This window comes from Streptomyces sp. NPDC111628, assembly GCF_055635195.1.
In genome coordinates, this window is sequence record NZ_JBVKBZ010000006.1 from 572918 (window position 1) to 628240 (window position 55323).

At 71.3% G+C, this 55323-nt stretch carries 54 protein-coding genes and 1 pseudogene; 28 read left to right on the forward strand and 27 right to left on the reverse strand.

All coding sequences use genetic code 11. The annotated features are described in order from the left end of the window. Positions 1-480: 480 nt before the first annotated feature. The 3 genes from ACZ7MF_RS31975 to ACZ7MF_RS31985 all read right to left on the reverse strand — a co-directional run bounded on the left by ACZ7MF_RS31975 (position 481) and on the right by ACZ7MF_RS31985 (position 3926). A complete protein-coding gene (locus ACZ7MF_RS31975; RefSeq protein ID WP_471481746.1) occupies positions 481-1944 on the reverse strand; it encodes a catalase in 1464 nt (487 codons plus the stop codon). Between the two features lie 204 nt (positions 1945-2148). Next, positions 2149-3039, reverse strand: coding sequence for a 2-hydroxy-3-oxopropionate reductase (locus ACZ7MF_RS31980; protein ID WP_471481747.1), 891 nt, complete (start codon positions 3037-3039; stop codon positions 2149-2151). A 47-nt stretch (positions 3040-3086) separates the two neighbouring features. Beyond that, entirely contained in the window at positions 3087-3926 is an 840-nt protein-coding gene (locus ACZ7MF_RS31985) for a TIM barrel protein (RefSeq protein WP_471481748.1), read from the reverse strand. Between the two features lie 142 nt (positions 3927-4068). On the opposite strand from ACZ7MF_RS31985, the gene ACZ7MF_RS31990 reads away from it, so the two are divergent. The 8 genes from ACZ7MF_RS31990 to ACZ7MF_RS32025 all read left to right on the forward strand — a co-directional run bounded on the left by ACZ7MF_RS31990 (position 4069) and on the right by ACZ7MF_RS32025 (position 11292). After that, complete coding sequence (locus tag ACZ7MF_RS31990; RefSeq protein ID WP_471481749.1) at positions 4069-4335, forward strand: YkoF family thiamine-binding protein; 267 nt, start codon at positions 4069-4071, stop codon at positions 4333-4335. Then, the gene (locus ACZ7MF_RS31995) at positions 4332-4700 is read left to right on the forward strand and encodes a helix-turn-helix domain-containing protein (RefSeq protein WP_356859972.1); all 369 of its coding nucleotides are present in this window, start codon (positions 4332-4334) and stop codon (positions 4698-4700) included. The genes ACZ7MF_RS31990 and ACZ7MF_RS31995 overlap by 4 nt, the downstream gene beginning before the upstream one ends. A gap of 149 nt (positions 4701-4849) precedes the next feature. Continuing rightward, the gene (gene uraD, locus ACZ7MF_RS32000; RefSeq protein ID WP_471481750.1) at positions 4850-5365 is read left to right on the forward strand and encodes a 2-oxo-4-hydroxy-4-carboxy-5-ureidoimidazoline decarboxylase; all 516 of its coding nucleotides are present in this window, start codon (positions 4850-4852) and stop codon (positions 5363-5365) included. Next, positions 5362-5763, forward strand: a complete 402-nt coding sequence (uraH, locus tag ACZ7MF_RS32005) for a hydroxyisourate hydrolase (protein WP_328563488.1) — start codon at positions 5362-5364, stop codon at positions 5761-5763. The genes uraD and uraH overlap by 4 nt, the downstream gene beginning before the upstream one ends. 7 nt (positions 5764-5770) lie before the next feature. Then, the gene (gene pucL / locus ACZ7MF_RS32010) at positions 5771-6706 is read left to right on the forward strand and encodes a factor-independent urate hydroxylase (protein WP_356859978.1); all 936 of its coding nucleotides are present in this window, start codon (positions 5771-5773) and stop codon (positions 6704-6706) included. Positions 6707-6771: 65 nt separating this feature from the next. Continuing rightward, a complete protein-coding gene (locus ACZ7MF_RS32015) occupies positions 6772-8187 on the forward strand; it encodes a nucleobase:cation symporter-2 family protein (protein WP_471481751.1) in 1416 nt (471 codons plus the stop codon). A 72-nt stretch (positions 8188-8259) separates the two neighbouring features. Continuing rightward, positions 8260-9648 carry an 8-oxoguanine deaminase gene (locus tag ACZ7MF_RS32020; protein WP_471481752.1) on the forward strand — a complete coding sequence of 463 codons (1389 nt, stop codon included), beginning with the start codon at positions 8260-8262 and terminating at the stop codon, positions 9646-9648. A 255-nt stretch (positions 9649-9903) separates the two neighbouring features. Further along, positions 9904-11292, forward strand: coding sequence for a nucleobase:cation symporter-2 family protein (locus ACZ7MF_RS32025; protein ID WP_471481753.1), 1389 nt, complete (start codon positions 9904-9906; stop codon positions 11290-11292). Between the two features lie 177 nt (positions 11293-11469). Here ACZ7MF_RS32025 and ACZ7MF_RS32030 read toward each other — a convergent pair whose 3' ends face one another. Genes ACZ7MF_RS32030 through ACZ7MF_RS32040 form a run of 3 tightly spaced genes read right to left on the reverse strand, consistent with a single transcriptional unit; the run spans position 11470 to position 13253 of the window. Beyond that, positions 11470-11892 (reverse strand): acyl-CoA thioesterase, encoded by a 423-nt coding sequence (locus tag ACZ7MF_RS32030; protein WP_471481754.1) that lies wholly within the window; start codon positions 11890-11892, stop codon positions 11470-11472. Positions 11893-11946: 54 nt separating this feature from the next. Further along, the gene (locus tag ACZ7MF_RS32035; RefSeq protein ID WP_471481755.1) at positions 11947-12594 is read right to left on the reverse strand and encodes a hypothetical protein; all 648 of its coding nucleotides are present in this window, start codon (positions 12592-12594) and stop codon (positions 11947-11949) included. A gap of 59 nt (positions 12595-12653) precedes the next feature. After that, positions 12654-13253, reverse strand: a complete 600-nt coding sequence (locus ACZ7MF_RS32040) for a histidine phosphatase family protein (protein WP_471481756.1) — start codon at positions 13251-13253, stop codon at positions 12654-12656. 237 nt (positions 13254-13490) lie between these two features. On the opposite strand from ACZ7MF_RS32040, the gene ACZ7MF_RS32045 reads away from it, so the two are divergent. Beyond that, positions 13491-13916: a DUF2690 domain-containing protein gene (locus ACZ7MF_RS32045; RefSeq protein WP_471481757.1), complete on the forward strand. Its 426-nt coding sequence runs from the start codon at positions 13491-13493 to the stop codon at positions 13914-13916. 121 nt (positions 13917-14037) lie between these two features. Here the strand turns inward: ACZ7MF_RS32045 and ACZ7MF_RS32050 are convergent, their stop codons facing one another. Next, positions 14038-15246, reverse strand: a complete 1209-nt coding sequence (locus tag ACZ7MF_RS32050) for a pyridoxal phosphate-dependent aminotransferase (protein ID WP_471481758.1) — start codon at positions 15244-15246, stop codon at positions 14038-14040. Between the two features lie 87 nt (positions 15247-15333). Here ACZ7MF_RS32050 and ACZ7MF_RS32055 point away from each other — a divergent pair, with 87 nt between their 5' ends. Continuing rightward, positions 15334-15990 (forward strand): winged helix-turn-helix transcriptional regulator, encoded by a 657-nt coding sequence (locus ACZ7MF_RS32055; protein ID WP_471481759.1) that lies wholly within the window; start codon positions 15334-15336, stop codon positions 15988-15990. A 41-nt stretch (positions 15991-16031) separates the two neighbouring features. Here ACZ7MF_RS32055 and ACZ7MF_RS32060 read toward each other — a convergent pair whose 3' ends face one another. The 3 genes from ACZ7MF_RS32060 to ACZ7MF_RS32070 form a co-directional block, all read right to left on the reverse strand. Continuing rightward, positions 16032-16838, reverse strand: coding sequence for a hypothetical protein (locus tag ACZ7MF_RS32060; RefSeq protein WP_471481760.1), 807 nt, complete (start codon positions 16836-16838; stop codon positions 16032-16034). Further along, positions 16838-18103, reverse strand: coding sequence for a vWA domain-containing protein (locus tag ACZ7MF_RS32065; protein ID WP_471481761.1), 1266 nt, complete (start codon positions 18101-18103; stop codon positions 16838-16840). The genes ACZ7MF_RS32060 and ACZ7MF_RS32065 overlap by 1 nt, the downstream gene beginning before the upstream one ends. A gap of 62 nt (positions 18104-18165) precedes the next feature. Then, positions 18166-19692, reverse strand: coding sequence for an IucA/IucC family protein (locus ACZ7MF_RS32070; RefSeq protein WP_471481762.1), 1527 nt, complete (start codon positions 19690-19692; stop codon positions 18166-18168). A 135-nt stretch (positions 19693-19827) separates the two neighbouring features. Here ACZ7MF_RS32070 and ACZ7MF_RS32075 point away from each other — a divergent pair, with 135 nt between their 5' ends. The 4 genes from ACZ7MF_RS32075 to infA all read left to right on the forward strand — a co-directional run bounded on the left by ACZ7MF_RS32075 (position 19828) and on the right by infA (position 23294). Beyond that, positions 19828-21381: an IucA/IucC family protein gene (locus tag ACZ7MF_RS32075; protein ID WP_471481763.1), complete on the forward strand. Its 1554-nt coding sequence runs from the start codon at positions 19828-19830 to the stop codon at positions 21379-21381. 66 nt (positions 21382-21447) lie between these two features. Continuing rightward, on the forward strand, positions 21448-22074 hold the full coding sequence (locus tag ACZ7MF_RS32080; RefSeq protein WP_471481764.1) for a TOPRIM nucleotidyl transferase/hydrolase domain-containing protein: 627 nt from the start codon (positions 21448-21450) through the stop codon (positions 22072-22074). A gap of 207 nt (positions 22075-22281) precedes the next feature. Then, positions 22282-23073 carry a GNAT family N-acetyltransferase gene (locus ACZ7MF_RS32085; RefSeq protein ID WP_471481765.1) on the forward strand — a complete coding sequence of 264 codons (792 nt, stop codon included), beginning with the start codon at positions 22282-22284 and terminating at the stop codon, positions 23071-23073. Then, positions 23070-23294 (forward strand): translation initiation factor IF-1, encoded by a 225-nt coding sequence (infA, locus tag ACZ7MF_RS32090; protein ID WP_471481766.1) that lies wholly within the window; start codon positions 23070-23072, stop codon positions 23292-23294. Before ACZ7MF_RS32085 ends, infA begins: the two co-directional genes overlap by 4 nt. 111 nt (positions 23295-23405) lie before the next feature. On the opposite strand, the gene ACZ7MF_RS32095 is transcribed toward infA, so the two are convergent. From ACZ7MF_RS32095 to ACZ7MF_RS32105, 3 genes are all read right to left on the reverse strand, one after another. Continuing rightward, positions 23406-24284 carry a carbohydrate ABC transporter permease gene (locus ACZ7MF_RS32095; RefSeq protein WP_471481767.1) on the reverse strand — a complete coding sequence of 293 codons (879 nt, stop codon included), beginning with the start codon at positions 24282-24284 and terminating at the stop codon, positions 23406-23408. Then, on the reverse strand, positions 24281-25195 hold the full coding sequence (locus ACZ7MF_RS32100) for a carbohydrate ABC transporter permease (protein WP_471481768.1): 915 nt from the start codon (positions 25193-25195) through the stop codon (positions 24281-24283). Before ACZ7MF_RS32100 ends, ACZ7MF_RS32095 begins: the two co-directional genes overlap by 4 nt. Positions 25196-25323: 128 nt before the next feature. Next, a complete protein-coding gene (locus ACZ7MF_RS32105; protein ID WP_471481769.1) occupies positions 25324-26646 on the reverse strand; it encodes an ABC transporter substrate-binding protein in 1323 nt (440 codons plus the stop codon). A 270-nt stretch (positions 26647-26916) separates the two neighbouring features. Between ACZ7MF_RS32105 and ACZ7MF_RS32110 the strand changes: the two genes are divergently transcribed. The 3 genes from ACZ7MF_RS32110 (at position 26917) to ACZ7MF_RS32120 (ending at position 31741) form a co-directional block, all read left to right on the forward strand. Continuing rightward, a complete protein-coding gene (locus ACZ7MF_RS32110) occupies positions 26917-29358 on the forward strand; it encodes a glycoside hydrolase family 2 protein (protein ID WP_471481770.1) in 2442 nt (813 codons plus the stop codon). Further along, positions 29355-30392, forward strand: a complete 1038-nt coding sequence (locus ACZ7MF_RS32115) for a LacI family DNA-binding transcriptional regulator (RefSeq protein WP_471481771.1) — start codon at positions 29355-29357, stop codon at positions 30390-30392. Before ACZ7MF_RS32110 ends, ACZ7MF_RS32115 begins: the two co-directional genes overlap by 4 nt. A 194-nt stretch (positions 30393-30586) precedes the next feature. Continuing rightward, positions 30587-31741: a cellulase family glycosylhydrolase gene (locus ACZ7MF_RS32120; protein ID WP_471481772.1), complete on the forward strand. Its 1155-nt coding sequence runs from the start codon at positions 30587-30589 to the stop codon at positions 31739-31741. A 64-nt stretch (positions 31742-31805) separates the two neighbouring features. On the opposite strand, the gene ACZ7MF_RS32125 is transcribed toward ACZ7MF_RS32120, so the two are convergent. Then, positions 31806-32051 (reverse strand): DUF397 domain-containing protein, encoded by a 246-nt coding sequence (locus ACZ7MF_RS32125; protein ID WP_471481773.1) that lies wholly within the window; start codon positions 32049-32051, stop codon positions 31806-31808. Next, a complete protein-coding gene (locus ACZ7MF_RS32130) occupies positions 32048-32917 on the reverse strand; it encodes a helix-turn-helix domain-containing protein (RefSeq protein ID WP_471481774.1) in 870 nt (289 codons plus the stop codon). The genes ACZ7MF_RS32125 and ACZ7MF_RS32130 overlap by 4 nt, the downstream gene beginning before the upstream one ends. 162 nt (positions 32918-33079) lie before the next feature. Here ACZ7MF_RS32130 and ACZ7MF_RS32135 point away from each other — a divergent pair, with 162 nt between their 5' ends. Next, entirely contained in the window at positions 33080-33508 is a 429-nt protein-coding gene (locus ACZ7MF_RS32135) for an ATP-binding protein (protein ID WP_471481775.1), read from the forward strand. Positions 33509-33888: 380 nt separating this feature from the next. Here the strand turns inward: ACZ7MF_RS32135 and ACZ7MF_RS32140 are convergent. Then, positions 33889-34548, reverse strand: a pseudogene (locus ACZ7MF_RS32140) (FtsX-like permease family protein); the annotation flags it as partial. A gap of 28 nt (positions 34549-34576) precedes the next feature. Between ACZ7MF_RS32140 and ACZ7MF_RS32145 the strand changes: the two are divergent. Both ACZ7MF_RS32145 and ACZ7MF_RS32150 read left to right on the forward strand, forming a co-directional pair. Further along, complete coding sequence (locus ACZ7MF_RS32145; protein ID WP_471481776.1) at positions 34577-35806, forward strand: acyl-CoA dehydrogenase family protein; 1230 nt, start codon at positions 34577-34579, stop codon at positions 35804-35806. Positions 35807-35853: 47 nt separating this feature from the next. Next, positions 35854-36768 carry a HipA family kinase gene (locus ACZ7MF_RS32150; RefSeq protein ID WP_471481777.1) on the forward strand — a complete coding sequence of 305 codons (915 nt, stop codon included), beginning with the start codon at positions 35854-35856 and terminating at the stop codon, positions 36766-36768. Between the two features lie 80 nt (positions 36769-36848). On the opposite strand, the gene aceB is transcribed toward ACZ7MF_RS32150, so the two are convergent. Both aceB and ACZ7MF_RS32160 read right to left on the reverse strand, forming a co-directional pair. Next, positions 36849-38471, reverse strand: a complete 1623-nt coding sequence (gene aceB, locus ACZ7MF_RS32155; RefSeq protein WP_471481778.1) for a malate synthase A — start codon at positions 38469-38471, stop codon at positions 36849-36851. Positions 38472-38655: 184 nt separating this feature from the next. Next, on the reverse strand, positions 38656-39279 hold the full coding sequence (locus ACZ7MF_RS32160) for a nucleotidyltransferase family protein (protein ID WP_471481779.1): 624 nt from the start codon (positions 39277-39279) through the stop codon (positions 38656-38658). Positions 39280-39432: 153 nt separating this feature from the next. On the opposite strand from ACZ7MF_RS32160, the gene ACZ7MF_RS32165 reads away from it, so the two are divergent. Further along, on the forward strand, positions 39433-39747 hold the full coding sequence (locus tag ACZ7MF_RS32165; protein ID WP_361016200.1) for a DUF5955 family protein: 315 nt from the start codon (positions 39433-39435) through the stop codon (positions 39745-39747). Between the two features lie 22 nt (positions 39748-39769). Here ACZ7MF_RS32165 and allR read toward each other — a convergent pair whose 3' ends face one another. Further along, positions 39770-40591: an allantoin degradation transcriptional regulator AllR gene (gene allR / locus ACZ7MF_RS32170; protein WP_471481780.1), complete on the reverse strand. Its 822-nt coding sequence runs from the start codon at positions 40589-40591 to the stop codon at positions 39770-39772. A 254-nt stretch (positions 40592-40845) separates the two neighbouring features. Here allR and allB point away from each other — a divergent pair, with 254 nt between their 5' ends. Further along, positions 40846-42183, forward strand: coding sequence for an allantoinase AllB (gene allB, locus ACZ7MF_RS32175; protein WP_471481781.1), 1338 nt, complete (start codon positions 40846-40848; stop codon positions 42181-42183). 64 nt (positions 42184-42247) lie between these two features. Next, complete coding sequence (gene alc, locus ACZ7MF_RS32180; protein ID WP_471481782.1) at positions 42248-43378, forward strand: allantoicase; 1131 nt, start codon at positions 42248-42250, stop codon at positions 43376-43378. Positions 43379-43459: 81 nt separating this feature from the next. Here the strand turns inward: alc and ACZ7MF_RS32185 are convergent, their stop codons facing one another. Continuing rightward, a complete protein-coding gene (locus ACZ7MF_RS32185; RefSeq protein ID WP_471481783.1) occupies positions 43460-44236 on the reverse strand; it encodes an SDR family oxidoreductase in 777 nt (258 codons plus the stop codon). Positions 44237-44412: 176 nt separating this feature from the next. Between ACZ7MF_RS32185 and ACZ7MF_RS32190 the strand changes: the two genes are divergently transcribed. Further along, complete coding sequence (locus ACZ7MF_RS32190) at positions 44413-44808, forward strand: guanyl-specific ribonuclease (protein WP_471481784.1); 396 nt, start codon at positions 44413-44415, stop codon at positions 44806-44808. A gap of 41 nt (positions 44809-44849) precedes the next feature. Here the strand turns inward: ACZ7MF_RS32190 and ACZ7MF_RS32195 are convergent, their stop codons facing one another. Next, entirely contained in the window at positions 44850-45050 is a 201-nt protein-coding gene (locus tag ACZ7MF_RS32195) for a hypothetical protein (protein ID WP_471481785.1), read from the reverse strand. A 203-nt stretch (positions 45051-45253) separates the two neighbouring features. Here ACZ7MF_RS32195 and ACZ7MF_RS32200 point away from each other — a divergent pair, with 203 nt between their 5' ends. Together ACZ7MF_RS32200 and ACZ7MF_RS32205 are read left to right on the forward strand one after the other, a co-directional pair. Further along, positions 45254-46480, forward strand: a complete 1227-nt coding sequence (locus ACZ7MF_RS32200) for a sensor histidine kinase (protein WP_471481861.1) — start codon at positions 45254-45256, stop codon at positions 46478-46480. Positions 46481-46524: 44 nt separating this feature from the next. Beyond that, complete coding sequence (locus ACZ7MF_RS32205) at positions 46525-47214, forward strand: response regulator transcription factor (protein ID WP_471481786.1); 690 nt, start codon at positions 46525-46527, stop codon at positions 47212-47214. Here the strand turns inward: ACZ7MF_RS32205 and ACZ7MF_RS32210 are convergent. Then, positions 47207-47605, reverse strand: a complete 399-nt coding sequence (locus ACZ7MF_RS32210) for a winged helix-turn-helix transcriptional regulator (protein WP_471481787.1) — start codon at positions 47603-47605, stop codon at positions 47207-47209. The genes ACZ7MF_RS32205 and ACZ7MF_RS32210 overlap by 8 nt on opposite strands. A 128-nt stretch (positions 47606-47733) precedes the next feature. On the opposite strand from ACZ7MF_RS32210, the gene ACZ7MF_RS32215 reads away from it, so the two are divergent. Next, the gene (locus tag ACZ7MF_RS32215) at positions 47734-48459 is read left to right on the forward strand and encodes an alpha/beta fold hydrolase (protein ID WP_471481788.1); all 726 of its coding nucleotides are present in this window, start codon (positions 47734-47736) and stop codon (positions 48457-48459) included. A 46-nt stretch (positions 48460-48505) separates the two neighbouring features. On the opposite strand, the gene ACZ7MF_RS32220 is transcribed toward ACZ7MF_RS32215, so the two are convergent. Further along, a complete protein-coding gene (locus ACZ7MF_RS32220) occupies positions 48506-49072 on the reverse strand; it encodes an ester cyclase (protein ID WP_471481789.1) in 567 nt (188 codons plus the stop codon). Between the two features lie 79 nt (positions 49073-49151). Between ACZ7MF_RS32220 and ACZ7MF_RS32225 the strand changes: the two genes are divergently transcribed. Continuing rightward, positions 49152-49772 carry a TetR/AcrR family transcriptional regulator gene (locus tag ACZ7MF_RS32225; RefSeq protein WP_471481790.1) on the forward strand — a complete coding sequence of 207 codons (621 nt, stop codon included), beginning with the start codon at positions 49152-49154 and terminating at the stop codon, positions 49770-49772. Between the two features lie 57 nt (positions 49773-49829). On the opposite strand, the gene ACZ7MF_RS32230 is transcribed toward ACZ7MF_RS32225, so the two are convergent. The 4 genes from ACZ7MF_RS32230 to ACZ7MF_RS32245 all read right to left on the reverse strand — a co-directional run bounded on the left by ACZ7MF_RS32230 (position 49830) and on the right by ACZ7MF_RS32245 (position 54815). Further along, positions 49830-51959 carry a xanthine dehydrogenase family protein molybdopterin-binding subunit gene (locus ACZ7MF_RS32230; protein ID WP_471481791.1) on the reverse strand — a complete coding sequence of 710 codons (2130 nt, stop codon included), beginning with the start codon at positions 51957-51959 and terminating at the stop codon, positions 49830-49832. Further along, complete coding sequence (locus ACZ7MF_RS32235; RefSeq protein WP_471481792.1) at positions 51956-52945, reverse strand: FAD binding domain-containing protein; 990 nt, start codon at positions 52943-52945, stop codon at positions 51956-51958. Before ACZ7MF_RS32235 ends, ACZ7MF_RS32230 begins: the two co-directional genes overlap by 4 nt. Beyond that, entirely contained in the window at positions 52942-53448 is a 507-nt protein-coding gene (locus ACZ7MF_RS32240) for a (2Fe-2S)-binding protein (protein ID WP_471481793.1), read from the reverse strand. Before ACZ7MF_RS32240 ends, ACZ7MF_RS32235 begins: the two co-directional genes overlap by 4 nt. Before the next feature lie 305 nt (positions 53449-53753). Continuing rightward, positions 53754-54815: a hypothetical protein gene (locus ACZ7MF_RS32245; RefSeq protein ID WP_471481794.1), complete on the reverse strand. Its 1062-nt coding sequence runs from the start codon at positions 54813-54815 to the stop codon at positions 53754-53756. Positions 54816-55323: the final 508 nt, after the last annotated feature.

The window sequence follows — 55323 nt, forward strand, 5'->3', positions numbered from 1 at the left end:
TTGCGGCTCTGCGGATGTGGGGGGTGGGGGGAAAAAAAAAAGGAGGAAAGAAGGAAAAAAGCGGAAGAAAACACGAAGCAGCGGTGGGAGGTCCCCCCCCCCCCCCCCCCGCTGCTCGGCCGGTGAAGGTTCTTGGTGAGGTTGTCGCCGAAGGTTTCTTCACGTGGTGCCCGTCCGGCGGCGCGAGGCTGGGCGCGACAGGTCGTTCGCGCCGCCGGACGGAGTGTGCGGGCCTCTCGATCACGAGAGGCGTGTGGCTGGGACCGCGGCGGTGCGACGGGCCGGAACGGCTCCTCCCCTCAGGTCGTAGGAGGAACGCCCCTGCCTTTCACCACCGCACTGGCTCGCAGGCCGCCGCGGTCCTCGCCCTGCCCGCGCCGGCACCTGGCGGTCACCCCTCATCCGGGCCGCTTCGGTGCCTGCGCGGGCCGCGCACACGGTCCCGGCCTCCCCGCCGGGTCCCGTGCGCGAGCCGGTGGATCAGTCCTCGCGCAGGGCGCGGACCGCCTCCTCCACGCGCTTGCCGTACTCGGGGTCGGCCGCGTGGAAGTGCGCCAGGTTCTTCTCTACGACGTCGTTGCGCGAGACCTGGGACAGACCGCCGGCCAGGTTCGCGACCAGGCGCTGCTTCTCGTCCTCGCTCATCAGCCGGTACAGCGCACCGGCCTGCACGAAGTGGTCGTCCTTGGTGTGCAGCGGCGCCTCGTGGGTGCCGGTGTGGCCGGACACCGCGAGCGGGGCCGCCAGCGGTGTGCCGGTCTCGGCCGGGCCGTCGTAGGAGTTCGGCTCGTAGTTCTTGGCGTACCGGCCCTGGGAGTTGGCCGCCATCAGGCCGTCGCGGCCGTAGTTGGCGGCGCCGCCGGGCACGGCCTTCGGGGCGTTCACCGCGAGCTGGGTGTGGTTGACGCCCAGGCGGTAGCGGTGCGCGTCCGCGTAGGCGAACAGGCGGCCCTGGAGCATCTTGTCGGGGGAGGGGCCGATGCCCGGAACGAAGTTGTTCGGGGAGAACGCGGCCTGCTCGACCTCCGCGAAGACGTTGTCCGGGTTGCGGTCCAGCACCAGCCGGCCGACCCGCTTGAGCGGGTAGTCGGCGTGCGGCCACACCTTGGTCACGTCGAACGGGTTGAAGCGGTAGTTCGCCGCCTCGGCCACCGGCATCAGCTGCACGTGCAGCGTCCAGGACGGGTACACGCCCCGCTCGATCGCCTGCACCAGGTCGGTCTGGTGCGAGGTCGGGTCCTCGCCCGCGAGCTTCGCGGCCTCGTCGGCGGTCAGGCAGCGGATGCCCTGGTCCGTCTTGAAGTGGTACTTGACGAAGAAGGACTCGCCCTTGGCGTTCGTCCACTGGTAGGTGTGCGAGCCGAAGCCGTCCATGTGGCGGTACGAGGCCGGGATGCCGCGGTCGCCCATCAGCCAGGTGATCTGGTGCGTCGCCTCGGGGGAGTGCGCCCAGAAGTCGAAGACGTTGTCCGGCTCCTGACGGCCCGTGAACGGGTCGCGCTTCTGCGAGTGGATGAAGTCGGGGAACTTGATGGGGTCCTTGATGAAGAACACCGGCGTGTTGTTGCCGACGAGGTCGTAGTTGCCCTCCTCGGTGTAGAACTTCAGCGCGAAGCCCCGCGGGTCGCGGACCGCGTCCGCGCCGCCGAGCGAGTCGGCCACCGTGGAGAAGCGCAGGAAGACCTCGGTGCGCTTGCCGACCGTGTTGAGGAAGTCGGCGTGCGTGAAGCCGCTGACGTCGTCGGTCACCTCGAAGTGGCCGTAGGCGCCGGAGCCGCGGGCGTGCACCACGCGCTCCGGAATGCGCTCGCGGTTGAAGCGGGCGAGCTTCTCGATGAGGTGCTGGTCCTGGATCAGGAGCGGGCCGCCGATGCCGGCGGAAGCGGAGTTCTGGTTGTCGGCGACCGGGGCGCCGGACTCGGTGGTGAGCACGCGCTGCGACATCGTGGACCTTCCGTGGCCTTGCAGACGAGGGTTCAGCGGAAACATGGAGTGGAAATTGGTTTCCGCTTCGTGGAGCCTAGATTTGGGACTGTGGCACGTCAACAGTTTGTTGAAGTGGGTTCCGGGCGGCGCCGCCGCTCGGGCGCGACATGACAGGTGTCAGCGACCGCGCCGCCCGGAGGTCTCATGGGGCCGGTACGACGGTCAGACCTGGCCGCCGGACAGGCGCTCCACGGCGCGCAGCAGCGCCGAGTGGTCCAGGCCGCCGTCGCCCTGGGCGCGCAGCGAGGCGACCAGCTGGGCCACCACGGCGCCCACCGGCAGCGCGGCGCCCACGTTGCGGGCGGCGTCGGTGACGATGCCCATGTCCTTGTGGTGCAGGTCGATGCGGAAGCCCGGCTTGAAGTCGCGGCCGAGGAAGTTGTCCTTCTTCCGCGTCAGCACGGTCGAGCCGGCCAGACCGCCGTTGAGGACGTCCAGGGCGGCCTTCAGGTCCACGCCGGACTTCTCCAGGAAGACCACGGCCTCGGCGCACGCCTGGATGTTGACGGCGACGATCAGCTGGTTGGCGGCCTTCACGGTCTGGCCCGAGCCGTGCGGACCGCACAGCACGATGGTCTTGCCGAGCGCCTCCAGGAGCGGCTTGGCCTCGTCGAAGTCGGCCTGCTCACCGCCGACCATGATGGACAGCACGGCCTCGATCGCGCCGGCCTCGCCGCCGGAGACGGGGGCGTCCAGGACGCGGATGCCCTTGTCCTTGGCGGCCTTCGCGAGGTCCACCGAGGTCTGCGGGGTGATCGAGGACATGTCGACCAGCAGCGCGCCGGACCTCGCGTTCTCCAGGATGCCGTCGGGGCCGTAGGCGATGGCCTCGACCTGCGGCGACGCGGGCACCATGGTGACGATCACGTCGGCGTCGCGCACGGCCTCGGCGATCGAGCCGGCCGCGGTGCCGCCGGCGGCGGACAGGCGGTCCAGCTTGTCCTGCTCCAGCGTGAAGCCGGTGACCTGGTAACCCGCCTTGATCAGGTTCTCGGACATGGGGGAGCCCATGATGCCGAGACCGACCCAGGCGACCTTGGGGAGCGTGCTCATGATGGGTACCTCTCTGGAAAATCTCTGAAGAGTGCTGCGGGTGGCGCTCAGCGGGCCGCGCGGGCCCCGGCCGGCAGCCAGGAGAAGGACTGGGTGCTGGGGGCGTCGCCGGGCTTGTACTCCAGGCCGACCCAGCCGTCGTACCCGGCCTTCGCCAGCCGGTCGAGCAGGTCCTCCAGCGGGAGGGAGCCCGTACCGGGCGCGCCGCGGCCGGGGTTGTCGGCGATCTGGACGTGGCCGGTCTTCGCGGCGTACGCGTCGATCACCTGCGGCAGGTCCTCGCCGTTCATGGACAGGTGGTAGAGGTCCATGAGGAACTTGGCGTTGCCGAGCCCGGTGGCCTCGTTGACCTGGTCCACGACCGCGATCGCGGCCGGTGCCGACACCAGCGGGTACCGCGGCGACTCGGGCTCGTTGAGCGCCTCGATCAGCAGGATCGCGCCGATCCGGTCGGCCGCGCGGGCGGCGAGGACCAGGTTCTCCAGCGCGAGCCGGTCCTGCTCGGCCGGGTCCACGCCCTCGACCCGGTTGCCGTACAGGGCGTTGAGCGCCGTGCAGCCCAGCGACCGGGCGAATTCGGCGGCCACGTCGATGTTGGCGCGGAAGCGGTCCGACTCCGCACCGGGGATCGACAGGGCGCCCCGGTCGGGGCCGGGCAGCTGTCCGGCGTAGAAGTTCAGCCCGGTGAGCCGGACGCCCGCGTCCTCGATGGCCGACTTGAGAGCGTCCAGCTCGGACTGCTCGGGGGTGGGCGAGTCGATCCAGGGCCACCACAGCTCGACCGCGGTGAAGCCGGCCGCGGCGGCGGCCGCGGGGCGCTCCAGGAGCGGGAGTTCCGTGTAGAGGATCGACAGGTTGACGTTGAAGCGCTGGTCTGCGAATCCCATAGGGTCCCGCGCTCCCTTCCGCTTGAGGGTGTGTTTCCGTATTACGGAAGTTCGTTTCTGCTTGATGGAAGGTTGCCCGGGGAGTGCGGCTGTTGTCAAGAGGGGGCGGCGCAAAGCGGTCACCCCGCGTTAGGTTGACCGCGTGCGATTGAGAGTGGAGTTCACGACCGAACCCTTCGACCTGGACGAGGCGCCCGCCCATGCGGTGGTGGCCCGGGAGGTCGTCGAGGCGGCCGAGCTGGACGCGGTGGACGTCGGCCCCTTCGGCAACACCGCCGAGGGCGGCGCCGACCGGGTGCTCACCGCCGTGGACGCGCTGCTGCGCCGCTCCCTGGAGGCCGGTGCGACCCGGATCTCGCTCCAGGTCAACGTGGTCGGAGAGGGCGTCGAGGGGGAGGGTGAGCGGTGACCGGTCCTGCCGAGGAGCCGTTCATCGCGGCCGTCAAGCCCCTGGTCGACGCCATGGGCGGCGAGATGCTGCCGCCGGACGAGGCGGGTCTTGAGGACGTCGTGCTCTCCTGGGAGGGTGCCGACGTCGTCGCCGTACGCCTGCCCCAGCTCGCCGACTCCCTCGACCACATCCTGGCCGCCATGGAGCGCCGGCAGGGCAGGCCGCTGGCCGACCTGGACCGCCGCACCAAGCAGGAGGTCGTCCGGGCCCTGGAGGCGCGCGGCGCCTTCGCGGTACGGCACGGCGTGGAGACCGTCGCGGGCGCCCTCGGTGTCAGCCGCTTCACCGTGTACAACTACCTCAACCGCGAGAAGGGCACCTGACCTGCACGGTTCCCTCGCGCCTCCAGCCGCCGTCCGGTAACCGGGCGGCGGCTTTTCTGACCCCGAATTTTCAACAAAGTGTTGACGGCTTGTTTCCGAGGGCGTTAGCTATCGGCACGCCCGCTCAGCACAAGGCCACGGAGGCTCCCGTGACGTCCACTTCCGCGTCGGGCCTGGCCCGCTTCAACACCCTCGAGGAGACCGCGGCACTCGCGGAACTCCACGAGGCGTGCGCCGCCACGGCGTGGGCCCGGCAACTGCTCGCCGCCCGCCCCTTCGCCACCGCCGAGGACCTGTACGCCGCCAGCGACGCCGCCATGGCCGAGCTGACCGCGGACGACCTCGCCCAGGCGATGGCCGGACACCCGCCGATCGGCCGCCCCGAACCGGGCGATCCGACCTCGTCCCGCGAACAGGCGGGCATGGCGGGCGCCGCCGAGGAACTCAAGGCGGAGATGCTCGAACTGAACCTGGCCTACCAGGAGAAGTTCGGCCACGTCTTCCTGATCTGCGCCACCGGCCGGACCGGTGAGCAGATGCGGGACGCGGCTCTGGAGCGGATCGGCAACTCGCCCGAGCAGGAGCGCGAGATCGTCCGCACCGAACTGGGGAAGATCAACCGCATCCGCCTGACCCGACTCGTCGAACAGGACGCCCGACCATGAGCACCAGCACCACCGCCTCCGTGTCCACGCACATCCTGGACACCAGCGTCGGCCGCCCCGCCGGGGACGTCGCCGTCCACCTCGCCGCCCGCTCGGGCGCGGACGCGGACTGGCAGGCACTCGGCGGCTCCGCGACCGACGCCGACGGCCGGTGCAAGGACCTCCCGGCCCTGCCGGAGGGCACCACCCACGTACGGCTCGACTTCGACACCGAGACGTACTTCGCCAAGAAACAAGCCGCGGCCCAGCAGGACGCCCCCGCGCTCCGGGACAGCGAGAACGGCCGGCCCGTGTTCTTCCCCGAGGTCACCATCACCTTCGCGGTGGTGCCCGGCGAGCACTACCACGTTCCGCTGCTGCTCAACCCGTTCGGCTACTCCGTTTACCGAGGGAGCTGACCGAATCATGACCCGTTTCGTCCTGGGACAGAACCAGTACGGCAAGGCAGAGAACCGCGTCGTCAAGATCACGCGTGACGGCGACACGCACCACATCAAGGACCTGAACGTCTCCGTCGCCCTGTCCGGCGACATGGAGGAGGTCCACCGCAGCGGTTCCAACGCCAACGTCCTGCCGACCGACACCACCAAGAACACCGTGTTCGCCTTCGCCAAGGAGCACGGGATCCAGAGCGGCGAGGACCTCGGCGTCAAGCTCGCCCGCCACTTCGTGGACGACAACGAGCCCATCCGCCGGGCCCGCATCCGCATCGAGGAGTACTCCTGGGAGCGGATCGAGACCTCGAAGGGCGGCGCCCGCTTCGTCGGCTCGGACGAGATCGCGCACTCCTTCGTCCGCCAGGGCCAGGAGACCCGCGTCGCGCAGATCACCTACGACGGCCACGGCATCCAGGTGCTCTCCGGCTTCAAGGACCTCACCGTCCTGAACTCGACCAACTCCGAGTTCTTCGGCTTCCTCAAGGACAAGTACACGACCCTCCCGGAGGACCACGACCGCATCCTCGCCACCACCGTCTCCACCTGGTGGCGGCACAACTGGGACGGCATCGACTCGCACGCCCCCGACTGGGACCGCTCCTACGGCGGGGTGCGCAAGCACGCGCTCCAGGCGTTCGCCGAGACCTACTCGTACTCGCTCCAGCAGACCCTCTTCGAGATGGGTGTGCGGGTGCTCAACTCCCGCGACGAGGTCGACGAGATCCGCTTCTCGATGCCCAACAAGCACCACTTCCGCTCGGACCTGTCGCCCTTCGGGATCGACAACGAGGCCAAGGACGGCGCCGTGTACTACGCCGCCGACCGCCCCTACGGCCTGATCGAGGCCACCATCCTGCGCGACGGCGCCGAGCAACTCATCCCGGTCGACATGACCAACCTCTGACGCGGGACGCGCGCCGCCCGCCCCGCCCTCCGGGGCGGGCGGCGCGCCACACCGGAGGAAACACCATGGCACAGCCTGCAACGGAGCCGGCGAAAGGCTCACGCTCCACCCCGTCACCGGAGCACACCGAGGACGCCGTCACGTCCGTGCACCCGGTGGACGAGAAGCTCCACCCCTCGCGGCTCGTCCCCGCCGCGCTCCAGCACATCGCCGCCATGTACGCGGGCGTCGTCACTCCTCCGCTCATCATCGGCCAGGCCTGCGGACTCGACCTGGAGGGCCGCACCCGGCTGATCGCGGCCTCGCTGCTCATCGCGGGCGTCGCCACCCTGCTCCAGACCCTCGGTGTCAAGGGCTTCGTCGGCAACCGCCTGCCCTTCGTCAACGCCGCCTCCTCGGCCGGTATCGCGCCCATCCTCGCCATCGTCGAGACCAACGCGAAGGGCAGCCAACTCCCCGCCGTCTACGGCGCGGTGATGGTCGCCGGTGTCTTCTGCCTCGCCGTCGGCCCGTTCTTCGGCCGACTGCTGCGCTTCTTCCCGCCGCTGGTCACGGGTGTCGTCATCACCCTCATCGGCGTCACGCTGATGCCGGTCCCGGTCGGCTGGGCGCAGGGCGGCGACAAGACCGCCGCCGACTTCGGCTCGATGCGCAACCTCGCGCTCGCCGCCTTCACCCTCGCGGTCATCCTCGTCATCCAGCGCTTCGGCAAGGGTTTCGTCAAGCAAGTGGCGCTGCTCTTCGGCCTGTTGATCGGCACCCTGGCCGCCATCCCCTTCGGCATGGCCGACTTCGGCGCCCTGACGTCCGCGCCGGTCGCCGCGCTGCCCACGCCCTTCGCCTTCGGCGCCCCCGAGTTCCAGCCCGCGGCCATCCTGTCGCTGTGCATCGTCATGCTGGTCCTGATGACGGAGTCGTCCGCCGGCATGCTCGCCCTCGGCGAGATCTGCGACCGCCGCGCCGACGCCAGGGTCATCACCCGCGGCCTGCGCACCGACGGCCTCGCCACCCTGGTCGGCCCCGTCTTCGGCGGCTTCCCCACCTCCGCCTTCGCCCAGAACGTCGGCGTCGTCTCCCTCACCCGGGTACGCAGCCGCTACGTCGTCGCCGTCGCCGGTGCCACCCTGCTGGTCCTCGGCGCCTTCCCGGTCCTCGGCGCGGTCGTCTCGCTGGTCCCGATGCCGGTGCTCGGCGGCGCGGGCATCGTGCTCTTCGGCTCGATCGCGGTCAGCGGCATCCGTACGCTCTCCGAGGCCGGGCTGGACGACAGCTCCAACATCATCCTGGTCGCCGTGGCGCTCGGCGCGGGCATCATCCCGCTCGCCGCGCCGACCTTCTACGCCGAGTTCCCCGCCTGGGCCCAGACCGTGCTGGGCTCCGGCATCAGCGCCGGAGCGATCGTCGCGGTCGCCCTCAACCTGTTCTTCCACCACCTCGGCACCCGGAGCCGCCACCCGGTTCCGGCACTCAAATCCTCCTAGGGTCCTGCCGTGCCCTCCCCGCGGGTACTCGACTCCCCGCCCGTGGGCCCCACCGAAAGGCAAGGAAGCAGCATGGCAGCAGCATCGGCAACCGAACGCACCGTCATCGAGCACTGTGCGATCGCCACCGTGGACGCGGGCGACACCGAGTACGCCTCCGGTCACGTCGTGCTCGCCGGCAACCGCATCGAGTCCGTCGGCGCGGGCGGGGCACCCGAGGACCTGGAGAACGTCGTACGCCGGATCGACGCGACCGGCCACCTGGCCACCCCCGGACTGGTCAACACCCACCACCACTTCTACCAGTGGCTCACCCGCGGCCTGGCCACCGACCACAACCTGTTCGACTGGCTGGTCGCGCTGTACCCGACCTGGGCCCGCATCGACGAACCGATGGCCCATGCGGCGGCCCAGGGCTCGCTCGCGATGATGGCCCGCGGCGGCGTCACCACCGCCGCGGACCACCACTACATCCACCCGCGCGGCGCCGGTGACCTGTCCGGCGCGATCGTCCGCGCCGCCCGTGACATGGGCGTCCGCTTCACCCTCGCCCGTGGCTCCATGGACCGCGGCGAGTCCGACGGCGGGCTGCCGCCGGACTTCGCGGTGGAGAGCCTGGACGACGCGCTCGCCGCCACCGAGGCCACCGTCCGGGAGCACCACGACCCCTCCTTCGACGCGATGACCCAGGTCGCCGTCGCGCCCTGCTCGCCCTTCTCCGTCTCCACCGAACTGATGCGGCAGGGCGCCGAGCTGGCCCGCCGGCTCGGCGTGCGGCTGCACACCCACGGCTCGGAGACCGTCGAGGAGGAGAAGTTCTGCCACGAGCTGTTCGGCATGGGCCCGACCGACTACTTCGAGTCCACCGGCTGGCTCGGCGAGGACGTGTGGATGGCGCACTGCGTCCACATGAACGACTCCGACATCGCCGCCTTCGCCCGCACCGGCACCGGCGTTGCCCACTGCCCGTCCTCCAACGCCCGGCTGGCCGCCGGCATCGCCCGGGTCCCCGACCTGCTCGCGGCCGGCGTCCCGGTCGGCCTCGGCGTCGACGGCACCGCCTCCAACGAGGCCGGCGAACTCCACACCGAACTGCGGGGCGCCCTGCTGATCAACCGCCTCGGCGCCCACCGCGAGGCCGCGCTGGACGCCCGCAGGGCGCTGCGCCTGGGCACCCACGGCGGCGCCCGGGTCCTCGGCCGGGCCGCCGAGACCGGCTCCCTGGAGGCGGGCAAGCTCGCCGACCTGGTGCTGTGGCGGATGGACACCCTCGCCCACTCCTCGATCGCCGACCCGGTGACCGCCCTGGTCCTCGGCGCCCCCGCCCCGGTCACCGCGTCGTTCGTGAACGGGCGGCAGATCGTCGAGAACGGCAGGCTGCTCACGGTCGACGAGGACGCCGTCGCCCGCTCCACCCGGGACGAGGCACGGCGCCTGGCCAGGATCGCCGCGCAGCGCTGAGCCGGACGCCGCCGAACACCGCACAACAGAACACCACTTGATCTCCGGCCGGGAGGGACGGCTCCCGGCCGGTAACCGTGGACCCGAGCGGGGTCCACGGTGGCCTACTCCGGGGTGTGCGCCCCTGCGCGCACGCCCCGGAGCGGTCGCCCGTTCCCTCGAACGGTCCGTCCCGGTCCCGCACGACCACCACCTGCACCACCTCCCTGACACCCGCGTCAGAGCCGACGTGTAACCGACCGGAGGAACGCCGCCGTGGCCGACCACCCTGTTGACGAGAAACTCCCGCCACTGAAGATGGCGACGACCGGCCTGCAACACGTGGCCGCCATGTACGCCGGGGTCGTCGCCCCGCCCCTGATCGTCGGCGCGGCCATCGGCCTGAGCGCCACCGAGCTGACCTTCCTCACCGGCGCCTGCCTGTTCACCGCGGGCCTGGCCACCTTCCTCCAGACGCTGGGCATCTGGAAGATCGGGGCCCGGCTGCCCTTCGTCAACGGCGTCACCTTCGCCGGTGTCGCCCCCATGACCGCGGTCGTCGCCTCCACCGACGACAAGTCCGACGCGCTGCCGATCATCTTCGGCGCGGTCATCGTCGCCGGACTCCTCGGTTTCATCGCCGCCCCCTTCTTCAGCAAGGCGATCCGCTTCTTCCCGCCGGTCGTCACCGGCACCGTCATCACCCTGATAGGCATATCCCTGCTGCCCGTCGCCTTCGGCTGGGCACAGGGACCCAGCCCCACCGCGGACGACTTCGGCTCGGCGACCAACCTCGGCCTGGCCGGGATCACCCTCGTCATCGTGCTGTTCCTGCGCCGCTTCACCCGGGGCTTCGTCAAGCAGATCGCCGTGCTGCTCGGTCTGATCGCGGGCACGCTCGTCGCGATCCCGTTCGGCGTCACGGACTTCGGCCCGGTCGCGGACGCGGACGTCGTCGGCTTCCCGACGCCGTTCCACTTCGGTGCCCCGCAGTTCCAGATCGCCGCGATCATCTCCATGTGCGTGGTGATGGTGGTCTCGATGACCGAGTCCACGGCCGACATGCTCGCCCTCGGCGAGATCGTGGACCGCCCGGCCGACGAGAAGACCATCGCGGCCGGACTGCGCGCCGACACCCTCGGCTCCGCCCTCAGCCCGGTCTTCAACGGCTTCATGTGCAGCGCCTTCGCCCAGAACATCGGCCTGGTCGCGATGACGAAGATCCGCAGCCGGTACGTCGTCGCGGTCGGCGGTGGCTTCCTGGTCCTGATGGGCCTGTGCCCGATGGCGGCGTCGCTCATCGCCGTCGTCCCGCGCCCGGTCCTGGGCGGCGCCGGCGTGGTCCTCTTCGGCTCGGTCGCGGCCAGCGGCATCCAGACCCTGGTCCGGGCGAGCCTCGACAAGGACAACAACGTCCTGATCGTGGCGGTCTCCCTGGCCGTCGGCATCATCCCGATCGCGGCGCCGGAGTTCTACCACTCGTTCCCGGAGAACGCGCGGATCATCCTCGACTCGGGCATCTCGACCGGCTGCGTGGCCGCGGTCCTGCTCAACCTGATCTTCAACCACATCGGCGGCCGGGAACGCGAGGCGGAGGACGTCACCCACCCGATGGAGGCGGGCGACGAGATCACCGAGGCGTCCCGGGCGGCGGCGATGCCGTGACGCCGAGGGCCCGCCCGGGTTCCCTCGAAGTTCGATGACGGGACAGTTCGTCCCGGGCGACACGCCGTCTGCGCGGTGTGCCGCCCGGGACGAACTGTCCCGTCATCGTGTCACCAGCGCCTCACCGGAGTGCGGACCGCGCCTGCCGCAAGGACGCCTGACGCTGCCGTACCGGGACTACAGTCCGAACAGCTCCGGCCGCGCCGCCAGTTCCTTGAAACGCTGCCTGGGGTCCGGCACCAGCCTGCGCTCGCCCAGGTCCATCAGCCCGCCGACGGCCTCGATCTCGGCGGCGACCGTGCCGTCCGTCCTGGTGATGAGCTGCCGGATCCGGAAGGTCTTGCCCGTACCCCACTCGAAGGCACAGGTCACCGTGACCTCGTCACCGGCGAGCAGCTCCCGCTGGAACCGGATGGTCGTCTCCAGGGTCACCGGCCCGACCCCGCGGGCGACCAGGTCCGCCTGCCGGATCCCGGCCGCCTGGAGCATCGACCAGCGGGCGTGCTCGGCGTAGTTCAGGTACACCGACTGGTTCAGATGGCCCTGGGTGTCGGTCTCGTACCCGCGGACGGTCACGGGAACGGAGAACGGTTCGCTCACGGCTGCTGCCTCTCCTCGCACACGTACGGACGGACCGATCCTGACATGCGGGCGTCACACCTTCCGCGGGGAGGCCAGCAGGTAACGGGCCCGCGTGCGCGGCTCGGTGTGCTCCCCGGTCTGCCAGCCCGCCCGCTCCAGCGTCGCCGCGCACTCCCGCAGCGCGGCGCCGTCGCCTTCGTGCACGGCGACCGCCTCCGGCTGCGGCGTAGCCCGCACCCGGTACCCGTCCCCGCCGTCGGGACCGGCCGGACGGTGCCCGGCCGCCTCCAGGGCGAGCGCGGCGGCCCGCACGAGATGCGACCGCTCCCACGCACAGGGCCGGTCCGCGGTCCCGTCGGGATGCGTCATCCGGCGCAGCTCCAGCAGCCCCTGCCAGGCGCCGCGCACCTCGCGCAGCCGCGCGGGCCCCGAGTCGCCCGGCGCGGCCTCCTCCCCGCCGACCCGCGCGGCGAACACACCCTCGGCGGCCGGGGCTCCGGCGGGCTCCGGCGCCTTCGGCTCTTCCGGCGCGTCGGCCGCCTCCCGGGTCCGGTGCCCCGCCGGGGTCAGGAAGTGGTCGTGCGGCGGGCGCGGATGCCGGAAGGCGAGCCCTCGCTTCACCAGCGCGGTGAGCTGGGCCTGGGTACCCTTCAGGCGTCCGGTGACGGGATCGGCGGCGGCGATGAGACGCCGCTGCGCGGCGGTCGGCGACAGTGCCACGGCGTCCCTCCTTTCCCGGCGCTCACCCTCGCGACCTCTTCGAGGGTTACGTCCGAAGACTACGACGGAGGTCTGACATTCCAGGCGGCGACCACCGGCCGCCCGTGCTCGGTGCCCAGCCGGCACAGCGTGCCCGTGCCCAGCTGGAACAGCGCCCCCTGCGAGGGCGGAAGGCCCAGGTGCCGGGCGGTCAGCACGCGCAGGAAGTGCCCGTGCGCCACCAGCACCACGCACCCCTCGGTGTTGGCGAACGCGGCCTCCACCGTGGCCAGCACCCGGTCGGCCCGCTCGCCCACCTGCTCGGGCGTCTCCCCGGGGTGGTCCGGCGGTCCGGGCGCGACCCCGTCCGTGAACAGGAACCAGTCCGGCCGGCTCCGGTGGATCTCGACGGTCGTGATCCCCTCGTAGCCGCCGTAGTCCCACTCGTGCAGGTCCGGCTCGATGCGCACCTCGTGCAGCCCGATCAGCTCGGCCGTCTCCCGGGCCCGCTGGAAGGGGCTGACGAACGCCGCCCCGATCCGGTGCGACCGGATCAACGGCACCAGGCTCCGTGCCTGCTCCCGCCCCTTCTCGGTCAGCGGGACGTCCGTCAGCCCGGTGTGCCGCCCGGAGCGCGACCACTCGGTCTCTCCGTGCCGGACAAGAAAAAGATCACCCATGGGGCCAGGCTACGGCCGTTCGCCGGGTAAACCGGAGCGGTAGTGCTGCGTACGGCAACGGGTTGAACCCCGATTGCAACCAGCGTGGGATTCGCCGGAGGGCGCGCCTTCGTAGCCTGGGCGACGCAAGGCTGTTCGAGACGGGGGACGACAGCCAGGGGGACGAAGCACGACGAGCGTCGGCAGGTCCAAGGGCAGTCGGTCGCTTCCCCGGACGCATCCACAAAGGGAGGAATCATGGCTATGCCGCGCATGGGAAAGCACGCCGCCGTCCTGGTCGCGTCGGCGACCCTGCTCACGGGGCTCGGCACGGTCGCCGCCGCCGGCGCTTCCGCCGCCGACCTCGGTGCCGCGGGATCGTGCACGTTCGCCAACCCGAGGACGGTCAAGACGGCGAAGGTCGACTCGATCAACATCCAGCTCCGCTACAGCACGTCCACCCGTTGCGCCTGGGGCCGTATCTACAACGCGGACCCGGGCGACAAGGTGTGGGTCGACCGCTCCTCGAACGGCGGCAGGACCTGGAACGGCCCGCTGAGCATGACCACCGTGAAGTACGGGTCGGACACGCACACCGCTTCGCGCTACGACGGCGGATACGTGATGCGCGCCTGCGCCTGGAACGACTCCACCCACCACCTCAAGTGCACCGGCTGGTACTGACCCCGCCGGCCATGAGGTGCTGAGCGGGTGAGCATGCGCCGTTGCCCGAAAGAGCGTGGGCGACGGCGCATCCCGCGCCGTACCTCACGGCGACCGGCCGACCGGACGGACGTGGCCGCGTCTACTGCCGGTACCCGCTCAGGAAGCGCCCGATGCGCCCGATCGCCGCCTCCAGGTCCTCCGCGTGCGGCAGGGTCAGGATGCGGAAGTGGTCCGGGCTCGGCCAGTTGAAGCCGGTGCCCTGGACGACCTGGATCTTCTCGCGGAGCAGCAGGTCCAGGACGAAGCGCTCGTCGTCGTGGATCTTGTGGACGGCCGGGTCGATGCGCGGGAAGGCGTACAGCGCGCCCTTGGGCTTGACGCAGGAGACGCCGGGGATCTCGTTGAGCTTCTCCCAGGCCACGTCCCGCTGTTCGTGCAGCCGTCCGCCGGGGGCGGTCAGTTCGCGGATGGACTGGCGGCCGCCGAGCGCGGCCTGGATGGCGTACTGGGCGGGCGCGTTGGCGCACAGGCGCATGGAGGCCAGCATGGTCAGGCCCTCCAGATAGTCCTTCGCGTGCTGCTTCGGCCCCGTCACCACCAGCCAGCCGGAGCGGAAGCCCGCCACCCGGTACGTCTTGGACAGACCGCAGAAGGTCAGCACCACCAGGTCGGGGGCGAGGGACGCGGCCGAGTGGTGCACGGCGTCGTCGTACAGGATCTGGTCGTAGATCTCGTCGGCGAAGACCATCAGTCCGTGCCGGCGGGCGAGGTCGAGGATGCCCTCGACGATCTCCCTGGGGTAGACGGCGCCGGTGGGGTTGTTGGGGTTGATGATGACGACCGCCTTGGTGCGGTCGGTGATCTTCGCCTCCATGTCGGCCAGGTCCGGGTACCACTCCGCCTGCTCGTCGCACAGGTAGTGGACCGCCCTGCCGCCCGCGAGGGTGGTCACCGCCGTCCAGAGGGGGAAGTCGGGGGCGGGGATCAGGACCTCGTCGCCGTCCTCCAGCAGGGCCTGTACGGCCATGGAGATCAGCTCGGAGACGCCGTTGCCCAGGAAGACGTCGTCCACGTCCACCTCCAGGCCGAGCGCCTGGTAGCGCTGGGCGACGGCCCGGCGGGCGGAGAGGATGCCGCGCGAGTCGGTGTAGCCGTGCGCCTGCGGCAGCATGCGGATCATGTCCTGCACGATCTCCTCCGGCGCCTCGAAGCCGAAGAGCGCCGGGTTGCCGGTGTTGAGGCGCAGGACGCTGTGGCCCGCCTCCTCCAGCGCGTTGGCGTGCTCGATGACCGGGCCGCGGATCTCGTAACAGACCTCGCTGAGCTTGTTCGACTGCCGGAACTCCATGCGCGGCTTCCCCTCCGGAATCTGGTGTTGCTTGGTTTTACCAAGTAGCAGCTTGGAAAGTCCAACAACTTGTCTACACTGCGTCGCATGTCACCACGTCCTCGCCGTAGCTACGACCAGTACTGTTCCGCCGCCCGCGCGCTCGACGCCGTCGGCGACCGCTGGACCCTGCTGATCGTCCGGGAGCTGCTCGCCGGTCCGCGGCGCTACACCGACCTGCACGCCGACCTGCCCGGCGTCAGCACGGACGTACTCGCCTCGCGGCTCAAGGACATGGAGCGCGAGGGGCTGACGACCAGGCGCCGGCTGCCCCCGCCCGGCGCGGCGTACGTCTACGAACTCACCGCGCGGGGACGCGGTCTGCTGCCCGTACTGGAGGCGCTCGGCGCGTGGGGCGCGGGCGAGCTGGGGGAGCGGCGGCCGACCGACGCCGTACGCGCGCACTGGTTCGCCCTGCCGCTGCTGCGGGCCCTGCGGGAGGCCGGCGCGGCGGAGGGGCTCGTCGAGGTCCGGCTGGAGGAGGGCGACTTCCACCTGTACGCCGATGCCCGCGCCGAGGGGGAGGACGGTCCCGTGTACGGCGAGGGACCCGCACCGGGCGAGCCCGACGCCCGGCTCGTGCTGGACGCCGCGACCTGCGCGGCCCTCGGCCGCGGTGAGGCCGGTCTGCGCGACGCGGTGCGCGACGGCCGCGTCGGGGTGACCGGCGACGGCACGGCGGCCAAGGCGCTGCGGGAGGGGTGAGACGGCAGAAGGCCCGCCGAGGCGGGCCTTCTGAGGGCAAGTCAGGCGCCGGGTGGCACCCGGGACGGCCGTCCCGAACCACGGGTCAGCGCGTAGCCGCCGATGCCCGCGAGCGCGGCCAGTACGGCCCCGATCCCGCTCCACACCCAGCGGTCCGACCACCAGCCCGACGACCAGCCGTCCTCCGGCTCGATCGCGGACAGCACGGCGCCCTTCTCGTCCTCGTCGCCCTGGTCGGCGCCGGAGGTCACCGCGATGCCCGGCACCAGCGGCTCGGCCAGCGAACCGTCCACCGCCGCGGCCCCGCCGATGTCCTTGGAGTCCGCCCGGACCTCGGTGGAGACCGGCACGCCGAGGTCGGAGGTGGGCACGTTCACGGCCGTGAGCCGGACGTAGTAGGTGCCCGGCAGCGGGTCGTTGGCCCACGGCTCGGTCCAGGCGCGCACGGTGCGCAGGACGCAGGCCAGCTCGACGGAGGAGGTGCCCGCGTCCGCGGTGCGGGCCTGGGCGCCCCACTGGCAGGCCTGGCGGCGGCGCAGGCCGTCGTACACGTCGACCCGCCAGGTCTGGGCGGCGTGCGTCTCGGGCAGCTTCACCGTGGCCTTCACGGTGGGCCGCTGCCCGGCGTCGGCCGGGAACGACCAGTACAGGTAGTCGCCCGCGGCCCCGTTCGCCGTGGCCGCCTGCCCCTGCTCGAACTCGGTGGCCGTACGGAAGGACGTGCCCGCCGTGGTCGGCGCGTCACCGTCCGCCGAAGGGCTCGCGGAGGGCGAGGAGTCGGCCGCCGCGGGAGCCGCGGCGAGACCGAGCAGCATCACAGCCGCACTCAACGCTCGGGTGAATCGCATCAGTTGGTCCTCCAGATCGCGAACCGCCAGCGCGAGAGCCAGCCCCACAGCAGACCGGCGACGAAACCGACCAGCACCAGCAGGCCGAGCAGCCACCAGCCGCGCCCGAGGCCGAAGGCGGCCACGTCGTCGGAGTCGCCCGGACCGTCCACGACGTCGACGGTCAGCTCCAGCGGCAGACCGGGCGTGGTCTTCACACCGGAGGCGACGGAGAAGGAGTTGGTGACCTGGAGGCACACCGCCTCGGCCGCCGCATCGTCGTCGTCGCTCTCCGCCTTCGGGTACCGCAGCCCCGTCGAGAGCACGTCGGTGCGGCCGTTGCCCGCCGCCTCACCGCGCACGATCTCCCGGCCGTGCACGGTCACCGCCCGCAGCAGTACCCCGTAGGACGGGTTCACGGCCCGGTCGGCGCCCACGCTCACGGAGGCGCGCAGCTCCTGGCCGGGCTCCACGTCCACCCGGTACCAGCGCTGCTGCCCGAACTCCTCGCGGTCGGTGTACAGCCCCGACTTCAGCGTCGGCGCCTTCGCGCACGCGTCCGCGCCCTCGGTGGCCACCGGTGTCACCACCGGGTCCGCCGCCCGGTCCACCAACTGGTTCACCTTGTCGGTCAGTTCGTCGGTGTGCTCGACCGAGGTGTACGTGCCGCCGGTCGCCTCGGCGATGCAGCTGAGCTGCTGCCGCATCTTGGTGTTCGGGACCAGCCCAAGCGTGTCGATGGTCAGCCCGATGCCCTTGGCGGCGATCTCGCGGGCCACCTCGCACGGGTCGAGCGGGGCGCAGGTGTCCTCGCCGTCGCTGATCAGCACGATGCGCTTGGAGCCGTTGCCGCCGTCGAGGTCGTCGGCCGCCTTCAGCAGCGCGGGCCCGATCGGCGTCCAGCCGGTCGGCGCCAGGGTCGCCACCGCCGTCTTCGCCTCGGTGCGGTCCAGCGGGCCGACCGGATAGAGCTGCGCGGTGTCCTTGCAACCGGTCTTGCGGTCGTCGCCCGGGTAGTCCGCGCCGAGCGTCCGGATGCCCAGCTGCACCTCTTCCGGCGTCGCGTCGAGCACCTCGTTGAACGCCTGCTTCGCCGCCGCCATGCGCGTACCGCCGTCGATGTCCCGCGTCCGCATCGAACCGCTGACGTCGAGCACGAGGTCGACCTTCGGCGCGTCCTCACCCGTGGGTTCACCGGCGCTCGCCCCGGCCGGGAACGCCATCCCGGCCGCCAGCGCAGCGAGCAGGGCACAGGCACCCGCCGCCAGCCGTGTTCTTGTGATCATCGGCGGATCCTATTGATCAGTGGTGCCGCGCTCCAAAACGAGACCGCGCCGATGCCCCGGCTTCACCTCCACCGCAGCGGATTGGGCAGCTCCGTCCACAGATCGCCCGTGCTCCCCGGCGAAGTCCGCATCGTCGTCAGCGCCTTGACCGGCAGCGGTTCCTCGCGCAGGGCCAGGACGTCCTCGGTGTCGGGCAGTTCGGGTGCCGCCGCCTCCACGGCCTTTCGCAGGGCCGGGCCCGAACCGGCCGTGGCCGCCAGCGCGCCTCCCACCAGGGAGCCGAACAACTTCCGGCGCAGTGCGAGCGGTTCGTCGGTCAGTACCCGTGCGGGCAGGCCGTGGGGCGCGATGCCGTGCCGGGAGAGGCGGGCCGGGGAGACGCGGATGTCGGCCAGGTCGCGGTAGACCAGGCGCAGCGGGTCGCCCGTCGCGGACAGCACGACCAGGAGGTTCTGACCGTGCGCCTCTAGGGCCACGCCCAGCTCCAGCGCGCGCAGCCCGACGGTGAGCGCGAGACGGGCGAAGGCGGCGAGCCACGCTGGGGAGCGCGGCAGCCCGGTGGTCGCCAGCGCGGCCACCGGGACGACGTGCTCGCCCGGCGAGGCGTACACCTCGGGCGCCTCGCGCAGTACGGCGGCCAGGTCGGGGGAGTGGGCGGTGGCCGCGCCCAGCGTGCGGGTCACGTGGAGCAGGCCGTCCAGGCGCGCGGCCAACTCCTCCCCGAAGGACGACAGGTCGGCCGACGCGGCGATCGAGGCGACCGAGATGTCCCGTACCGAGGACGTCAGCCGGGTGCTCAGCGCGGTCTTGACGTGCACCGAGCCGGGCACGGCGAGGGTCCGCAGGGACATCAGCGGATGCGCGGCGGGCCCGGCCCCGTACGACTGCTTGAGCACGTGCGCGGCCTGCCACGGATGCACCGGCACCAGCAGCCGTGCCCCGTCCCGCAACTCCCCGGGCCACACCCCCGTCACCAGGCACTCCGCCGCCGGGACCGGCACGAGCCCCAGCTCCACCACCGGCCCGTGCTCGGGCCCGTACGCGAGCTGCTCCGCCACCGAGAAGCCGGGCCGCGCACGGCAACCGGGGTGGTACGGGTGCCCGTCGACCACCCGCCGCTCCCAGCCCCACCCGCTGTCCGGCCACTCGTCCGGGTGATTCTCCGGCGCCTCCTCCCGCACCGCCCGGGGCTGTGCCGCGCGCGACAGCGCCAAGGACGCCGCACTGTGCCCGAGTTCGGCGGCGAAGGAGGCCGACCCCGCTACGGAGAGGTCGGTCATCAGCCGCTCCGGATCGTCGTACGCGACCTGGTCCAGCCGTACGACCCGGACGTACGCGTCCGTGCGGTACGGGTCGGCGGCCGGACCGCTCAGCCGGCGGCCGTCCCGCAGGCGCAGGACGAGCCCCTCCCCGGACCGCTCCCGGGCCTCGACCCACGGCAGCGGTTCGAAGGCGAGGGCACGCCACAGCCGGGACAGCACGGCCGCACGGGCCCCTGGCCGCTCGGCCGCGAACCGGTCGGCCAGAGCGGGACGGACGGCCGCCAGCTCCTCGGCGACCTCGGCCGCCGCACTGGGGGGACGATGCACGGGCAGGCTCCTCGGGTACGAGAACGACGTCATGGCGGAGAACCGACGAGAACCGACGAGAACCGACGAGGACCATGACGAGCGACATACTGATCGTCTCCGTCCTCTCCGCCATGGACCGACCGTAGGGAACGAGTGGAACGCGTGGATCTCCTGCCCCCGCCCACCGGCGCCGACGCCCCCTTCCCGGACGGCGCCGCCGACCGGGACGACGTGGCGCGCCGCGCCGACGCCCACGCGGCCGTACCGCTGCTGAACTGCCTGCTGCGCGAGGTGGCCGAACCGCTGCCGGGCCCCGGCGCCCGCCCCGTGTACCGGCTGCCCGGCGGCAGACTGCTGCGGGTGCGGCCCGGCCGCCGCCCCGCCGAACCGGAGGTCCGCACGGCGGACGGGTGGCACCGGGTCGACCACGCCGAACTGGTGAAGCTCGTCGCCGAGGCCCTGCGCCGGCACACCGGTGTGCCCAACCACGAACTGCCCACCGAGATGACCGACAGCCGCGACGCGGTGGCCGCCCTGCTGACGGCACGCGCGCGTGCCACCCCGCCCGCCGACCCGTACCTCCGCTCCGAACAGGCCCTGCTCACCGGCCACACCCACCATCCCGCCCCCAAGGCACGCGGCGGCGGCCCGCACGCCGGGTGGCTGCCGTACGCGCCCGAGGCACACGCCCGCTTCCCGCTGACGCTGCTCGCCGTGCGCGAGGACACCGTCGTCGACGAGGGCGACACCGCAGCCCTGGACGCCCTCGGCAAGGCCCCGCCCGGCTACCGGCTGCTGCCCGCCCACCCCTGGCAACTGGACCTGACGGCACCGGCCCTCGCGCCCGCATTCGCCGACGGCCGGCTCGTCCGGGTGGGCACGACCGGCTTCTTCGCCTGGCCGACGGCCGCGATCCGTACGGTGTACGCGCCCGAGTACCTGCCCGGACGGGACCTGTTCCTGAAGTTCAGCCTCGACGTGCGCGTCACCAACGACATCCGCCGCCTGTGGCGCCACGACCTGCTGAAACTGCGCCGCACCGACACGGCCGCCACCGAGGCCTTCGCCGCCCTGGGGCCTCCCGCCGCCTGGCTCGGCGACCGCGGCCACCGCACCGCGGACTTCGCCTTCGAGGAACTGGCCGTCGTCGTCCGCGACGGCCTGCGCGACCACCTCCTGCCCGGCGCGACCCCGCTTTTGGCCGCCGCGCTCGTGGAGGGCTTCCCCGGCAGCCCGCTCGCGGCCGCCGCGGACCCGGCAGCCTGGTGGGAGGCGTACCTGGCCGCCGTCGTCCCGCCCGTCCTGACCGCCTTCGCCGACGACGGCGTCGTACTGGAGGCGCACCTGCAGAACACCCTGGTCGCCGTGGACGCGGCCGGCACCCCCGTACAGGCCCTCTTCCGGGACGCGGAGGGCGTCAAACTGCTGCCGGACACCCCGAGGGCGGCCGGCTGGGAACGCCTGGTCTACTGCCTGGTCGTGAACCACCTGTACGAGATCGCCGCCGCCCTCACCGAACACCACCCCGCCCACGACCCCTGGCCCGCCGTCCGCCGCATCCTGGCCCGCCACGACCTGCCCGAGATTCCGGCCCTGCTCACCGCCCCCACCCTCCCCGCCAAGACCAACCTCCTGCTGCGCTGGACCGGCGCGGACGGCGCCGACGCCCGCTACCGCCCCCTGCCCAACCCGCTGCGCGGCGCCTGAGCGGCCGCCCTCCACGCGCCCGGAAATCCGGTGCCGTACCGGTCCCCGGTGGTGGACACTCACCGCATGGCGGACATGAACGCGTTCCGGGACGAGATCGCCCGCCGGGCGGCGGGCGGCGCCGGGGACACGGCGGGTGACCTGGCGGCCGACCTGGTGCGGGAGCTCGGCCTGCGGACGGCGGTGCTGCTGGAGGGCCCCAGCGACCTCGCCGCCGTCGAGGCCCTCGCGGCCCGCGAGGACCGCGACCTGACGGCCGAAGGCGTGGCCGTGGTGTCCATGGGCGGCGCGATGAGCGTCGGCCGCTACGCGGGGCTGCTCGGCCCACCCGGCCTCGGCCTGCGCCTGACCGGCCTCTGCGACGCCCGGGAGGAGCCCTTCTACGTCCGCGGCTGGCAACGGGCCGACGCCCCACGGGACTTCCACGTCTGCGTGGCCGACCTGGAGGACGAGCTGATCCGCGCGCTGGGCCCGGAGCGGGTCGAGGAGGTCATACGGTCCGAGGACGAACTCCGCCCCTGGCAGACCTTCCTGGCCCAGCCCGCCCAGCACGACCGCTCCCGGCAACAGCAGTTGCGCCGCTTCCTCAGCACCAGGAAGGGCCGCAAGATCCGCTACGGCAGCCTCCTGGTGGAGGCCCTCGACACCGTAAGGCCACCGGCACCGCTCGCGGATCTCCTCGCGGGGCTGTGACCGTCGGGCTGCTTCGTGGCGCAAAGCGTTTGAGCGGGGCTGCGCCCCGCTGCTACGGTCCTGGCGGACCGTGAAGTCGTCGTATGGAGGTGAGCCCCGTGAACACAGTCACCCGTGGGTGCTCCCTCGATCCGTCACGGTCCGACGGCTGACGTCCGGTGTCGCCAGGAGCGCCTGAGACCGAGGCACTCCTGGAGGAGGACTCCGATGAACACAAAGCCCTTCACATCCGGCCCGAGCGAAAACGCCGTGGCGATCACGCGCGTCGCGGACCGGCAATGGCATGCACTGGACGACGACTTGGTGGTCGGGCGCGGTTATGCGGCGCGCCGGGCCGACGGTCGCCTCTTCGTCAGCATCGACGCCTGGCACGACGCCCCCTTCGACCGGCTCGCCGAGACGATGCTGACGGAACTGCCGGCACCGTTGCACACGGTGGTCGACGAAGCCGATGTCGAGCTGACGGCCCGCTGGCGGCGGGCCGGGTTCACGGTCCGCCGCCGTGCATGGGAGTACGTCGTACCGACCGACCCGCGGGTCACCGGGCTCGGCGACGCCCTGCCGCCTTCGGGCGTGACAATCGTTCCCGCCGGTCAGGCGGACGAGGGCCTGCTGCGGGCGGTGGACCGCGCGATCCGTGACGAAGTCGGCGCGACCGTCGGATGGCAGTCGATGCCGACGGAGGTGATCCCCTTTGGCGAAGGCGACACCGTCGTCGATCCGTCGAAGTACGCGGTGGCCGCGGCGCCGGACCGCTACCTGGGGCTGATCCGGGTGGTGACGGTCAACCGGCCGCGCATCGGGCTGCTCGCGGTCCGCACCGGCGAGCAGCGCCGCGGCATCGCGCGGGCACTGCTGGCCCACGCGCTGGGAACACTGCACCGCTCGGGGTTCGCCGAGGCCAGAGCCGAAGTCCAGGAGTCCCATCACGTGGCATCGGCGCTGTTCGAGGGCATCGGCGCCCAGCCGACGAGCAGCAACCTGGAGCTGGTGCGATGACGAAGCACAAGAACGTCATCGAGGTCGAGGGCCGGGTCGTCGAGTGCCTGCGCAGCGCCATGTTCACCGTAGAGCTCGAGAACGGCCACCACGTCCTCGCGCACGTCAGCGGAAAGATCCGCAAGAACTACATCAGGATCATGCTGGAGGACCGGGTACTGGTGGAGCTCCCGCCGTACGACTTGTCGCGCGGCCGGATCGTGTTCCGGTACCGGAACTAGCGGCAGTCGGTGCCCTCCGCGGCAACTGATCGCCGCGGTCCCGGTGCGACGCCCCGTCCTGGCAGGCGTCCAGGTCGGGGCCTTCGGCCGTGCGGCGGTGAGCGGGCCGTGCTACTTCGTGGCCCCCTGGGCGAAGCCGTTGTAGATGTAGCGCTGGAGGAACAGGAAGATCACCAGGGTCGGCACGATGACGAGTACGGCCCCGGCGGAGATGTTCTCCCAGTGCGCCCCGAACGGCCCCTTGAACCGGAACAGGGCCGTGGACATGGTCCCGAGGTCCTCGGAGGGCATGTAGAGGAACGGGATGTAGAAGTCGTTGTACGTGGTGATGCCCTTGATGATGACCACGGTCGCGATGGCCGGCTTCAACAGCGGAAAGATGATCTTCCGGTAGATGGTGAAGGAGTTGGCGCCGTCGAGCCGCGCGGCCTCGTCGAGAGACCGGGGGATGCCGCGGATGAACTGCAGGAAGATGTAGATGGCCACGATGTCCGTGCCCATGTACAGCAGGATCGGGGCCCAGCGGGTGTTGAACAGCCCGAAGCTGTTGACGACCTGGAAGGTGGCCACCTGCGTCGTCACGGCCGGCACCAGCGTGGCGACCAGGAACAGCGCCATCACGAGCTTCTTGAGACGGAAGTCGAAACGGTCGATGGCGTACGCCGTCATCGAGCCGATGATCACCGTGCCGGTGATGGAGAACAGCAGGATGAAGGCCGTGTTGCCGAAGGCCTTCAGCATGTGGCCGTCGTTGAAGGCCGTGGCGTAGTTGGAGAGGTTGAGCCAGTCGTCCGGCAGGGCGAGCGCGCCCTGACCGTCGGAGATCTCCCCGTAGGACTTCAGCGAGGTCAGGAAGATCACGACGAGCGGCAGCAGCACCACGAGGGAGGCGACGACCAGCGACAGGTAGGTCAGCGCGGTGCTGACGCGCGGCCGACGGCGCGCTCGTTCCCGCGCGCGACGGGCGGGGGCAGGGGCGGCGAGAGTCATACGAGATCCACCTTCTCGTCGGGTACGAGGCGGCGCTGGATCCAGGTGATCACCAGGATGATCGCCAGCAGCACCACCGCACAGGCCGAGGCCAGGCCGGTCTTGTTGAACTGGAAGGCGAACTTCACCGTCTGGATGACGAACGTCGAGGTCTCCGTCGCACCGCCGGTCATGATGTACGGGATCTCGAAGACGGAGAGGGAGCCGGAGATCGCCAGGATGACGCTCAGGCTCAGCACCGGCCGGATGCTCGGCGCGATGATGTGCCGGAACTGCTTCCAGCGGCCGGCGCCGTCCAACTGGGCGGCCTCGTAGAGCTCGCCGGGGATCGACTGGATCGCGCCGAGGAACAGGACGAAGTTCAGGCCGGTGAAGCGCCACACGGAGACCCCGGCCATGGAGGTGTTGGCCGACTCCGGAGACCCCAGCCAGGCGCGGTCGGTACCGACGCCGAACCAGGACAGGACCGAGTCGAGGGTGCCGCCGTCCTGGAAGAAGTACAGGAAGACGAAGCCGATCGCGACGCCGTTGATCAGGTACGGGAAGAACAGGATGCCCTTGAACAGGTTCCTGAAGCGTAGGTCGAAGCTGAGGACGGCGGCGAAGTACAGGGCGATGACGATCTGTACGACGGACGCCGCGAGGTAGTAGAAGCTCACCGCGAACACCCGGAACAGCTCGGGCCGGGTGAAGATCTCGGTGTAGTTGTCCGCCCCGACGTAGCTGCGGTCGGGGCTGATGCCGTCCCAGTCGGTGAAGCTGTAGTAGATCATGTTGCCCACCGGCACATAGGTGAACGTGATCAGCAGGGCGAGGGGCGCCAGCAGGAACAGCCACGGCGTGATCCTGCGCCGGGCGGCCGGGGCGGGGGGTGAACCGGTGGTGACGGTCCGGGTTCGGGTTCGGGTCATTGCGGAGCCTGGGGCCTTTCGTCGTCCGCCGAGGGCACTGGCGCCGGGTCCCCGTTCACCGGGGAGGCGGGAGAGGACCCGGCGGGTGCTGGTACCAGACGGGTGCTGGTACCAGACGGGTGCCGGGGTCAGGAGCCGACCGTCCCCCTGGCCTCGGACCAGCGCTTGTTCAGGTCGTCGAAGTAGCCGTCGAGGGAGCCGTCCGTGGCGCCGCGGGCGATGTCGATGAGCTTCTTGCGGTAGTCCGGCTTGTTGAGCCCGATCTCGGAGGCGTTGTCGATGGCGTTGACGTCGGCCGTCTTCGCCTCGGAGCGCTCGATCATCTTGACATCGTTGTCAACGTACTCCTTGAGCGTCGCCGGCATCCCCTCGGACTTCAGGGCGGAGACGGCACCCTCCTTGGCCGCGTAGCCGGACTTCTCCGTGAACCAGTCGATCCACGCCCGGGCGGCCTCCTTGTGGTCCGAGTGGATGTTGACGGCCTGCTGGTAGTCGGAGACCAGGGTGGCGCAGAACTGGCCGTCCTTCTGGGACGGAACCGGCATGAAGCCGATGTCGTCCGGGTTCTGCCCGGCCGCCTCGGCCGCGTCCCGCATCTGGTTGATGGCCCAGGAGCCGAGCATCATGCTGCCCACCTTGCCCTTGGCCAGAAGGGTCTTCGAGCTCTCCCAGTTGGTGGTGGCCGGGTCCTTCTCCGACAGCTTCTCGTGGACGATGTCGTAGAGGAGGGTGTCGAGGGTGTTGAGGTCGTTGCCCTCCGCCCACGGCTTGTCCATCGCGGCCAGCTTGTCGGAGGCCTGGGTGTCGCAGCTGATCGAGCCGACGCCGTTGGTCCAGGGGCTCTCCAGCGGCCAGCCGTCCTTGAAGTTGGTGTAGTACGCAGTCGCCCCGGTCTTGTCCTCGACCGCCTTGAGGTCGTCGAGGAACTGCTCGGTCGTCGTCGGCCAGTCGGTGATCCCGGCCTTCGCGAACAGCGCCTTGTTGTAGACCAGGCCGTTGGCGGTGCCGAAGGTGGCGATGCCGTACGTCGTGCCGGCGACCTCGGTCTTGTCGGTGAAGCGGTAGGTGCCCTTCATCGACGAGGTCTCGCCGAGCGGCGCGAAGAACGTGGGGTAGTCGCCCTTGGCGACCGCCGACGGAATCAGCAGGACGTCGCCGTAGTCCTCCGTGTTCATGCGGATCTTCACCTCACCCTCGTAGTCGGTGAGACCCTCGAACTCGACCTTCACGTCGGGATAGGTCCTGTTGAACTCGGCGGCGTACTTCTTCATCGTCCCGTCCTCGACGAGGTCGGTGCGGTTGGTGAGCACGGTGATGTCCCCCGAGACGCCGTCCGGGTTCACCGGTGCGGCGGCGGTCTCGCCCGGGTCCGCGCCGCCCCCTCCGCTGCACCCCGCAACGGTCAGCATCGCGGTGGCGAGCAGTGCGACGCTCAGCGTCCTCTTCCCCATGTGCCCAGCTCCTTTCCAAGGATTACGGCTCGGGCTCCGGTGGTGGTGACGGCGACTATGTCAGCCACTCATGAACCGGTAAAGCTTCCTCATTGCTCGCGATGCGCAATCGTTACCTGTGGCGCATAGCCGAGAGGGAACTCCCCAGGCGCTACTGCTCTGGAGCGCGGACTCTTGATCGACAGAGAGGGCTAGACCGGTTCACTTCAGGGGAGTTAGGTTGAGTCGCGTTGCATCGACACCGGGCCCGTCCCGCCGAAGGAGCCGTACATGAAGGAAGTCGTCCCGCTCGCCGAGGGCTGGAGCCTGAGCCACAGCGAGAACCTGCTGCCGGCCCAGGTCCCCGGTTGCGTCCACACCGATCTGCTCAGGGCCGGCCTGATCCCGGACCCCTTCCTCGGCGTCAACGAGTCCGACGTGGCCTGGGTCGGACAGCGGGCCTGGACCTACGTCCGCGACCTGCCGGCCACCGACACCGCAGGGGAGCGGCACGAGCGGACCGACCTGGTCTTCGACGGCCTGGACACCGCCGCCACCATCACCCTGGACGGGCGGGAGGTGGGCCGGACCCGGAACATGCACCGGCGCCACCGCTTCGACGTCACCGGTCGGCACGGGCTCCTGGCGGTGGACTTCGCCTCCGCCTACGACGAGGCCGCCAAGGTCCGGGCACTGACGGGGGAGCGGCCCAACGTCTACCCGGAGCCGTTCCAGTACATCCGCAAGATGGCGTGCGGCTTCGGCTGGGACTGGGGCCCGACCCTGGTGACGGCCGGCATCTGGCGCCCGGTCCGGCTGGAGCGGTGGTCGACGGCCCGGCTGGCCGACGTACGCCCCCTGGTGACGGTCCACGGCGGCACCGGCCGCGTCGAGATGCGCGTGGAGGTCGAGCGGACCGCGCAGGGGACGGCCCGCCCGCTCGCCGTGCGTGCCACCGTCGGGGACGGCCTCGCCGAGGCGCGCGGCGCGGTGGAGGGGACGCACGCCGTGCTGACACTGGAGGTGCCCGACGCCGATCTGTGGTGGCCTCGCGGCTACGGCGCACAGCCTCTGTACGACGTGGAACTCGCGCTGGTCGAGGAGAGCGACGGTATCGACGGACCGCCCCTCGACACCTGGCACCGGCGGATCGGCTTCCGGACCGTGGAGCTGGACCGCTCGGCGGACCGGCACGGCACCGGCTTCACCCTGGTGCTCAACGGCGAACGGATCTTCGCGCGCGGGGTCAACTGGATACCCGACGACGTGTTCCCGTCCCGGATCACCCCGGAGCGCTACCGCACCCGGCTGCGCCAGACCGCCGACGCGGGCGTGGACCTGGTGCGGATCTGGGGCGGCGGCATCTACGAGGACGACGCCTTCTACGACACCTGTGACGAACTGGGCCTCATGGTCTGGCAGGACTTCCTCTTCGCCTGCGCGGCCTACCCGGAGGAGCAGCCGCTGCGCGGCGAGGTCGAGGCCGAGGCGCGCGACAACGTTGTCCGGCTGATGCCGCACCCCTCGCTCGTCCTGTGGAACGGCAACAACGAGAACCTCTGGGGCTTCCGCGACTGGGGCTGGGAGCCCGAGCTGAGCGGCGACTCCTGGGGCGGCGGCTACTACCTGGACCTGCTCCCGCGGATCGTCGCCGAACTCGACCCCACCCGCCCCTACAGTGCGGGCAGCCCCTGGTCCGGCTCCTGGGACCACCACCCCAACGACCCGGCCCACGGCACATATCACTCCTGGGAGGTCTGGAACCGCCGGGACTACGCCGAGTACCGCGACTCGGTGCCCCGCTTCGTGTCGGAGTTCGGCTGGCAGGCGCCGCCCGCCCTGGCCACCCTGCGACGCGCGCTGCCCGGCGAACGACTCGCCCCCGACTCGCCCGGCATGCTGCACCACCAGAAGGCCGAGGACGGCAACGGCAAGCTGAACCGGGGCGTGGCTCGCCACTTCGACCTGCCCGAGGGCGACTTCGACCGCTGGCACTACCTCACCCAGGTCGTGCAGGCCCGCGCGATCGCCACCGGGATCGAGCACTGGCGCTCGCACTGGCCCGTGTGCGCGGGCACCGTCGTGTGGCAGATCAACGACTGCTGGCCGGTCAGCTCCTGGTCGGCCATCGACGGCGACGGCCGGCTCAAGCCGCTCTACCACGAGCTGCGCCGGGTCTACGCGGACCGGCTCCTCACACTCCAGCCGGGCGACGGCGACGACAGCGCCGTACTCGCCGCCGTCAACCAGTCCGCCGAGCCCTGGCAGACACGCGTGAGACTGCGCCGGCTGCGGGCGGACGGCGCCGAGGTGGCCGAGCACGTGCTCGACGTGACGGCCGCCGCCCGTTCGGTGCACCGGGTGGCCGTACCGCGGGATCTCGTACCCGCGCCGCATTCCGGCAAGGAGTTCCTGGTCGCCGACAGCGGGGACCTGCGCAGCGTGCACGTCCCCGTCGCCGACCGGGAATTCGCCTACCCGGCCCCGCGCTACGACGTGGCCGTGGAGTCACCGGTAGGTGCCGGGACCGGTAATGTCGAGGTCGTGGTAACCGCACACACCCTCGTACGCGACCTCCTCCTGCAGGCCGACCGGCTCGGACCGGACGCGGTCTGCGACACCGGACTGCGCACCCTGCTCCCCGGCGAACAGCTCCGGCTGCGGGTCACCGGCGCGGCCGAGACCGGGGCCAACGCCGTACGAGCGGCCCTGTTCTGTGTGGAACCGGCGTGAGCACACCGTCCGTACGCGTCACCATCAAGGACGTCGCCGCGGCAGCCGGGGTGTCCAAGGGCGCCGTGTCCCTGGCCTTCAACGACAAGCCGGGCGTCTCCGACGCCACCCGTGAGCGGATCTTCGCCGCGGCCCGGCAACTGGGCTGGGCCCCCAACTCCTCGGCGCGCAGCCTGTCGCGCCAGTCCGTCGACACGGTGGGGCTGGCGATCTGCCGCCCCGCCCGGCTGCTGGGCCTGGAGCCGTTCTACATGGAGTTCGTCTCCGGCATCGAGAGCGTGCTCGCCGAGCGCGACTGCTCGTTGCTGCTGCGGCTGGTCGGCTCGCTGGAGGAGGAGATCGGCCTCCAGGAACGCTGGTGGCGGGAGCGGCAGGTGGGGGGCTCGATCCTGGTCGACTTCCACCAGGAGGACCCGCGGATCGGCCCGCTCGGACGGATCGGCCTCCCGGCCGTGGCCGTCGGCCACCCGTCCCTCACCAGAGGATTCCCGTCGGTGTGGACGGACGACGCCGCCGCCGTCGCCGAGGCGGTGCGCTACCTCGCGGTGCTGGGGCACCGGCGCATCGCGCACGTGGGCGGCCCCCGCGGACTCGGGCACAGTGCCATCCGGACGACGGCGTTCGAGCAGACCATGAGCGAACTCGGCCTCGACCGCGGGCCGCACGTCGAGACGGGCTTCTCGGGCGAGGACGGCGCCCGGGCCACCCGCTCCCTGCTGCTGTCCGCCGAGCGGCCCACGGCGATCCTCTACGACAACGACATCATGGCGGTCGCCGGACTCGGTGTCGCCGCCGAGATGGGCGTCTCCGTGCCGGACGACCTGTCGCTGCTCGCGTGGGACGACTCCCAACTGTGCCGGCTGACCCATCCGACGCTGTCGGCGATGAGTCACGACGTGCACGGCTTCGGTGCGCAGGTCGCACGGGTGCTGTTCGAGGTGCTGGCGGGCCACGACGTGGCGTCCCGGCCCGTCGCGACGCCGTCGCTGGTGCCGCGGGCGTCGACCGCGCCGCCGCGGCCCATCGCCCCCTGAACTACTAAACCGCTAAACCTGCTGACCAGCAAAGACAAGCCTCCTGCTCGCGGGATCCACCTGCGGAACTTGCTTTCACGTGGCCGATTGACAGGCATGTAGGTCACCTCTACGGTCCTTATCGGTTAACCGGTAAAGCAAGTTCTCAGCGAGGACAACGTTGTCAGGTTCATGACCTTCATCGGAGGAGACTCATGCGACAGCCAAGAAACACGCTGATCAGGACCGCGGGGATGGCGTTCGCCGCCGTTGTCGGACTACTGCTCTCCCTCGCCGGTCCTGTTACCGGCAGGGCGGAGGCGGCGGCCGCCGGAATCCACGTGAGCAACGGACGCGTCGTCGAGGGCAACGGCAACGCGTTCGTCATGCGCGGGGTCAACCACGCCTACACCTGGTATCCCGACCGCACCAGCTCCATCGCCGACATCGCGGCCAAGGGCGCCAACACCGTCCGCGTCGTGCTCAGCAGCGGCGGCCGCTGGACGAAGACGAGCGCGTCCGAGGTCTCCACGCTCATCGGCCAGTGCAAGGCCAACAAGGTCATCTGCGTCCTGGAGGTGCACGACACCACCGGCTACGGCGAGGACGGCGCCGCGACCAGCCTGGACCAGGCCGCCGACTACTGGATCGGCGTGAAGGGCGCGCTGGAGGGCCAGGAGGACTACGTCGTCGTCAACATCGGCAACGAGCCCTTCGGCAACACGAACTACACCGCGTGGACCGACGCGACCAAGGCGGCCATCGGCAAGCTCCGCGGCGCCGGCCTCGACCACGCCCTGATGGTCGACGCACCCAACTGGGGCCAGGACTGGTCCGGCACGATGCGGTCCAACGCGGCCTCCGTCTTCGCCTCCGACCCCGACCGCAACACCGTCTTCTCCATCCACATGTACGGCGTCTACGACACCGCGACCGAGGTGCAGGACTACCTCAACGCCTTCGTCGGCAACGGACTGCCCATCGTCGTCGGCGAGTTCGGCGACCAGCACAGCGACGGCAACCCCGACGAGGACGCCATCATGGCGACGGCGCAGTCCCTCGGCGTCGGCTACATCGGCTGGTCGTGGAGCGGCAACGGCGGCGGTGTCGAGTACCTCGACATGGTCAACGGCTTCGCCCCGAACTCGCTGACGAGCTGGGGCAACCGCATCTTCAACGGCAGCAACGGCATCGTCGCGACGTCCAGGACCGCGACCGTGTACGGCGGTGGTGGCGGCAGCACGGGCGGTACCGCGCCCAACGGCTACCCGTACTGCGTGAACGGCGGTGCGTCCGACCCGGACGGCGACGGGTGGGGCTGGGAGAACAGCCGGTCCTGCGTCGTCCGGGGCAGCGCGGCGGACCACTGACCGGACCGACGGCGACGCCCCGCCCAGGAGTTCCGGGGCGGGGCGTTTCCAGTGGGCGGCCGGGTCAGCGGTCGGTCGTGTACGTGAGGAACCGGGTCCAGGCCGCCGGGGACACGGCGAGCCGGTCCCCGTGCCGCACCTTCGAGTCCCGCACGTGGACGGTCTCGGGGCAGGCCGCGACCTCGACGCAGTCGCCTTCGCTGCCGCTGCTGTAGCTGGACTTGTGCCAGGTCATCGCCACTTCGACGCAGTCGTCGCCTTGGGAGCCGCTGTAACTGCTCTTGAACCAGGCCAGGTCGGACGTGTTCATAGCGCTCCTCGCATTCGCTTCAACAGGCCCACGGAGTCCTCGGGGGTCAGGGCCTGTGAACGCATCTTGGCATAGCGCTGGTGGAGTCGGCTGATCTCCTTGCGATCAGTGATCAGCCGCCCGTTCTCCTGCCCCTCCGAGTAGCCGAACCAGTGGTTGTCCGGCGTTTCCGCCAACCGCATCGGGCCGTCCAGACCCGCATGCACCGGCTGCCGCAGCGGCATCAGTTGGAACTCTACGTTCCAGTGCCGCTCGACCACGCCCAGCAGGTGGTCGTACAGCTCGCGAGTCACCGTCCCGCCGCCGGTGCCGCGTTCCAGGACCGCCTGCTCCACGATGAAGCTGAACGCCGTGGGAGGGGTCCGGCTCGTCGCGAGGAGTTCGTGCCGGGCCATGCGGGCCGTGATCCGGTCGTTCATCTCCTTCTCGGCGGGCAGCGGCGGCACGCTGAACGACACCGCCCGCGCGTACCCCTCCGTCTGCAACAACCCCGGCACCACCCGGCATTCATACGTGTACAGACTCACCGCCTCCGCCTCGAACCGTGCCCACTGCCTGAACCAGCTCGCCAACCCCGGTTGCCGCGACAGATGCCGTGCCGCACCCCGCAGCGCCCCGAAGGCGTCGAGGACTTCCTCCGCTCGCTCCACGAAGTCCAGCGGAGGGAAGCGCCGTCCCTGCTCGATCGACGCCACCGTTGGCACCGAGTACCGCACCTGCGGGGCGAACTCCTCCTGCGTCAGGCCCGCCCGTTTGCGGAACGCCTTCACGACCTCGCCGAAGGTCCTGAGGCTGTCCGACCGCTCCGGCTCCCCGCCCCCGCAGAGCGCCTCCGCGCTGCCCCCGCCACCCGTACCGTCCGACATCCAGGACACCTCCCGCACGTACACCCACCCGGGCCGACCCGCCCAACGGGCCCATGGTCACGGATGGTTACCCCTACCGTCCACTCTCCGTGCCCGTACGCTGACCCTGCGTACGAGTGGCGGATCTGGTGGGAGACCGTCGCCGCGGGTGGGATGGGCGGCATGAGACCAGCTTCATCCCCTCGACTCCCGGTTACCGCGCGTGTGTTCGTCCAGCGGTTCAGTTCCACTCCGCGCGGTGCGCGGCTGGCCCGGCACCTCGCCGTGCACCGCCTGGACGCGTGGGGCGTCCCGTACGGATCGACGGTGTCCGACACGGCCGCGCTGCTCGTGGCGGAGCTGGCGGCGAACGCCGTGACGCACGGTCGGGTGCCGGGGCGGGACATCGAGGTGCTGCTGCGGCTGGACGCGTACACGCTGCGGATCGACGTGTCCGACAGCCGGGGGGAGCGGCGCCCGGAGGTCACAGCGGCGCCGGAGGCCGAGCACGGCCGGGGGCTGCTGCTCGTGGACGCGATGGCTGACCGGTGGGGCGTCTTCGACCGTGTCCCCGTCGGCAAGACGGTCCGCGCGGAACTGGACCTGCGGTGACACGCCAGGACGGCGAGTACGGCGGTGAGCAGCCACGACGCCGGGGGGACGACCGTCGTGCCGAAGAGCCAGTACAGAACGAGCCCGGACGGTAGACCCACCGCCACCCCCGGTACGGCGGGCAGGAGTTGGGCGACGCAGAGGGCGGCGGTGACCCGGCCGGGTGTGGCGCCGAGAGTACGGGCGACGGCCAGGGCCCGCCGGGCCTGCACGGCGGTGACCATGAGGGTGGTGGCCGCCGTACCGGCCGAGGCCAGGACGGCACGGCCGGGCCGACGGGCGAGCAGGCGGACGCCGAGCAGGAACGAGGTGGGCGGATACGCCGTCGCGGCGTTGAGGTGCGCGGGGTCGGCCAGAGCGTGGGCGGTGCTCGTGCGGGCGGCACGCAGGGCGGGGCCGATCGCGCCGGTCACGGCCACCAGGACGGCGAGGAGGAGCGCGACCGTGACGGTGTTGGAGTCGGGAGGACTGGACGTGTTGAGCAGCCCGGCGCTGGGATCGACCACATGCGGCGCGGCCAGCGTTCCGGCGGTCAGGCCGAGTGCGGTGGCCGGCAGGGTCAGCAGCAGGTACTGCGCCGGCAGAACGGCGGTCACGGTCGTGGGCCCGGCGCCGACGGCCTTGAGCAGCGCGGCGCGCCGGCTGTCCCGGCCGGAACGTACGGTGGCGAGCGCGGCGAGGGTGACGACCGCGGCGACGGCGAGCAGCGAGCCGCCCACGACCAGGGCGGGCCGGGTGTTTCTGATCATGGCGCTGTCGGTGCGGAGGATGCCCTGCCGGTTGTGGGTGTTGACCCAGGCGTCGCCTCTGCGGTCGGCGGTGAAGACGGTCTTCTGCCACCGACGGGTCGCGTCCAGGTCCGTCAGCTTCAGGTGGATGAGGTGGACCACGGGCGCGTCCGCCTCCTTCGCCGCCGCGCGGGTGTCGGCGGTGGTGAGCCGTCCGGGGTCTCCCGGCCGACGAGACGGGTGTGTCCGATGGATGGTCGCCCCCTTGCCCGGGGCGGACGCACCGGCGAAGGTATTCCCCACTAAGTCCATAGGAAAAGTAGGGAATGGTGATGGGGCCGTGGGGACGCCGGAGTTCTGGATGCGTGTCGGCCGTGAACTCGGGGACGACCTCGCGACGGACGCCCCCGACCGCGACCGGGCGGGCAAGCCCCCGTACGACGAGGTGGCGCGGCTGCGCGATTCCGGCCTGCCGGCCGCCCTGGTGCCGCCCCACGCGGAAGGCGGCGTCACGGGTGACGGCATGGACGGCGGGATGGACTGGGCCGATGCCTGCGCCGTCGTCCGCCGGATCGCGGCCGCCGACGGCTCCCTGGGCGAACTCCTCGGACGACACCACGTGTTGTCCTGGAGCGCCCGGTTCTTCGCCGCCCCGGAACGCGTCTTGGCACTGGAGGCCCGCGCCGTGCGCGAGCAGTGGCTCTGGGCCGGAGACACCGGACCGGCCGACGCCGACGGGCCGTCCCGCCACGCCGACGGCGGCCTCGTCCTCGCCCCCGGCCGGGCCCCCGGGGGCTTCCTGCTCAACGGACGGCGGACCCTGGCCACCGCCGTCGATGTGGCCGACCGGTTCGTCCTCGACGCGGTCTGCGCGTCCTCGGGCGACTCCGTCGTCGTCCTGGTGGACCCGCGGCACCCGGGCGTCGGCCGCACCCCGCTGACCGACCGGTTCGGCCAGCGGCTCGCCGGTGCGGGCACGGTGCGGTTCGACGACGTACCGATCGGCGTGGACGACGTACTGGGGGCCGCCGCGCTCGACGAGGACACGGCCGCACCCTTCGCCACGGTCGCCCCGCTCGCACTGCGGCTCATGCTCGCCCAGGTGGCTCTGGGGGTGGCCGAGGGGGCGCTCGCGGAAGCGCGGGAACTCAGCCTCGCGGCGTCCCACGCCCGGCCGCGGGGCGCCACGGAGTACCTCCTCGCGCCGCCTCCCGGCCCGGACGCCGATCTGCTGCTGGCCTTCGGCGAACTGGCCCTCGCCGTCCACGGCGCGTCGGCCGTCGTCGAGCGTGCCACGACCGCCATGGCCACGACCCTGCGGACGGGCCGGGCGCTGGACGCGCGCGGGCGCGCCGACACCGCCGCGCTCGTGGCGGCGGCCGGAGCGGTCACCGACCGGGCGGCCCTGCGTGCCGGGGCGGGGATCCTGGAACTCGCCGAATCCGACGGGCTCGACCGGTTCTGGCGCAACATCCGGGTCCTGGCGGGCCGCGGACCCACCGGCCCCGCCCTGCGCGCCATCGGGGACCACTTCCTGTACGGCGGGGGTGCCTCGCCCGCGCGGTGGTGACGGCCGCCGAGCAGGAAGCCGGGAGCGCCCCTCAATATGCTCGACCCATGCTCACCGAAGTCACCGCCACCCGCTACATCGAGCCCCTGCGCTCCGGCGGCTCCGTGCCCGCCGTGGTCGAGGCCGACGATCTCGGCACCTACGTCCTGAAGTTCACCGGCTCCGCGCAGGGCCGCAAGGCGCTGGTCGCCGAGGTGGTCGTCGGGGAGCTGGCCCGGGAGCTGGGGCTGCGGGTGCCGGAGCTGGTGCTCGCGCACTTCGACCCGGCGATCGCGGACGCCGAGCCCCACCAGGAGGTGCGGGAGCTGCTGCACGCCAGCGCGGGGCTCAACCTCGGCATGGACTACCTGTCGGGCGGCGCCGACTTCACGCCCGAGCTGGCCGAGGTGTTCCCGGTGGACGCGCGGGAGGCCGGGCGGGTCGTCTGGCTGGACGCCCTCACCGTCAACGTCGACCGGACGGTGCACAGCTCCAACCTCATGGTCTGGCCCACCCTCGGCACCGTGCCCCCGCGCCTGTGGCTGATCGACCACGGCGCGGCCCTCGTCTTCCACCACCGCTGGGGCGCCTCCCCGCCCGAGAAGGCGTACGACTTCCGGCACCACGCCCTCGGCCACTACGCGCCCGACCTTCCGGCCGCCGACGCCGAGCTGGCGCCGAAGGTGACGCGGGAGCTGCTGCGCGACGTGGTGGGCCGGGTGCCGGAGGCCTGGCTGACCTGCGAGGGCGACCTCGACACGCCGGAGAAGGTGCGCGCCGCCTACGTGGACTACCTGCACGCGCGCGTACGGGCCTCCCGGCAGTGGCTGCCCACCGGCTTCCCGAGCCGCGAGGAACTCGCCGCCGAGAACGCCGCCCGCGCGGCGCGCACGCAGCGGGGCCGGCCCGACTGGCTGAAGCGGGTCCCCGACCTGCACGGCAAGCCGCCCGCGGAGCAGGACTGGTCCGTCCACCTGGGCTGACAGTCGTCGGCCGACACGCGTCCGCGCCCCCGGCGCCGTGCTTCGGCACCGGGGGCGCGGACCATGCAGCGCGCGCGGCGTCAGCCCTTCAGCTGCTCGTACGCCGGCAGCGTCAGGAAGTCGGCGTAGTCCTCGTCGAGCGACACCGTGAGCAGCAGGTCGTGGGCCTGCTGCCAGTTGCCGGCCGCGAAGGCCTCGTCGCCGATCTCGGCGCGGATGTTCGCCAGCTCCTCGGCGGCCACCTTGCGGGCCAGGTCGGCGGTGACCTGCTCGCCGTTGTCGAGGACGACCTCCGCGTTGATCCACTGCCAGATCTGCGAGCGGGAGATCTCGGCGGTGGCCGCGTCCTCCATCAGGTTGAAGATGGCGACGGCGCCGAGGCCCCGCAGCCACGCCTCGATGTAACGGACGCCGACCTGAACGGCGTTGACCAGGCCCGCGTACGTCGGCTTGGCGTCGAGCGAGTCGACGGCGATCAGGTCGGCCGCCCTGACGTCGACGTCCTCGCGCAGGCGGTCCTTCTGGTTGGGCCGGTCGCCGAGGACCTTGTCGAAGGACTCCATGGCGATCGGGACCAGGTCGGGGTGGGCGACCCAGGAGCCGTCGAAGCCGTCGCCCGCCTCGCGGTCCTTGTCGGCGCGGACCTTCTCGAAGGCGACCTTGTTGACCTCCGCGTCCCGGCGCGAGGGGATGAACGCCGCCATGCCGCCGATCGCGTGCGCGCCCCTCTTGTGGCAGGTGCGGACGAGGAGTTCGGTGTACGCCCGCATGAACGGGGCGGTCATCGTCACCGCGTTGCGGTCCGGCAGGACGAACCTGGCGCCGCCGTCACGGAAGTTCTTGACGATGGAGAACAGGTAGTCCCAGCGCCCGGCGTTCAGCCCGGAGGCGTGGTCGCGCAGTTCGTAGAGGATCTCCTCCATCTCGTACGCGGCCGTGATCGTCTCGATCAGGACGGTGGCGCGGACCGTGCCCTGCGGGATGCCGACGTAGTCCTGCGCGAAGACGAACACCTCGTTCCAGAGGCGGGCCTCCAGGTGCGACTCCGTCTTCGGGAGGTAGAAGTACGGGCCCTTGCCGAGGTCCAGCAGACGCTGCGCGTTGTGGAAGAAGTACAGGCCGAAGTCGACCAGGGCGCCGGGGACCGGGCGGCCGTCGACCTGGAGGTGGCGCTCGTCGAGGTGCCAGCCGCGCGGGCGCATGACGACCGTCGCCAGCTCGGCGTCCGGGCGCAGCGCGTAGGACTTGCCGGTGCGCTCGTCGGTGAAGTCGATGGCGCGGTGGTAGGCCGAGGCCAGGTTGAGCTGGCCGAGGACCACGTTCTCCCAGGTGGGCGCGGAGGCGTCCTCGAAGTCCGCGAGCCACACCTTCGCGCCGGAGTTCAGCGCGTTGATGGTCATCTTGCGGTCGGTGGGGCCGGTGATCTCGACCCGGCGGTCGTTCAGCGCGGCCGGAGCGGGGGCCACCTTCCAGGAGTCGTCCGCGCGGATCGCGGCGGTCTCCGGGAGGAAGTCGAGCGTGGAGGTGCGGGCGATCTCGGCGCGGCGCTCCGCACGGCGGGCGAGGAGCTCGTCACGCCGGGGCGTGAACCGCCGGTGCAGCTCGGCCACGAAGGCGAGCGCCGCATCGGTGAGGACCTCCTCCTGCCGGGGCAGGGGCTCGGCGTCGACGATGGCCAGCGTGGACGGCGCTGGTGCGGACATGAGCTGTCACTTCCTTCAGCGGTGGCACCGGGTGCCAGAGGGTGCGTATGGGGCATTACGCACTCGCCGTGCAGCGGAGTGCTTCTGGTCAGTGGATAGTAGTTTCCTCATCGTGGAACTTCAATGGTTTGTTGATGTCGAGATTCTCCGGGTCGAGGAAAGGTGGCGCTCGGTGCCACCTCCCTCACTCAAGGTGGACCAGGTCCGCCTCGGTGTCGATGTCGTACGGCCGTGCCACGTCCCCGCACTCGACGAGGGCGATCTCCGCCTCGTGTTCCCTCAGATAGGCGCGGGCACCCCGGTCGCCGGTGGCGGTCGCCGCGATCCCCGCCCAGTGCGCGGCGCCGAGCAGCACGGGATGCCCGCGCACACCCGCGTACGCCGCCGAGGCCAGCGACGTCTCGTCCCGGAATCCGGCGCGCACCCGGGCCGTCGCCTCCGCGCCGATGCCGGGCTGGTCCACCAGGGCGACCAGCGCCGCCCGCGCCCCGGTCCCCGCCAGTGAGCCGAGCCCGGCCCGCAGCGACGACCCCATGCCCTGCTCCCAGTCGGGGTTGTCCACGAGGGTGCAGCCGTCGAGCGCGGCCCGCGCGCGTACCTCCTCGGCGCGCGCCCCCAGGACGACGTGCACGCGGGCGCAGCCGGCCGCGCGGAGTACGTCGATCGCGTGTTCGACGAGTGGATGTCCACGATGTTCGAGCAGCGCCTTGGGGCGGCCGCCGAGCCGCCTGCCGCCTCCGGCGGCCAGCAGCAGCCCCGCCACCCGGTCGCCCACCTGGTCTTCTGTCAGGGACTCGTTGTCGGTCATGGCTCCTGCATACCTGACCGCCCGCCAAACGCTCCGGCGTGCACGGGGTTTCCGGCGACTTTCCGGAGACTGAATTTCGGTCCGCGCGGTGGCGCGTCCGGTGCGCGGTGGCGTTAACTGGCCCGCGCACAACGGAGTGCGAGGGGGAGGGCTGTGTTGCGGAGCTTGGGGCAGAGGCACGTGACCGTCGGCGACGAGGACGTGAGGGTGGTGGCGCTGCGGACCGCGGTGTCCCGGTTGCGCCGTCAACTCGCGCTGCTGCCCGCCGACTTCCCGGACCGCCAGATCGCGGAGGACGAGCTGGCCGACCTCGCGGCGATGGTGGGCCACGGCGTCCCCGAGGTGCCGCGACTGCGCCGCTCACTGCTGCTGATAGCGGGCGCGATCGGCTCCGTCAGCGCCCTCGCACCGGGACTGACGGAGGTCCGTCACGCCGTGGAACTCTTCGGGGACCCGCCGCGTCGCTGAGCCCCGTGCGGGAAGGGCCGCCTCAGGCGGCCGGGTTGCCGTTCGAGCCGTTCGAACCGTTCGAGGTCAGCAGGGCCTCGGACAGCTCCGCCGCCACCTGCTGGAGCAGGGGCACGATCCGGTCGGTCGCCGCCTCGGTGACGCGGCCCGCGGGGCCGGAGATCGAGATGGCCGCGGCGGTGGGGGAGTCCGGCACCGGGACGGCCAGGCACCGGACGCCGATCTCCTGCTCGTTGTCGTCGATCGCGTAGCCCTGGCGTCGCACGTCCTCGAGCGCCGCGATGAAGCCGTCCGGCGTGGTGATCGTCTTGTCGGTCGCGGCCGGCATGCCGGTACGGCCCAGCAGGGCCCGCACCTCGTCCGCAGGGAAGCTCGCGAGCAGCGCCTTGCCGACACCGGTGGAGTGCGGCAGGACGCGCCGCCCGACCTCGGTGAACATGCGCATGGAGTGCTTGGACGGCACCTGGGCGACGTACACGATCTCGTCCCCGTCGAGCAGGGCCATGTTCGCCGTCTCGCCGGTCTCCTCGACCAGGCGGGCCAGGTGCGGGCGGGCCCAGGTGCCGAGCAGGCGTCCCGCGGACTCGCCGAGGCGGATCAGACGGGGTCCGAGGGCGTAGCGGCGGTTGGGCTGCTGGCGTACGTATCCGCAGGCCACGAGGGTGCGCATCAGGCGGTGGATGGTCGGCAGCGGCAGCCCGCTGCTGGCCGAGAGCTCGCTCAGGCCGACCTCGCCCCCCGCGTCCGCCATCCGTTCGAGCAGGTCGAAGGCGCGCTCCAGGGACTGGACGCCACCGGTGGCGGACCTGGCGGAGTCGGTGGTGCTGGCGCTGGACGTCGGCACGGCACGTTCCTTTCGGGGCTGGCGGGAGGAAAGAAGCGTACCCGGCACCCGGTTGACTACCGGCTTGTACGTAGCTACGTTCTGCTTGCTGGAATTCTAATTCCGCTTTGTGGAAACGTCCAGAGCGGGTCATTGGGCATGCCGTCACAAAGGGTGCCTCTTGACGACCTCGGAGCGGGAGTGAAGACTCCTTCAACAGAACGTTGAAATTCGACGGCAGAGGCAGACAAGTACAGGCAGAGAAGGGGATCCGGGTGTCCGAAGCTGAACTGGTGCTGCGCTCGACGCGCGTCATCACTCCCGAGGGGACCCGTGCCGCGTCCGTCGCGGTCACCGGGGAGAAGATCACGGCCGTCCTGCCGTACGACGCCCCCGTCCCGGCGGGCGCCCGGCTCGAGGACGTGGGCGACCACGTCGTCCTGCCCGGCCTGGTCGACACCCATGTGCACGTGAACGACCCCGGGCGCACCGAGTGGGAGGGCTTCTGGACCGCCACCCGCGCCGCGGCCGCCGGCGGCATCACCACCCTCGTCGACATGCCGCTCAACTCCATCCCGCCGACCACCACGGTCGACAACCTGCGCACCAAGCGCGAGGTGGCCGCCGACAAGGCCCACATCGACGTCGGCTTCTGGGGCGGCGCCCTGCCGGACAACGTCAAGGACCTGCGCCCGCTGCACGAGGCCGGGGTCTTCGGCTTCAAGGCCTTCCTGTCGCCGTCCGGCGTGGACGAGTTCCCGCACCTCGACCAGGAGCAGCTCGCCCGGTCGCTGGCGGAGATCGCCGCCTTCGACGGCCTGCTGATCGTGCACGCCGAGGACCCGCACCACCTGGCCGCGGCCCCGCAGCAGGGCGGCCCCAAGTACACCCACTTCCTCGCCAGCCGCCCGCGCGACGCCGAGGACACCGCGATCGCCACCCTGCTCGCGCAGGCCAAGCGGTTCAACGCGCGCGTGCACGTGCTGCACCTGTCCTCCAGCGACGCCCTGCCGCTGATCGCCGAGGCCCGCGCCGACGGTGTGCAGGTCACGGTCGAGACCTGCCCGCACTACCTCACCCTCACCGCCGAGGAAGTGCCGGACGGCGCCAGCGAGTTCAAGTGCTGCCCGCCCATCCGCGAGGCCGCCAACCAGGACCTGCTCTGGCAGGCACTGGCGGACGGCACGATCGACTGCGTCGTCACCGACCATTCGCCCTCCACGGCCGACCTGAAGACCGACGACTTCGCCACCGCCTGGGGTGGCATCGCCGGTCTCCAGCTCAGCCTGCCGGCCATGTGGACCGCCGCCCGCGGGCGGGGCCTCGGCCTGGAGGACATCGTGCGCTGGATGTCGGCGCGCACGGCCGCCCTGGTCGGGCTCGACGCGCGCAAGGGCGCCATCGCGCCGGGCCACGACGCGGACTTCGCCGTGCTGGCCCCCGACGAGACCTTCACCGTCGACCCGGCCGCCCTCCAGCACCGCAACCGCGTCACCGCGTACGCGGGCAAGACCCTGTACGGCGTCGTGAAGTCCACCTGGCTGCGCGGCGAGCGCATCGCGGCGGACGGCGCGTTCACCGACCCGAAGGGACAGCTCCTCGACCGGGCCTGACGTGCCCGGACACTCCCTGAACCCAGTACCCCCCGAACAGCCCCGAAAGGAACACCTGATCACCGTGACGGCCCAGCAGAACACCTCGTTGGCCAGCTTCACCGGCGACGCGAGCCCCTACGGAGGGGGCGACCCGTACGCGGACTACCGCACCGCCGACCTCCCCTTCACCCAGTACGCCAACCTTGCCGACCGGCAGCTCGGCGCGGGTGTCGTCGCCGCCAACGACGAGTTCTTCGCCCAGCGCGAGAACCTGCTGGTGCCCGAGCCCGCCGAGTTCGACCCCGAGCACTTCGGGCACAAGGGCAAGGTCATGGACGGCTGGGAGACCCGCCGGCGCCGCGGTGCCTCCGCCGAGCAGCCCTGGCCCACCGAGGAGGACCACGACTGGGCGCTGATCCGCCTCGGCGCCCCCGGCGTGATCCGCGGCATCGTCGTCGACACCGCCCACTTCCGCGGCAACTACCCGCAGGCCGTCTCCGTCGAGGGCGCCTCGGTCGCGGGCTCCCCGTCCCCGGAGGAACTGCTCGCCGACGACGTGAAGTGGACGACCCTCGTCCCGCGCACCCCGGTCGGCGGCCACGCGGCCAACGGCTTCGCCGTCGCCACCGAGCAGCGCTTCACGCACCTGCGACTCAAGCAGCACCCCGACGGGGGCATCGCCCGGCTGCGCGTGTACGGCGAGGTCGTCCCGGACCCCGCCTGGCTCACCGCCCTGGGCACCTTCGACGTGGTCGCCCTGGAGAACGGCGGCCAGGTCGAGGACGCCTCCAACCTCTTCTACTCGCCGGCCACCAACACCATCCAGCCGGGCCGCTCCCGCAAGATGGACGACGGCTGGGAGACCCGCCGCCGCCGCGACCGGGGCAACGACTGGATCCAGTACCGCCTGGTGGACCGCTCGCAGATCCGCGCCGTCGAGATCGACACGGCGTACCTGAAGGGCAACAGCGCCGGCTGGGCGTCCGTCTCCGTCAAGGACGGCGACGAGGGCGAGTGGCGCGAGGTGCTCCCGCGCACCCGGATGCAGCCCGACACCAACCACCGCTTCGTCCTGCCGGAGGCGGCCGTCGGCACCCACGCGCGCGTGGACATCTTCCCCGACGGCGGCATCTCCCGGCTGCGCCTGTTCGGCTCGCTGACCGAGGACGGCGCGGCCCACCTCGCCGCCCGCCACCAGGAACTGGGCGGCTGACCCGCCGCACACCGACCCGCGGGGCGCACCGGTAGGACAGCACCGGTGCGCCCCGCGCGTGCGCTCCAATCCGGGGGCCGGTTACGCGGCGTGGCCGCCGTCGACCGCGAACTCCGCTCCGGTGACGTACGTGGCGGTCGCCAGGTACGCCACCGTCGACGCCACCTCGTCCGCCGTGCCGAAGCGGCCCAGCGCCGTCAGGGCCGCCTGGCCGTCCGCATAGGGGCCGTCCGCCGGGTTCATGTCGGTGTCGATCGGCCCCGGGTGCACGATGTTCGCCGTGATCCCGCGCGGGCCCAGTTCCCGGGCCAGCGCCTTGGTCAGCCCGATCAGCGCCGACTTGCTCGTCGCGTACAGGGTCCCGCCGGGCCCCGGCACCCGCTGGGTCATGCAGGTGCCGACGGTGATGATCCGCCCGCCCTCGCTCATGCGGGCCGCGGCCGCCTGCGAGGCCAGGAAGACGCCGCGGACGTTCACCGCCAGCAGCCGGTCGACGTCGGCGGTGGAGAGGCTCTCCAGCGGGCCCAGCAGGCCCAGGCCCACGTTGTTGACCAGCACGTCGAGGCCGCCGCCGAGCGCCGTGGCGGCCCGCTCGACCGCCCCCGCCGCCTCGTCCGCGTCGGCGGAGTCGGCCCGCAGGGCAACCGCCCGGCGCCCCAGCGCCTCGACGGCCCGTACGACGTCCTCGGCCGCGTCCTTGCCGTTCACGTAGGTGAGGGCCACGTCCGCGCCCTCCCGGGCCAGCCGCAGGACGGTCGCCGCGCCGATGCCCCGGCTGCCGCCGGTCACGAGGGCGGTGCGGCCGGTCAGGGGAGCGGTGGCGGGGGCGAGTGGGTTCGTGTGCGTGTTCGTGTTCATGGGTCCATCCCAGCCGGGCCGCCGTACCCGTGCTGGCGGTGAACGGACATCGAACTGACCGTCGTCCGGTCGCCACCGGTCAGGATGTGAACGCGCCGAAAACACATATGACATCCCGGGAAACTCCACGGTCTTGTCATTGACATGCCACTGTCTACGCGCGTCATCATGAGCTCATGCGATTCCCCCCACGCGCCGCTCGGCTCGGCGCAGCAGCCGCAGTCCTGTCCGCCCTCCTCGTGGGCGGCACCGTCTCCGCGTCCACGGCCGGCGCCGCCCCCGCGGCGGTCGGCGACATCTGTTACAGCGACCTGCCCTCCCAGGCACACGACACGCTCGACCTGATCGAGCAGGGCGGCCCCTATCCGTTCGAGCAGGACGGGACGGTCTTCCAGAACCGGGAGGGCATCCTGCCCGGCCAGTCCTCCGGGTACTACCACGAGTACACGGTGATCACCCCGGGCTCCGACACGCGCGGCGCCCGCCGGATCGTCACCGGTGAGGAGAACCAGGAGGACTACTACACGGCCGACCACTACGCGTCGTTCGACCTCGTCGACTACGGCTGCTGAGGCCCGGCCGGCCGAGTCCGGATGCCCCACTCACCCGGAACTCACCCGGACTTGCGGCTCTCGGCGGCGGCGAACAGCGCGCCGCCGAGAGCCAGCAGCGCGACGCTCGCGTAGACCTCGTAGCCGTCGAGGAAACCGACCTTCTGCACCAGACCGATGTGCCAGTCGGTGAACTCGTGCACCAGGCCCATCCCTCCTTGCACCACGGCGACGAAGCCCAGGAACTCCAGCAATTGCTTCATGAGCCCGACTCTCGCCCCGCGGTCCCCCCACACGCATCGGCCGCGGGGCGAGCCCTGTCCGACGGAAGGCGTCGTGCCGCGGACCCGGACGCGCCGAAAGTCGCCGCTCGCGCGACTATGGTCGGCGATCCCCCTCACCCGGCCGTCCCGGCCGTCATCGCTGCGTAGATTTGTCGACTGTGAAGAATGACAAGCAGGCTGCGATGCCCCCGGCCTTCGCCAAGCGGCGCTGGGTACTGCCGGCGGCGCTGGTCGAGGACCTCTACCCGGAACCCCGGCGGCCCGGCGGCCGGCCCCGGCGCACCGCACGCGACTGGGTCGTCGACTTCGCCTGCTTCCTGCTCGCGGTCACCATCGGACTGCTGGCCGCCGACGCGCTGGACCAGGAGCCGGACCTCTCACCCGCCATGGCCGTCGCGGACCAGCTGATCGGCGCCCTGGCCTGCGCCGCCGTCTGGCTCCGGCGACGCTGGCCGGTCGGCCTGGCCGTGGCGATGGTGCCCGTCTCCCTGGTCTCGGCCACCGCGGGCGGCGCCGTCCTCGCCGCCCTGTTCACGCTCGCCGTGCACCGGCCCTTCCGGTACGTGGCCTGGATCGGCGGCGCGAGTCTGGCCGTGACGCCCCTGTACTACTGGATGCGTCCGGAGCCCGGGCTGCCCTTCCTCGCCTCGCTCGCCATCGCCTTCCTGCTCGCCGTCACGGTGCTCGGCTGGGGCATGCTCGTCCGCTCCAAGCGCCAGCTCCTGCTCAGCCTGCGCGACCGGGCCCGGCACGCCGAGGCCGAGGCGCGGCTGCGGGCCGAGCAGGCGCAGCGGCTGGCCCGCGAGGCCATCGCCCGCGAGATGCACGACGTCCTCGCCCACCGGCTGACGCTGCTCAGCGTGCACGCGGGCGCCCTGGAGTTCCGGCCCGACGCACCCCGGGAGGAGGTCGCGCGGGCGGCGGGCGTCATCCGGGAGAGCGCCCACGAGGCCCTCCAGGACCTGCGACAGATCATCGGCGTGCTGCGGGCGGCGGACTCCGACGACGCGGGCCGCCCCCAGCCCACGCTCGCGGCCCTCGACGCGCTGGTCGCCGAGTCCCGCCAGGCAGGCATGAAGGTCACCCTCGCGGAGCGCGTGCCCGACCCCGGCACGGTCCCCGCCGCCGTCGGCCGCACCGCGTACCGCATCGCCCAGGAGGCGCTGACCAACGCGCGCAAGCACGCGCCCGGCACCGAGGTCACCGTCTCGGTCACCGGGGCACCGGGCGACGGACTCGCCCTGTCGGTGCGCAACGCCCCGCCCCGCGGAGAGGTGCCCCACGTACCCGGCTCCGGGCAGGGGCTGATCGGGCTGACCGAGCGGGCGACGCTCGCGGGCGGCACCCTGGAGCACGGGCCGACACCCGGGGGCGGCTTCGAAGTACGGGCGAGACTGCCGTGGGGCTGAGCCTCCCCCGGGCGGCCGGTGACGACCGTGATTACGTAGGACGCATGACTGCGATCAGACTGCTCCTCGTCGACGACGACCCGCTGGTGCGGGCCGGGCTGTCCCTCATGCTGGGCGGCGCCGAGGACGTGGAGATCGTCGGTGAGGCCGCCGACGGTGACGAGGTCGGGGAGCTCGTCGACCGCACCCGCCCGGACGTCGTCCTCATGGACATCCGGATGCCGGGGACGGACGGCCTCACGGCGACCGAACGGCTGCGGAGCCGCGCGGACGCGCCCCAGGTCGTCGTGCTCACCACCTTCCACGCCGACGAACAGGTGCTGCGGGCCCTGCGCGCCGGAGCCGCCGGGTTCGTCCTCAAGGACACGCCGCCCGCGGAGATCCTCGACGCGGTACGCAGGGTCGCGGCCGGCGACCCCGTCCTGTCGCCCGCCGTGACCCGACGGCTGATGGAGCAGGCGGCCGGTGCCGCCCCCGACGCGCGTCACGCACGCCGCACGCGCGCGCGTGCCCGCGTGGAGACCCTCAACGACCGCGAGCGCGAGGTCGCCGTCGCGGTCGGCCGCGGCATGGCCAACGCCGACATCGCGTCCCACCTCTTCATGAGCGTCGCCACGGTCAAGGCCCACGTCTCCCGCATCCTGGCCAGGCTCGACCTCGACAACCGGGTCCAGATCGCCCTGCTGGCGTACGACGCGGGGCTCCTGGACGAATTCCAGGACGACGCTACGTGACCGGCGCCGTGTGCGTGCGGGCGTCGTAGGCGGCGCGGGCGTCGTCGATCCGGGCGAGGTGGGCGATGCTCCAGTCGAGCAGGGGCGCGGTGGCCTCGCGCAGGGTGACGCCCATCTCGGTGAGCTCGTAGTCGACATGCGGCGGCATGACGTCGCGGACGGTACGGGTGACGATCCCGTCGCGCTCAAGGCTGCGCAGCGTCACGGTGAGCATGCGCTGGCTGATTCCGTCGACGGCTCGCTTGAGTTCGGTGAAACGGCGCGGTCCGTGCCTGAGGTTGCGCACGACCAGCAGTGACCACTTGTCCCCGACGATGTCGAGCACCACCCGGGTCCGGCACGCGTCGCCGGCAGACGCTGTCGGCCGGGGGCCGCCGAGCCCTGCGTCCATGGTTACCTCCAGAGAACCGAGGCACTGAAAAGTGCCTTATTGCCGCATCTGGTTCGGATGTTCCAGGATGTGCTCAGTCGAAAAACAGTACCGAGGCACTAATGGTAACCGGAAAGGCTGATGCGGTCATGACCACGTTTTTGCTGGTGCACGGCGCCTGGCACAGCGGGCAGAGCTGGGAGCGGGTGGTGCCGCTGCTGGAAGCGGCCGGACACCGGGTGTTCGCGCCGTCCCTGACCGGCTACGGCGACAAGGTGGACCTCGCGGGGCCCGACGTGGGGCTCGACACGCACGTCGACGACGTGGTCGGGCTGATCACCGAGGAGCGCCTCGACGACGTCGTGCTCGTCGGCCACAGCTACGCGGGACTGGTGATCTCCTCCGCGGCGAACCGGGTTCCGGAACGGGTCGCTCACCTCGTCTACCTCGACGCCATGGTCCCGGAGGACGGCGAGTCCGCCGTCGACGTCCAGCCCATGACACGGCGGCTGATCGAGCTCGCCGAGCAGTCCGAGAGCGGCTGGCGCGTGCCGCCGCTGCCCGAGCAGCCCGCGCCGGTCGGCCTGTTCGGGGTCACCGACCCGGCTGACGTCGCCTGGCTGCGCGGAATGCTCGCGGACCAGCCGGTGCGCTGCCTTCAGCAGCCGGTGCGGCTGGACAATCCGGCCGTGAACGCGATCCCGCGCACCCACATCCACAATGTGGGCACCCGGCCCGCCGGGATCGTTCGTCGACCCGTCCCGCCGATACAGCCCAACGGCGAGGCCGCGCAGGTCTGGGAGCTGACGACCGGCCACGACTGCATGATCACCATGCCGGGCGAGCTCAGCGAACTGCTGCTCAAACTGGCCTGAGCGTCGAGGGCCGCCCGGTCCGGCCGGGGCGTCGCCGACGGCGCGCTCAGTCGCCGTCGGGGTGGGCCGTCGACGCCCGCGCCGCACGGTCGGAGACCCCGCGCGCCGCACGCTTGGACTGTCCCGTCACGTTCCAGACCAGCATGCGTAGTACGACGGCCGGCCGAGGCGGGAAGGCGCCCAGCTGACCCAGCATGGTGACGTCGTCACGAACCGCCTCGTGACCGATCACCTTGTTCCCGGCAAGGGTCAGCACGTGGATCTGCTCGAAGTCGATCCGTTTTCCAGTGGGTGGTATCGCCTGGTCCAGCGCACCGCCCCGGTAACGGACGAAGGGCCCGGTGTGGAGGCCCTGCATCCTCAGTCGCACCCAGACCTGCGTGGCGTTGCAGGCCGTCTCGAGTATGTGGAAGTGCAAGTCGTCGAAGGCGGAGCGCATCCAGGCGCTCGAGGCCAGCACACCGGCGGGTCCGCTCAGAGAACAGGCCGATGGCGCGACCGCCGACTCCCGGTTCGTGAAATCCGGTGCCACGACCTCTCTGGCCAGGGAGGCGTCCCCGGTCTCCAGCACGGTGAACAACGCGCGTGCCGGCTCATCCGATTGCGTGTGCACTGCTACGCCCCCATATTGAGGTAGTGATGAACCTAATCATTTCCTTCATGGTACAGGTCATATCGCTAGAATGCGTGCCATGCCGACCAAGCGCTCGTACAGTTCGCCTCTGCGACAGCAGGCCGCGGCTCGCACCAGGTCCCTGATCCTGGACAGCTCCACGCGTCTCTTCGCCGAGCGCGGCTACGGCCGGGTGACGGTCGCGGACATCGCCGCGACGGCCGGCGTTTCCGTCAAGACCGTCTTCGCCAGCGTGGGGAGCAAGACCGACATCCTGAACAACATCGTCGAACGGGGGATCGACGCGTCCCGGGCCGAGGCCGTGATCGGTGAGGTCGTCGCCCTCGACTCCCCGCACGAGGTCCTACGGGTTCTGGCCCGTGGGACGCGCCTCGGCAACGAAGGCCAGTTCCCCGTGTGGGAGGCGATCCGGCTGGCCCTTCCGGTCCATGAGAACGCCGGGGAACTGTGGGAGCGGGCCACCGACTCCTACCTCGAAGCCCTGAGCCGGGCCGCGCACCACCTGCACGGTCTGTGCGGAGCTCCCTCGTACTCGGTGGAGGACACCGCGGCCCTGCTGTGGATGTGGTTCGGCCCTTCGGGATGGCGTTCGCTGGTCGTGGACCAAGGCCTGACGTGGGGACAGGCTGAGCACTTGCTGTGCCGCACAGCCGTGGCGACTCTGTGTCCCGGGGCCTGAGCACTGCTGGAAGGCGGAGGACACCGAGGGCAGCCCCGAACCAGTGGACGAACGCCCTCAGGACAACAACTTGTCCAGGGTGATCGGCAGATCGCGGATGCGGACACCGGTGGCGTGATGGACGGCGTTCGCGATGGCTGCGGCCACACCGACGACGCACACCTCGCCGACTCCCTTCGAACCCATCGGGTTGGTGTAGGGGTCGGCGGCGTCGATCCAGTGGGCCTCGACGGAGCCGACATCCGCGTTCGCGGCGACGTGGTAGCCGGCGAAGTCGCTGTTGACGACCTGTCCGAAGCGTGGGTCCATGACTCCCGCCTCGTGCAGGGCCATCGAGATGCCCTGGATCATCCCGCCGGTCAACTGCGACCGGGCCGTCTTCGGATTGATCACGCGCCCCACGTCGAACACACCGACCAGGCGTGGCACGCGCACCGTGCCGGTCTCCTCGTGGACCCGTACCTCCGCGAACTGGGCGGCGAACGAATACATTTCGTAGTGGGCGCTGTAGGGGTTCACCGGGGCTTCCACCGTGATGTCCAGTCCGCCGGAGGGAATCGTCCCAGCGTGTTCCTCGTCGATGACGCGCCGGACCTCGCGGGCGGCCGCGTGGATCGAAGCCCCCCAGCTGCTCGTTCCGGACGAGAAACCGGCCGACGAAGCGGGCGGCAGCTCGGTGTCGCCGATCTGAAGGGTCACCGCGTCGATGCCCACGCTCAGCGCGTCCGCGGCGATCTGGGTGAGCGAGGTCCACGTGCCTGTGCCGATGTCCGCCGCTGCGATCGACACGGTGTACCGGCCGTACCCGTCCACCTGAATCCTGGTGGCGTTGCCGGGCAGTTGGGGCGCCACGTGCTCGCCGGCCGCCACTCCGGTGCCGACGAGCCAGCCGTTCTCGCGCCGGGCCCTCGGCGTCGGGTCACGGCGGTCCCAGCCGACGATCCGCGCACCCTCGCGCAAGCAGTCGACCAAGCGCCGGCTGGAGAACGGCTTGCCGGACTCGGGGTGAGCCGACGGCTCGTTCAGGACCCTGAACTCGATCGGATCCATGCCGAGCCGCAGGGCCATCTCGTCCATGGCGGACTCCAGTGCGAACGAACCCTGCGTTTCGCCGGGGCCGCGCATGATGGTCGGAACGGACACGTCGAGCGGTACGACGCGGTGCGTGGTGCGGCGGTTGGGGGCCGCCCACATGGTGCGTGAGATGACCGCGATCTGCTCCACGTACTGCTTGGCCCGGGACGTCTGCTGCACGGAGTCGTGGGCCACGGCGGTGAGACGTCCGTCCTGCCCCGCTGCCAGTTGTATGCGGTGGCTGGAGGGGGCCCGGTAGCCCGTCAGGAAGAACATCTGCTGACGGGTCAGCGCAAGCTTGACGGGCCGCTGCGCGACCTTCGCCGCGATGGCGGTCACGACGGCGTACGACTGCGGGAACGTCTTCGAGCCGAAGGCACCGCCGACGTGCGGAGAGACGAGGCGGATGTTCTCCAGTGGGAGATCGAGAGTCTGCGAGATCGCGACCCGTGCGTCGGAGACACCCTGCGAGCTGCAGTAGATGGTGACCCGGTCCGCAGCCGTCCATTCGGCGATGGCGGCGTGCGGCTCCATCGGACTCTGGAACTGATGCGGCATCGTGTAAGTGGCATCGAGGGTCACGGGTGCTCGAGCGAGCGCGGCCTCGACATCGCCCATCGCGCTGTCGGCGTTGGGCATCCCGTTGTTCAGTTCCCCCTCGGCGGTGCCGAAGAGGCCGACATGGCTTCCCGGCCTCTCCAGAACGTCCTCGTCCGTGCGCATGACGGTGTCGTGGGGCGCCTCGTCGTACGAGACCCGGACGAGACCTGCCGCGTGCTGTGCGGCCTCGGACGTCTCCGCGACCACGGCGCCGACGATCTGCCGGCGCCAGGAGACGTCGGCCGACTGCAGCACGGCGAGTTCGGGGTCGTCGTTGCCCAGCTTCATCGCGTTGGCATGCGTCAGGACCGCCAGTACCCCGGGCTGCGCCAGTGCCACCGAGTCATCGACCGCGGTGACGGTTCCGCGAGCGACGGAGGACAGCACCAGAGCCAGGTAGGCCGGGTTGTCGACGTCGTGTTCGTACGCGTAGGGGACGGCGCCGCGGACCTTGCGCGGGCCGTCGACGCGGCTGACCGGCGCCCCGACGGAGGGAGTTCGAGCGGTGGTCATCGTTGCTCCTCCGCGAGTTCCCCGAGCATGCCGACGATGAGGTTGCTTGCGAGCGGGACCTTGAAGGCGTTGCCCGACAGTGGCCGGGCCGCGGCGAGTTCGGCTTCCGCGGCCGCCCTGAAGTTCTCCTCGGTCGGCGGTGTCCCGAGCAGCATCTCCTCGGCCCTGACGGCGCGCCACGGGCGATGAGCGACCCCGCCCAGGGCAATGCGCACGTCGCGTACCGTGCCGTCCTCCAGATGGAGGGCGACGGCGCCGGAGACGAGCGCGAAGGCGTACGACGCCCGGTCACGGATCTTGCGATAGCGGGAGCGTGCGGCGACCGGAAGGGACGGAAGATCGATCGCGGTGACGAGCTCGCCGTGCTCCAGCACGGTGTCCCGGTCGGGCGTGTCGCCGGGCAGTCGATGGAACTCCCCGAAGGGGACGGCACGTTCTCCGTCGGGCCCTCGGACCTGGACGACGGCGTCGAGGGCCGTGAGTGCGACTGCCATGTCGGACGGGTGCGTGGCGACGCACTCCGGTGAGGTGCCGAGAATCGCGTGATCGCGGTTGTGGCCCTCGATCGCGGAGCAGCCCGAGCCGGGCTCACGCTTGTTGCAGGGTGTGGTCAGGTTCTGGAAGTAGACGCATCGGGTTCGCTGCAGCAGGTTGCCGCCGCACGTGGCCATGTTGCGCAGTTGTCCGGAGGCGCCGGCGAGGACGGCCTGGGCCAGCACGGGGTACAGCCGTCGGATCCTGAGGTCGGCCGCGAGGTGGCTGTTGGAGACCGCGGCCCCGATGCGCAGGCCGTCGTCGGGGAGGTCGTCGATGGTGGACGAGGTGAGACGGCGTACGTCGACGAGGACGTCCGGGCGGGCGACCTCCAGCTTCATCAGGTCGACGAGGTTGGTGCCGCCCGCCAGGTAGGCGCCTCGCGGCTCCCGTTCCACGACCTGGACAGCGGCGGTGACGTCGGCGGGCCTCTCGTAACGGAACGGGATCATGTCGCAGCCTCCGCGATGGCGGCCCGTATGTTGGTGTACGCGGCGCAGCGGCAGAGGTTGCCGCTCATGCGCTCGGCGATCTCGCCGTCGTCGAGGACGATCGAGTCACCGACGAGGTCCTCGCTGACCACGCTCGGCCAGCCGGCACCGGATTCGGCCAGCATCCCGACGGCGGAGACGACCTGCCCGGGAGTGCAGTACCCGCACTGGAACGCGTCGTGGGCAACGAAGGCGTCCTGTACGGGGTGCGGCGTCCCTCCGTCACCCAGACCGGCCGCGGTGACCACGTCCGCGCCCTGGTGGGCGACGGCGAGGGCCAGACAGCTCACCGCGCGCTCTCCGTCGAGGAGGACGGTGCACGCACCGCACTGGCCGTGGTCACAACCCTTCTTGGGGCTGGTGTTGCCCAGCCGCTCCCGCAGAGCATCCAGCAGCGTGGTCCTGGTGTCCACCCTGAGGCGGTGCTCCTGTCCGTCCACATGGAGTGTGATGTCCACGTCCATGGCCTGGACTCCTTTCGGCAGGGATTTCCAGGGCGTCGTGCCGGCCGCCGCAAAGGAGCGGGGGTGCCCGCACGGCCGGTACGAAGGTTGCAGCGAGGGCGGAACGTCGGCTCGGACCAAGGCTGTCGGGTCCACTGTCCGTGGCCTTGCCGACGCCTGTGACCGCCGATCCGACAGGAATCCCCGTCGCGTCCGGCTCAGTGGCACCGCTCTGCTCAGTGGCACCGCTCCGTTCTCATGCTGCCACTGTTGAACATGGTCCGCGACCAGGACGAGGACAGGAGGCGACCCCTGGCCGGCTCCGGCTAGACCTGCACCGAGGACCCTGCCCCGGAGGGCGGCTGCGGGCCCGTGTCCGTGAGCACCGGCCAGCGCTTCCAGACAGCCACGTGCAGGATGACGCCGAGGCTGATGGCGTTCAAGGCGCTGTAGGCGACCCAGTCGGAAACGGGAACACGGCCCCAGTCCACGGTGCCCGCATACGAGGTGAGCGCCCAGTACATCAGTGCCGCGACGACGAAAGACGTGATCAGCACACCGAATCGGCCGGGCAGGGGAGTCAGACGGGTCCATGGCCAGGCTTCGAAGAGCATGGCCATGAGCAGGATCGAGGCGATCACACAACCGGCGCCCGCAGTCAGCTCCCTCGGCGGCGTCTGAAGGACGTTGCGCAGGACCAGGTAGCTCGCCCACCCGCACCCGATCACCGCGACATTGGCGACGAGCAGGCGTACGGCCCTGGGGCGGATCTTCGAGAAGGGCCAGCCGCGCAGCGCCACCATGAAGATCATCTGTGACGCGCCGACCGCGGTGAGCCAGGCCGAGAAGTCGAGGGAGGTGATGGGGCCGCCAGGATCGCGCAGGCCCTCGACCGCCTCCGGCAGGTGCACCAGGAGCAGATAGGCCGCAATCCCTGCTCCCCATGAGACGGCCAGGGCCACCAGGCCCGACACGAGACGGCCGAGCCGTCGCAGCGGCCATCCCTCGCACACCAGAGTGACCTGAAGGAGCACGGTGAAAACGCACGCTGCGAGGGGAAGCGTGTGAGGGAAGATCGGCACGTGCCCGGGACCCGGTTCCGCGGCGAAGAGGGCCTGGGCGTCGAAACCGGCGACGATTCCCTGTCCCAGGAATGTGAAGCCGATACCCGCGACGGCGATGAGCAGCGTGTCGGTCAGGCCCGACCATCCGACACGCAGCGTGCTCCCCGGCCAGTCCTCCCACCAGAACGCGATGACCGCCACCGCGGGCAGGGCGAAGGCGGTGTGCGGTGCGAGCAGTCGCATGGACTCGACCGGCCCACTGAGGCCGAACGCCAAAACGAGGAACAGCGGAATCAGGAAGGTCAGTCCGCGCAGACCGGCCATGGGCTGTACCCGGCCGGGTGGCTGAGGTGGCGCGGCATGGGCGGCCTCCGGCGCGCTCAGCGCAGGCCGGCTGGGCAAGGGCGGAGTGCCTACGTAACCTCGGGTCCGCCCGTCCGCGTCCGTCGTCGCCGTCCTAGAACCCGCATGGCGCCGTGTCCGCGGGGAGTGATCGCTCATGGGCCGGATCCGATCACGCTGCACGCCGACGTGAGCGGTGGCTCGGTGCGAGGAGCCCCCCCCCGTGACCGGTGGACGCCGGGGTGACGTGAAGTGCGGACTCATGGGTACTCCCGGGACTGACCGCGCCCGGCCTCCGGAGAGTGCTGTGCCGGACGGTCTGCGAAACCCGTGTCGATCTGACGCGCGGGGATGGCGGCGGCTCCGCGTTCTCCGCCGATTCGGTGGCAACGAGCGCCTCTGTGACGCCCGGGGCATCGCGCGGAACCCGGTACGCCCACGCCGCGGTGGGAGCGGCGGCGGATCCGGTCGACCCGGAGGTGCGGCGTGC

Bases quoted from the DNA above. Each gene is read 5' to 3' on its own strand.
- ACZ7MF_RS32200 (WP_471481861.1), top strand. From the start codon at position 45,254: ATGCCCCCGGCCTTCGCCAAGCGGCGCTGGGTACTGCCGGCGGCGCTG.
- ACZ7MF_RS32100 (WP_471481768.1), bottom strand. From the start codon at position 25,195: ATGACCCGAACCCGAACCCGGACCGTCACCACCGGTTCACCCCCCGCC.
- ACZ7MF_RS32215 (WP_471481788.1), top strand. From the start codon at position 47,734: ATGACCACGTTTTTGCTGGTGCACGGCGCCTGGCACAGCGGGCAGAGC.
- ACZ7MF_RS32060 (WP_471481760.1), bottom strand. From the start codon at position 16,838: ATGCGATTCACCCGAGCGTTGAGTGCGGCTGTGATGCTGCTCGGTCTC.
- ACZ7MF_RS32080 (WP_471481764.1), top strand. From the start codon at position 21,448: ATGGCGGACATGAACGCGTTCCGGGACGAGATCGCCCGCCGGGCGGCG.
- ACZ7MF_RS32210 (WP_471481787.1), bottom strand. From the start codon at position 47,605: ATGGACGCAGGGCTCGGCGGCCCCCGGCCGACAGCGTCTGCCGGCGAC.
- ACZ7MF_RS32050 (WP_471481758.1), bottom strand. From the start codon at position 15,246: ATGGAGTTCCGGCAGTCGAACAAGCTCAGCGAGGTCTGTTACGAGATC.
- ACZ7MF_RS32205 (WP_471481786.1), top strand. From the start codon at position 46,525: ATGACTGCGATCAGACTGCTCCTCGTCGACGACGACCCGCTGGTGCGG.
- uraH (WP_328563488.1), top strand. From the start codon at position 5,362: ATGAGCACCAGCACCACCGCCTCCGTGTCCACGCACATCCTGGACACC.
- ACZ7MF_RS32040 (WP_471481756.1), bottom strand. From the start codon at position 13,253: ATGGGTGATCTTTTTCTTGTCCGGCACGGAGAGACCGAGTGGTCGCGC.
- ACZ7MF_RS32015 (WP_471481751.1), top strand. From the start codon at position 6,772: ATGGCACAGCCTGCAACGGAGCCGGCGAAAGGCTCACGCTCCACCCCG.
- ACZ7MF_RS31980 (WP_471481747.1), bottom strand. From the start codon at position 3,039: ATGAGCACGCTCCCCAAGGTCGCCTGGGTCGGTCTCGGCATCATGGGC.
- ACZ7MF_RS32225 (WP_471481790.1), top strand. From the start codon at position 49,152: ATGCCGACCAAGCGCTCGTACAGTTCGCCTCTGCGACAGCAGGCCGCG.
- ACZ7MF_RS32195 (WP_471481785.1), bottom strand. From the start codon at position 45,050: ATGAAGCAATTGCTGGAGTTCCTGGGCTTCGTCGCCGTGGTGCAAGGA.
- ACZ7MF_RS32105 (WP_471481769.1), bottom strand. From the start codon at position 26,646: ATGGGGAAGAGGACGCTGAGCGTCGCACTGCTCGCCACCGCGATGCTG.
- infA (WP_471481766.1), top strand. From the start codon at position 23,070: ATGACGAAGCACAAGAACGTCATCGAGGTCGAGGGCCGGGTCGTCGAG.
- ACZ7MF_RS32085 (WP_471481765.1), top strand. From the start codon at position 22,282: ATGAACACAAAGCCCTTCACATCCGGCCCGAGCGAAAACGCCGTGGCG.
- ACZ7MF_RS32095 (WP_471481767.1), bottom strand. From the start codon at position 24,284: ATGACTCTCGCCGCCCCTGCCCCCGCCCGTCGCGCGCGGGAACGAGCG.
- ACZ7MF_RS32120 (WP_471481772.1), top strand. From the start codon at position 30,587: ATGCGACAGCCAAGAAACACGCTGATCAGGACCGCGGGGATGGCGTTC.
- aceB (WP_471481778.1), bottom strand. From the start codon at position 38,471: ATGTCCGCACCAGCGCCGTCCACGCTGGCCATCGTCGACGCCGAGCCC.
- ACZ7MF_RS31975 (WP_471481746.1), bottom strand. From the start codon at position 1,944: ATGTCGCAGCGCGTGCTCACCACCGAGTCCGGCGCCCCGGTCGCCGAC.
- ACZ7MF_RS32230 (WP_471481791.1), bottom strand. From the start codon at position 51,959: ATGACCACCGCTCGAACTCCCTCCGTCGGGGCGCCGGTCAGCCGCGTC.
- ACZ7MF_RS32235 (WP_471481792.1), bottom strand. From the start codon at position 52,945: ATGATCCCGTTCCGTTACGAGAGGCCCGCCGACGTCACCGCCGCTGTC.
- ACZ7MF_RS32065 (WP_471481761.1), bottom strand. From the start codon at position 18,103: ATGATCACAAGAACACGGCTGGCGGCGGGTGCCTGTGCCCTGCTCGCT.
- ACZ7MF_RS32190 (WP_471481784.1), top strand. From the start codon at position 44,413: ATGCGATTCCCCCCACGCGCCGCTCGGCTCGGCGCAGCAGCCGCAGTC.
- ACZ7MF_RS32160 (WP_471481779.1), bottom strand. From the start codon at position 39,279: ATGACCGACAACGAGTCCCTGACAGAAGACCAGGTGGGCGACCGGGTG.
- ACZ7MF_RS32185 (WP_471481783.1), bottom strand. From the start codon at position 44,236: ATGAACACGAACACGCACACGAACCCACTCGCCCCCGCCACCGCTCCC.
- ACZ7MF_RS32130 (WP_471481774.1), bottom strand. From the start codon at position 32,917: ATGTCGGACGGTACGGGTGGCGGGGGCAGCGCGGAGGCGCTCTGCGGG.
- ACZ7MF_RS32020 (WP_471481752.1), top strand. From the start codon at position 8,260: ATGGCAGCAGCATCGGCAACCGAACGCACCGTCATCGAGCACTGTGCG.
- ACZ7MF_RS31985 (WP_471481748.1), bottom strand. From the start codon at position 3,926: ATGGGATTCGCAGACCAGCGCTTCAACGTCAACCTGTCGATCCTCTAC.
- ACZ7MF_RS32125 (WP_471481773.1), bottom strand. From the start codon at position 32,051: ATGAACACGTCCGACCTGGCCTGGTTCAAGAGCAGTTACAGCGGCTCC.
- ACZ7MF_RS32045 (WP_471481757.1), top strand. From the start codon at position 13,491: ATGGCTATGCCGCGCATGGGAAAGCACGCCGCCGTCCTGGTCGCGTCG.
- ACZ7MF_RS32240 (WP_471481793.1), bottom strand. From the start codon at position 53,448: ATGGACGTGGACATCACACTCCATGTGGACGGACAGGAGCACCGCCTC.
- ACZ7MF_RS32055 (WP_471481759.1), top strand. From the start codon at position 15,334: ATGTCACCACGTCCTCGCCGTAGCTACGACCAGTACTGTTCCGCCGCC.
- ACZ7MF_RS32110 (WP_471481770.1), top strand. From the start codon at position 26,917: ATGAAGGAAGTCGTCCCGCTCGCCGAGGGCTGGAGCCTGAGCCACAGC.
- pucL (WP_356859978.1), top strand. From the start codon at position 5,771: ATGACCCGTTTCGTCCTGGGACAGAACCAGTACGGCAAGGCAGAGAAC.
- ACZ7MF_RS32245 (WP_471481794.1), bottom strand. From the start codon at position 54,815: ATGGCCGGTCTGCGCGGACTGACCTTCCTGATTCCGCTGTTCCTCGTT.
- ACZ7MF_RS32135 (WP_471481775.1), top strand. From the start codon at position 33,080: ATGAGACCAGCTTCATCCCCTCGACTCCCGGTTACCGCGCGTGTGTTC.
- ACZ7MF_RS32150 (WP_471481777.1), top strand. From the start codon at position 35,854: ATGCTCACCGAAGTCACCGCCACCCGCTACATCGAGCCCCTGCGCTCC.